The 56,749-nt window shown below is 58.6% G+C and carries 51 protein-coding genes and 2 pseudogenes (1 of these 53 cut by a window edge); 28 read left to right on the forward strand and 25 right to left on the reverse strand.

Features of this window, described 5'->3' with window-relative positions; all coding sequences use genetic code 11:
• The first annotated feature begins 189 nt into the window (after positions 1-189).
• From QZ268_RS12915 to QZ268_RS12935, 5 genes and pseudogenes are all read left to right on the forward strand, one after another.
• Positions 190-723 carry an MBL fold metallo-hydrolase gene (locus tag QZ268_RS12915; protein ID WP_295453249.1) on the forward strand — a complete coding sequence of 178 codons (534 nt, stop codon included), beginning with the start codon at positions 190-192 and terminating at the stop codon, positions 721-723.
• A gap of 18 nt (positions 724-741) precedes the next feature.
• Positions 742-936 (forward strand): annotated as a pseudogene (locus QZ268_RS12920) (trimethylamine methyltransferase family protein); the annotation flags it as partial.
• Between the two features lie 1,012 nt (positions 937-1,948).
• A complete protein-coding gene (locus QZ268_RS12925) occupies positions 1,949-3,130 on the forward strand; it encodes a hypothetical protein (protein WP_295453252.1) in 1,182 nt (393 codons plus the stop codon).
• Entirely contained in the window at positions 3,123-8,246 is a 5,124-nt protein-coding gene (locus QZ268_RS12930) for an AAA domain-containing protein (RefSeq protein ID WP_295453255.1), read from the forward strand. Before QZ268_RS12925 ends, QZ268_RS12930 begins: the two co-directional genes overlap by 8 nt.
• A gap of 255 nt (positions 8,247-8,501) precedes the next feature.
• A pseudogene (locus tag QZ268_RS12935) lies at positions 8,502-8,700 on the forward strand (IS3 family transposase); the annotation flags it as partial.
• Positions 8,701-8,745: 45 nt separating this feature from the next.
• On the opposite strand, the gene QZ268_RS12940 reads toward QZ268_RS12935, so the two are convergent.
• From QZ268_RS12940 to QZ268_RS12950, 3 genes are read right to left on the reverse strand one after another with little or no spacing between them, the layout of a single operon-like run.
• On the reverse strand, positions 8,746-9,549 hold the full coding sequence (locus QZ268_RS12940; protein ID WP_295453257.1) for an alpha/beta hydrolase: 804 nt from the start codon (positions 9,547-9,549) through the stop codon (positions 8,746-8,748).
• Between the two features lie 27 nt (positions 9,550-9,576).
• Complete coding sequence (locus QZ268_RS12945) at positions 9,577-11,064, reverse strand: NAD(P)/FAD-dependent oxidoreductase (RefSeq protein WP_295453260.1); 1,488 nt, start codon at positions 11,062-11,064, stop codon at positions 9,577-9,579.
• 11 nt (positions 11,065-11,075) lie between these two features.
• Entirely contained in the window at positions 11,076-11,537 is a 462-nt protein-coding gene (locus QZ268_RS12950; RefSeq protein ID WP_295453262.1) for a cupin domain-containing protein, read from the reverse strand.
• Between the two features lie 189 nt (positions 11,538-11,726).
• Between QZ268_RS12950 and QZ268_RS12955 the strand changes: the two genes are divergently transcribed.
• Entirely contained in the window at positions 11,727-12,680 is a 954-nt protein-coding gene (locus QZ268_RS12955) for an AraC family transcriptional regulator (RefSeq protein WP_295453265.1), read from the forward strand.
• Between the two features lie 49 nt (positions 12,681-12,729).
• Here QZ268_RS12955 and QZ268_RS12960 read toward each other — a convergent pair whose 3' ends face one another.
• The 5 genes from QZ268_RS12960 to phnD all read right to left on the reverse strand — a co-directional run bounded on the left by QZ268_RS12960 (position 12,730) and on the right by phnD (position 17,168).
• On the reverse strand, positions 12,730-13,632 hold the full coding sequence (locus QZ268_RS12960; protein WP_295453268.1) for an HAD hydrolase-like protein: 903 nt from the start codon (positions 13,630-13,632) through the stop codon (positions 12,730-12,732).
• Between the two features lie 58 nt (positions 13,633-13,690).
• The gene (phnE, locus tag QZ268_RS12965; protein ID WP_295453402.1) at positions 13,691-14,500 is read right to left on the reverse strand and encodes a phosphonate ABC transporter, permease protein PhnE; all 810 of its coding nucleotides are present in this window, start codon (positions 14,498-14,500) and stop codon (positions 13,691-13,693) included.
• On the reverse strand, positions 14,500-15,294 hold the full coding sequence (gene phnE, locus QZ268_RS12970) for a phosphonate ABC transporter, permease protein PhnE (RefSeq protein WP_295453270.1): 795 nt from the start codon (positions 15,292-15,294) through the stop codon (positions 14,500-14,502). The genes phnE (QZ268_RS12965) and phnE (QZ268_RS12970) overlap by 1 nt, the downstream gene beginning before the upstream one ends.
• Positions 15,291-16,064 carry a phosphonate ABC transporter ATP-binding protein gene (gene phnC / locus QZ268_RS12975; protein WP_295453273.1) on the reverse strand — a complete coding sequence of 258 codons (774 nt, stop codon included), beginning with the start codon at positions 16,062-16,064 and terminating at the stop codon, positions 15,291-15,293. The genes phnE (QZ268_RS12970) and phnC overlap by 4 nt, the downstream gene beginning before the upstream one ends.
• 123 nt (positions 16,065-16,187) lie before the next feature.
• On the reverse strand, positions 16,188-17,168 hold the full coding sequence (phnD, locus tag QZ268_RS12980; protein WP_295453276.1) for a phosphate/phosphite/phosphonate ABC transporter substrate-binding protein: 981 nt from the start codon (positions 17,166-17,168) through the stop codon (positions 16,188-16,190).
• A 257-nt stretch (positions 17,169-17,425) separates the two neighbouring features.
• Here phnD and QZ268_RS12985 point away from each other — a divergent pair, with 257 nt between their 5' ends.
• From QZ268_RS12985 to QZ268_RS12995, 3 genes are read left to right on the forward strand one after another with little or no spacing between them, the layout of a single operon-like run.
• Entirely contained in the window at positions 17,426-18,157 is a 732-nt protein-coding gene (locus QZ268_RS12985; RefSeq protein WP_295453279.1) for a response regulator transcription factor, read from the forward strand.
• Entirely contained in the window at positions 18,157-19,416 is a 1,260-nt protein-coding gene (locus tag QZ268_RS12990; RefSeq protein ID WP_295453281.1) for a HAMP domain-containing protein, read from the forward strand. The genes QZ268_RS12985 and QZ268_RS12990 overlap by 1 nt, the downstream gene beginning before the upstream one ends.
• Positions 19,404-20,651, forward strand: coding sequence for an ATP-binding protein (locus QZ268_RS12995; RefSeq protein WP_295453284.1), 1,248 nt, complete (start codon positions 19,404-19,406; stop codon positions 20,649-20,651). The genes QZ268_RS12990 and QZ268_RS12995 overlap by 13 nt, the downstream gene beginning before the upstream one ends.
• Positions 20,652-20,719: 68 nt before the next feature.
• Here the strand turns inward: QZ268_RS12995 and QZ268_RS13000 are convergent, their stop codons facing one another.
• Complete coding sequence (locus QZ268_RS13000) at positions 20,720-21,925, reverse strand: YbfB/YjiJ family MFS transporter (protein WP_295453286.1); 1,206 nt, start codon at positions 21,923-21,925, stop codon at positions 20,720-20,722.
• A 282-nt stretch (positions 21,926-22,207) separates the two neighbouring features.
• On the opposite strand from QZ268_RS13000, the gene QZ268_RS13005 reads away from it, so the two are divergent.
• On the forward strand, positions 22,208-22,750 hold the full coding sequence (locus QZ268_RS13005) for a rhomboid family intramembrane serine protease (RefSeq protein ID WP_295453405.1): 543 nt from the start codon (positions 22,208-22,210) through the stop codon (positions 22,748-22,750).
• Positions 22,751-22,826: 76 nt separating this feature from the next.
• Here QZ268_RS13005 and QZ268_RS13010 read toward each other — a convergent pair whose 3' ends face one another.
• The 3 genes from QZ268_RS13010 to QZ268_RS13020 all read right to left on the reverse strand — a co-directional run bounded on the left by QZ268_RS13010 (position 22,827) and on the right by QZ268_RS13020 (position 25,901).
• Positions 22,827-24,341, reverse strand: coding sequence for a tripartite tricarboxylate transporter permease (locus QZ268_RS13010; RefSeq protein WP_295453288.1), 1,515 nt, complete (start codon positions 24,339-24,341; stop codon positions 22,827-22,829).
• Between the two features lies 1 nt (position 24,342).
• Positions 24,343-24,825 (reverse strand): tripartite tricarboxylate transporter TctB family protein, encoded by a 483-nt coding sequence (locus QZ268_RS13015; protein WP_295453291.1) that lies wholly within the window; start codon positions 24,823-24,825, stop codon positions 24,343-24,345.
• Between the two features lie 77 nt (positions 24,826-24,902).
• The gene (locus tag QZ268_RS13020; RefSeq protein WP_295453292.1) at positions 24,903-25,901 is read right to left on the reverse strand and encodes a tripartite tricarboxylate transporter substrate-binding protein; all 999 of its coding nucleotides are present in this window, start codon (positions 25,899-25,901) and stop codon (positions 24,903-24,905) included.
• A 106-nt stretch (positions 25,902-26,007) separates the two neighbouring features.
• Here QZ268_RS13020 and QZ268_RS13025 point away from each other — a divergent pair, with 106 nt between their 5' ends.
• From QZ268_RS13025 to QZ268_RS13035, 3 genes are read left to right on the forward strand one after another with little or no spacing between them, the layout of a single operon-like run.
• The gene (locus QZ268_RS13025) at positions 26,008-26,673 is read left to right on the forward strand and encodes a response regulator transcription factor (RefSeq protein WP_295453295.1); all 666 of its coding nucleotides are present in this window, start codon (positions 26,008-26,010) and stop codon (positions 26,671-26,673) included.
• Entirely contained in the window at positions 26,666-28,042 is a 1,377-nt protein-coding gene (locus tag QZ268_RS13030; protein ID WP_295453297.1) for a sensor histidine kinase, read from the forward strand. Before QZ268_RS13025 ends, QZ268_RS13030 begins: the two co-directional genes overlap by 8 nt.
• Positions 28,021-29,037: an ABC transporter substrate-binding protein gene (locus QZ268_RS13035; RefSeq protein ID WP_295453300.1), complete on the forward strand. Its 1,017-nt coding sequence runs from the start codon at positions 28,021-28,023 to the stop codon at positions 29,035-29,037. Before QZ268_RS13030 ends, QZ268_RS13035 begins: the two co-directional genes overlap by 22 nt.
• Before the next feature lie 34 nt (positions 29,038-29,071).
• Here the strand turns inward: QZ268_RS13035 and QZ268_RS13040 are convergent, their stop codons facing one another.
• Complete coding sequence (locus QZ268_RS13040; RefSeq protein WP_295453303.1) at positions 29,072-29,956, reverse strand: LysR family transcriptional regulator; 885 nt, start codon at positions 29,954-29,956, stop codon at positions 29,072-29,074.
• 101 nt (positions 29,957-30,057) lie between these two features.
• On the opposite strand from QZ268_RS13040, the gene QZ268_RS13045 reads away from it, so the two are divergent.
• Positions 30,058-31,128, forward strand: coding sequence for an NAD(P)-dependent alcohol dehydrogenase (locus QZ268_RS13045; protein WP_295453305.1), 1,071 nt, complete (start codon positions 30,058-30,060; stop codon positions 31,126-31,128).
• On the opposite strand, the gene comE is transcribed toward QZ268_RS13045, so the two are convergent.
• Positions 31,125-31,679: a sulfopyruvate decarboxylase subunit beta gene (gene comE / locus QZ268_RS13050; protein ID WP_295453308.1), complete on the reverse strand. Its 555-nt coding sequence runs from the start codon at positions 31,677-31,679 to the stop codon at positions 31,125-31,127. The two genes, QZ268_RS13045 and comE, sit on opposite strands and share 4 nt — an antisense overlap.
• Positions 31,676-32,182 (reverse strand): sulfopyruvate decarboxylase subunit alpha, encoded by a 507-nt coding sequence (locus tag QZ268_RS13055; protein ID WP_295453408.1) that lies wholly within the window; start codon positions 32,180-32,182, stop codon positions 31,676-31,678. Before QZ268_RS13055 ends, comE begins: the two co-directional genes overlap by 4 nt.
• A 196-nt stretch (positions 32,183-32,378) precedes the next feature.
• Between QZ268_RS13055 and QZ268_RS13060 the strand changes: the two genes are divergently transcribed.
• The gene (locus QZ268_RS13060; RefSeq protein ID WP_295453310.1) at positions 32,379-32,975 is read left to right on the forward strand and encodes a hypothetical protein; all 597 of its coding nucleotides are present in this window, start codon (positions 32,379-32,381) and stop codon (positions 32,973-32,975) included.
• Between the two features lie 142 nt (positions 32,976-33,117).
• Here QZ268_RS13060 and QZ268_RS13065 read toward each other — a convergent pair whose 3' ends face one another.
• Together QZ268_RS13065 and QZ268_RS13070 are read right to left on the reverse strand one after the other, a co-directional pair.
• A complete protein-coding gene (locus QZ268_RS13065; protein WP_295453313.1) occupies positions 33,118-33,528 on the reverse strand; it encodes a universal stress protein in 411 nt (136 codons plus the stop codon).
• A gap of 111 nt (positions 33,529-33,639) precedes the next feature.
• Positions 33,640-33,966, reverse strand: coding sequence for an antibiotic biosynthesis monooxygenase family protein (locus QZ268_RS13070; RefSeq protein ID WP_295453315.1), 327 nt, complete (start codon positions 33,964-33,966; stop codon positions 33,640-33,642).
• Between the two features lie 146 nt (positions 33,967-34,112).
• Between QZ268_RS13070 and QZ268_RS13075 the strand changes: the two genes are divergently transcribed.
• Together QZ268_RS13075 and QZ268_RS13080 are read left to right on the forward strand one after the other, a co-directional pair.
• Positions 34,113-34,814 (forward strand): hypothetical protein, encoded by a 702-nt coding sequence (locus QZ268_RS13075; RefSeq protein ID WP_295453318.1) that lies wholly within the window; start codon positions 34,113-34,115, stop codon positions 34,812-34,814.
• An 82-nt stretch (positions 34,815-34,896) separates the two neighbouring features.
• Positions 34,897-35,412 carry a pyridoxamine 5'-phosphate oxidase family protein gene (locus tag QZ268_RS13080; protein ID WP_295453321.1) on the forward strand — a complete coding sequence of 172 codons (516 nt, stop codon included), beginning with the start codon at positions 34,897-34,899 and terminating at the stop codon, positions 35,410-35,412.
• An 8-nt stretch (positions 35,413-35,420) separates the two neighbouring features.
• Here the strand turns inward: QZ268_RS13080 and QZ268_RS13085 are convergent, their stop codons facing one another.
• The 3 genes from QZ268_RS13085 to QZ268_RS13095 form a co-directional block, all read right to left on the reverse strand.
• Positions 35,421-37,706, reverse strand: a complete 2,286-nt coding sequence (locus QZ268_RS13085; RefSeq protein WP_295453324.1) for a glycosyl hydrolase family 28-related protein — start codon at positions 37,704-37,706, stop codon at positions 35,421-35,423.
• Positions 37,707-38,115: 409 nt separating this feature from the next.
• Positions 38,116-39,765, reverse strand: coding sequence for a lysine--tRNA ligase (locus QZ268_RS13090; RefSeq protein ID WP_295453327.1), 1,650 nt, complete (start codon positions 39,763-39,765; stop codon positions 38,116-38,118).
• A gap of 127 nt (positions 39,766-39,892) precedes the next feature.
• Positions 39,893-40,786, reverse strand: coding sequence for a LysR family transcriptional regulator (locus QZ268_RS13095; protein ID WP_295453329.1), 894 nt, complete (start codon positions 40,784-40,786; stop codon positions 39,893-39,895).
• Positions 40,787-40,935: 149 nt separating this feature from the next.
• On the opposite strand from QZ268_RS13095, the gene QZ268_RS13100 reads away from it, so the two are divergent.
• From QZ268_RS13100 to QZ268_RS13110, 3 genes are all read left to right on the forward strand, one after another.
• On the forward strand, positions 40,936-41,412 hold the full coding sequence (locus QZ268_RS13100; protein ID WP_295453332.1) for a cupin domain-containing protein: 477 nt from the start codon (positions 40,936-40,938) through the stop codon (positions 41,410-41,412).
• A gap of 129 nt (positions 41,413-41,541) precedes the next feature.
• On the forward strand, positions 41,542-41,964 hold the full coding sequence (locus tag QZ268_RS13105; RefSeq protein ID WP_295453335.1) for a tellurite resistance TerB family protein: 423 nt from the start codon (positions 41,542-41,544) through the stop codon (positions 41,962-41,964).
• 196 nt (positions 41,965-42,160) lie between these two features.
• The gene (locus QZ268_RS13110; protein WP_295453338.1) at positions 42,161-44,215 is read left to right on the forward strand and encodes a molybdopterin-dependent oxidoreductase; all 2,055 of its coding nucleotides are present in this window, start codon (positions 42,161-42,163) and stop codon (positions 44,213-44,215) included.
• 95 nt (positions 44,216-44,310) lie between these two features.
• Here QZ268_RS13110 and dacB read toward each other — a convergent pair whose 3' ends face one another.
• Positions 44,311-45,822 carry a D-alanyl-D-alanine carboxypeptidase/D-alanyl-D-alanine-endopeptidase gene (dacB, locus tag QZ268_RS13115; protein WP_295453341.1) on the reverse strand — a complete coding sequence of 504 codons (1,512 nt, stop codon included), beginning with the start codon at positions 45,820-45,822 and terminating at the stop codon, positions 44,311-44,313.
• Positions 45,823-46,047: 225 nt separating this feature from the next.
• Complete coding sequence (locus QZ268_RS13120) at positions 46,048-46,659, reverse strand: nicotinate-nucleotide adenylyltransferase (RefSeq protein WP_295453344.1); 612 nt, start codon at positions 46,657-46,659, stop codon at positions 46,048-46,050.
• A 482-nt stretch (positions 46,660-47,141) separates the two neighbouring features.
• Here QZ268_RS13120 and ettA point away from each other — a divergent pair, with 482 nt between their 5' ends.
• From ettA to QZ268_RS13135, 3 genes are all read left to right on the forward strand, one after another.
• The gene (gene ettA, locus QZ268_RS13125; protein WP_295453346.1) at positions 47,142-48,809 is read left to right on the forward strand and encodes an energy-dependent translational throttle protein EttA; all 1,668 of its coding nucleotides are present in this window, start codon (positions 47,142-47,144) and stop codon (positions 48,807-48,809) included.
• Between the two features lie 728 nt (positions 48,810-49,537).
• Entirely contained in the window at positions 49,538-49,909 is a 372-nt protein-coding gene (locus QZ268_RS13130; RefSeq protein ID WP_295453349.1) for a DUF4157 domain-containing protein, read from the forward strand.
• 195 nt (positions 49,910-50,104) lie between these two features.
• The gene (locus QZ268_RS13135) at positions 50,105-50,320 is read left to right on the forward strand and encodes a hypothetical protein (protein ID WP_295453352.1); all 216 of its coding nucleotides are present in this window, start codon (positions 50,105-50,107) and stop codon (positions 50,318-50,320) included.
• A gap of 29 nt (positions 50,321-50,349) precedes the next feature.
• Here QZ268_RS13135 and QZ268_RS13140 read toward each other — a convergent pair whose 3' ends face one another.
• Positions 50,350-50,778 carry a thioredoxin domain-containing protein gene (locus QZ268_RS13140; protein WP_295453411.1) on the reverse strand — a complete coding sequence of 143 codons (429 nt, stop codon included), beginning with the start codon at positions 50,776-50,778 and terminating at the stop codon, positions 50,350-50,352.
• 153 nt (positions 50,779-50,931) lie between these two features.
• Between QZ268_RS13140 and QZ268_RS13145 the strand changes: the two genes are divergently transcribed.
• Positions 50,932-51,513, forward strand: a complete 582-nt coding sequence (locus tag QZ268_RS13145) for a L,D-transpeptidase (RefSeq protein ID WP_295453355.1) — start codon at positions 50,932-50,934, stop codon at positions 51,511-51,513.
• Positions 51,514-51,790: 277 nt separating this feature from the next.
• Positions 51,791-51,997 (forward strand): cold-shock protein, encoded by a 207-nt coding sequence (locus QZ268_RS13150; protein WP_027241328.1) that lies wholly within the window; start codon positions 51,791-51,793, stop codon positions 51,995-51,997.
• 64 nt (positions 51,998-52,061) lie between these two features.
• Here the strand turns inward: QZ268_RS13150 and QZ268_RS13155 are convergent, their stop codons facing one another.
• Positions 52,062-52,727 (reverse strand): arylesterase, encoded by a 666-nt coding sequence (locus tag QZ268_RS13155; protein WP_295453359.1) that lies wholly within the window; start codon positions 52,725-52,727, stop codon positions 52,062-52,064.
• Positions 52,728-52,777: 50 nt separating this feature from the next.
• Between QZ268_RS13155 and QZ268_RS13160 the strand changes: the two genes are divergently transcribed.
• Together QZ268_RS13160 and QZ268_RS13165 are read left to right on the forward strand one after the other, a co-directional pair.
• A complete protein-coding gene (locus QZ268_RS13160) occupies positions 52,778-53,485 on the forward strand; it encodes an ABC transporter ATP-binding protein (protein WP_295453362.1) in 708 nt (235 codons plus the stop codon).
• On the forward strand, positions 53,482-56,037 hold the full coding sequence (locus QZ268_RS13165) for an FtsX-like permease family protein (protein WP_295453364.1): 2,556 nt from the start codon (positions 53,482-53,484) through the stop codon (positions 56,035-56,037). Before QZ268_RS13160 ends, QZ268_RS13165 begins: the two co-directional genes overlap by 4 nt.
• 106 nt (positions 56,038-56,143) lie before the next feature.
• Here QZ268_RS13165 and QZ268_RS13170 read toward each other — a convergent pair whose 3' ends face one another.
• Complete coding sequence (locus QZ268_RS13170; protein ID WP_295453367.1) at positions 56,144-56,623, reverse strand: Rrf2 family transcriptional regulator; 480 nt, start codon at positions 56,621-56,623, stop codon at positions 56,144-56,146.
• Positions 56,624-56,729: 106 nt separating this feature from the next.
• Between QZ268_RS13170 and QZ268_RS13175 the strand changes: the two genes are divergently transcribed.
• On the forward strand, positions 56,730-56,749 hold the start of the coding sequence (locus QZ268_RS13175) for a gamma-glutamylcyclotransferase family protein (RefSeq protein WP_295453370.1). The gene runs 550 nt beyond the window's last position; only the first 20 of its 570 coding nucleotides appear in the window; the start codon lies at positions 56,730-56,732; its stop codon lies off the right edge, out of view.

The raw sequence follows: 56,749 nt of genomic DNA on the forward strand, positions 1-56,749 counted from the left end.
GGACGCCCGCTGAGGTCTTTGAAAGCAACCTGATGGAAATTCAGAACCGGTTGGAGTAAAACGAGATATCAAGAACTGCACTTCACCGTGAGTTCACAGGCGTGGGATGAAGGCGCAGCCCCCTTGAAAGTGTTTGGCCCCAAGCCACTGACCGATATCACAGAGGCCTATTTCGGGCGCAACGGGGCCTTGAACAACGACCTGCGAGCCCGTACTGAACTGCCGCAAAGCCAACAGGTTTGGGTCGCCCGTGGCGGCACACTGCCACGGCCTTGGCCGGCACCGGAAGTTACCGAGATAGACCCGGGCTACACTTATGAGGGAAATGGCTGGCGCCTGTCATCAGCGCGCGCCAATCACGCGCAGCCGATTCTCGAATGCCTTGGCTTCGCGGTTGAGGCAGGTGGCAGGAAATTCGTCTATTCCGGCGATACGGGGATCAATCCGGATATTACGGAGCTTTGCCAAGATGCCGATTTCCTGCTGCACTGGTGCTATCGCGGGTCTGGCGAGGTCCTGCATCCTGCCCTGATGCCGTTCAGCCCAGACCCGGGTGAAGTGGCCGATATGGCCGAAAAAGCAGGCGTCCAACGGCTGTTTCTCAGCCATTTTAGGATTCACATGGACAACGAGGAAGAACATGCAAAGGCCCGCGCCAACCTGGCTGAACGATTCACTGGAGAGGCAGGAATCGTTAAAGATTTGCAAACCTTTGAGATTTGAAATGGGCCGAACCGCGCCATTCCGTCAGACTTCACATATCACGCGCGCAACCCGGCGAACAATGTGCGTCTGGGCGGTAAGCATTCGGTCTTCGTTCCGATGACTGGTGCCCCCTTCCTGCGCGACCTCGACGACGTGCGGCGCAATCCGACGCTGGACGATCTGGCGATGTTCCACAAGCTTAGCCATATGATGCCTGCGCTGCACAGTTCAAGGTAACTGCTCGGTGGGCCAATGTGCCGGGTTTGTAGACCGCAAAAAACTGCGCGATCTCTTTTTCTTCCCAAGAATGGAAACCAGTCCCGGTGTTACGATAGGGGTTAGTCGCCCGAACGGGATTGTCCCCACGCCAATCCAAGCTGATAGCGTGATCCAATAGCTGGATCAATCGCTTGCGAAGGTTATTCGCTGCGGCAGGGGTTTCCGCTTTTTCCGCAAGCATCGCCTGGACGTGGCGGCGCTCAACCAGGCCCGATAGCAGGCCGTAGACTTGCACAGTTCGGACTCACAAGGTCCGGATACGACCCAAGTAAGCCACGCCGTTTCCAATGACGATCGTCGAGGCTTCAAACCCCAGCACACTTTCACCGAAGAGCACGACGTTTAACAGAACCGTCACGACAAGTCCGTTCACGAAGGCGCCCACGAATGCGGTTGGTGACTCCGCATAAACCTCGCGGAACCGGACGTTCGCCAACCCGACTGACACCGGTGGAAAGGTCCGTGTTGTGGAGAGTATCACGATCGCAATGCAATATAGCATCCCCGACGCCATTATGAGGCGGCAACGCCGACCTCGGAGAGAACCATGAACCCGATGAGACCGAAATATACCCTTGAATTAATGGCCACAGGTAGAGAACATTAGTCGTGACCAGCAAGAAAGCCATGATGTGGTGCACATCAGCCTTTTGCTTGCACTGTGCTGAAACTGAAACAACGCCTTCCCTGCTGCCTTCCAGCCACCGACAAATGCTAGTTATTCGCGGCAAGAACAGACCTCCGAAGCTAGAATATCCGTCCGTTCGTAGTTCACACTGGTCTGAACGTTGCTGGGCCTCTGCGCGATTATTGCGAAAATTGGGTAAGACGGGGACAGTTGTCCCCGGTCAGGAGCCTCTTGCGGCTTGATGATGGTTGGTCAGTTCCTTATTGCCATGGGTGGGCAATATTATGCTCCCTTCATTTTTGACCAGACCATTCAGTTCTTACGCGAGAAAAGCCTTTGTCCGAAATCCCGCCATTCCTGAATTACCACAACGCGCTCGCCGATTTTTTGCAGCGCGAAGAGGCCGATATCTGGGCCTGGTTTGCCTCTGACAAATTGACAGAACAGGCCTTTGATGAAAACCGACTGATGTTGCTGAAAAATGCAGTGCGATTGGACGCAGGGTCGCATGACAGATTGTTTGCTATCGCGGGCGAAGTGAAAGAAACGCTTGCGATTGACGTGCCGCTCAACCTTTTTCAGGGCACGGGAAGTCACCGGAATGCTGCGTTGATCTATACTCCCAATGAGATCAACATCATGTTCGAGGGCGAGACCATTGATATCCTCAGCGACGCTGAGTTGCGCAGCCTGCTGGGCCATGAGATGGCGCATTACCTGCACAAGACCCGCGAGGATGGGCGGTATTTCACGGCTGATCGGATGCTGGGGTGGATTTGCGGGGAAAACGGATCACACCCTGCGCATCTGCAGTCGCTCTGGCTGTCGCAGATCTATCAGGAGATTTTTGCTGACCGGGTCGGGCTTATGGTCTGTGAGGACCGGGATGCAGCAATTTCCTTGCTGATCAAGGTTGGGTCCGGGCTGAAGAAGTTTTCGGTTGAAACCTATCTCGAACAGGCCGCGGAGGCGCTTGATCTGAACAAGAAGGACGGTTCGCAGGGGGGGACACATCCCGAAACCTACATCCGTGCGATTGCTCTTGCCGATTGGGCCAAGGACAAAGAGACCGCCGACGCGCGTCTTCCGAAGTTGGTGGAAGGTGATGATCGGTTGGAACGGCTGGACCTGCTGGCGCAGCGCAAACTGACCGATCTGACGCGCCTGATGATCCAGAAATTTCTGAGCGCCGATTGGGCTCAGTCTGAGGAGATCGAGGCGCACGCCCGCGCCTACTTCCCAGTTTTTGACCGCACAACGATCCCATCCGAAGACACGGACCTGTCCCGCCTGACTGAGGCAAGCGAGGATGTGAAGGATTACATGGCATCGGTTCTGCTAGATTTTGCAGCGGCGGATCCGGATCTTGAAGACGAACCCTTGTTAGAGGCAATGCAGTTCGCCGACAAGTACGGGCTGTCGGATGCGATTACCCCGCGCATCATCAAGGACCTTGGTGTGCCCAAGAAAAAGCTAGCGTCACTGCGCAAGGCGCTTGTGGAGGTGCCCAATGATTGATGTTGCCAAACATGGTTTCTTTGAGCTTCTTGAAAGCTGGAATGAAACGCATTCAGTCGGGAATGAGGACCTGTTGGCCGCCGTTTTGCCCCTGATGCAGCAGGTCGCAGAGGCGCATGATGCCGGGCAAGTGGCTCCGTTGTTTCCCCTGGCTAAGCTAAAAACGGATCATGGTCACCTGTTCTTTATTCAGTCGGAAGCAAAAGCACCAGCATCGGCCCGCGCAGTTCGCAGCCGCAAGGATTTGCAGGCCATGAGCGGCATCAAGGTCGTGAGTGAGCTCAGGGTGACTTCTGATGATGCAATCGGCACAGAAGTGCATGACGCAAAAGTTGCAGAGGATGCCGAAGCCAGCCCGTGTTTTTTGACCCAGTACCGATCCTGGGAAATCGAAGCGGGCCATCACGACCCGATCACTGATATCTATGGGCTGGGAATGATCATCGGTTCGCTTGCGACCGGTCTTGACTTTCGGCAGAAGGAACAGCTCGAAACCTTTACCCGCTACCGCAGTGATCTGGCCCAGTTGAACAATCGGCTTAGCCCGGTGATCTGTCGCGCGATCGAGCGCATGACAGAGTTGGAACGGTTTAACCGAGCACAGGACATGCCCACCCTGATCCGCGCGTTTGAAAACCATCGCATGATCGGGTCGGTTTTTGACAATGAACTGACAACGAGCGCTTCATTCGGGGCAGAGGCCGATTTGCCCAGAGGTGAGCTGCTTAAGCGTTTGCGCGCCCGGCTATATGATATGACCAGGCGCAATCGGCTGATCTACCACAAGCCTGTCTCGACCGAATTGAACCTGACAGAAACATCCGTGCCTTTGGTGATGAATTTTCAGGCGATCAAATCCGAAGAACTGTTCACCGCCGATGGCCGTGCCATGCAAATGCTGCTGTCGGGCAAAGAAGTTGCCTTGCGGGATTACATTCGATTTGAAGAGATGCAGTTTGCGCCATCAGTCCTGTCCAAGCTACGCTCAGAAAGTGCGCGGGTTGAGCGGGAATATGGCGCAGCTCCACTACGCTTGGTGCCCGTATTCCTGCGTTGGTATGATTTGAAGAACGACCCGCATGTGCCGATTTCCTCGCCGCTGCTGTTGCTGCGGGCAGAATTGAAGCGCCGCAAGGGGGTAAAGGATGTCTTCACCCTAAAAGCGCTTGATACAGTGGCCGAGGTCAATCCGGCCTTGTCCTTTGCGCTGGAAAAGCTGTTTGGCATCAAACTGCCCAGAACGGTGGATATGTCCCAACCGGAGGCTCTGCAGGATCTCTATCAACTTATCGAGACCCAGATTTTGTCCAGCGAGCCCGGTGTACGCCTGGAATATGCCGACAAACCACGCATCAAGGTATTGCACCAGAAGGTGCGCCGCCGACTAGATCAGTTTAACAAGCGCCGCGTTGGCATGGTTAAAGGCAGGCGGGCGCGATCTGGGTTGCGCTATTCCTATGAGCATCCGGGATTTAACCCGCTGGGGCTACAGCTATTCAAAGAATATGTTACCCCCGCACAGGCTCCCAATCAGGCCGTGATGGGGCGCGCACTGCCGCGGATGTTCAGTACCTCTCACGTGGTCGACCCTGCGATGACAGAACGTGAGGCGACAACCTTTTCTGCGGCACAGGACACTGATGGACGTTTTAACTGGAGCTTTGATCTTTGCTCGGTAACCCTTGCCAACTTTAACTATCGAAAAATGTCGCTGGTGCGGGATTATGATTCCGTCTTGGCAGGTGAGTTGCCGCCAAATGCGACCTTTGATCTGCTCTTCAATGACCGCAATTTTGATACCGGCAGCATTCCTAACCTGCCCAAACCGGAACACCGCTATCCAGTCATCGAAATGGATCCCAGTCAGGAAAAGTCGGTTCTGAATGCCCGCAGTGGGGAAAGCTATGTCATTCAGGGCCCGCCGGGTACGGGCAAATCACAGACCATCACCAACCTGATTGCGGACTTCATCGGGCAAGGGAAACGTGTGCTGTTCGTTTGTGAAAAACGCGCCGCTCTTGATGTGGTGTTCAACCGTTTGACGGGTGTGGGCCTTGGGGCTCTGTGTAGTCTTGTGCACGACAGTCAGCAAAACAAGCGCGATTTCATTCAAGAGCTGGAAGAGATCTACACGCGCTGGACCGGTGAAGCTCGTCCTAAGACCATGGCCATGCTGACGGATGAACGTACGGCACTGCTACGACGTATTTCAGAAGCGCTGGCTGATGTGCGCGTGCACATCAAGGCCATGTCCTGGGCTGCGGTTGGGACCAATGAAGCGCTTTATTCCGTGATTGACCGCGCGCTGAGCGCCCCTGCTATGGGTTTGGATGATAATGATCGGGACCTGTTGCCTGATCTGTCCGATTGGTTGGAGTATGAGGATGCGGTAGACCGCGCGCTGACCGGAACCAAAGGCTTGGCAGGGGGGCAATGTCTGTCACAACGGCCCGAGAGACTGTTGACCCCGGCACTTTGGGCAGATGACAAGACCCTGGATCAGGTGCCGGAACGAGCCGCAAATCTGGCGTCACGCGCCAAGCGGTTGAGCGGGATAGACGCCGATTTGTTTGGTGAGATCACCACCGCGGGTGCTGGCTTTGCGCAAATTCAGTTTGCTGCGCGTGTTGCCGCAATGGCGGAGGTGGGACAACTAGGCCTGCTGGACCCTGCAAGCCGCGAAAGCCGCCAGTTCAAAGGCGAATTGCGTCTGGTAGAGGAGAAAAAGCGTGCCTTGGCTGCAGCAACTGAAAAAGCGTCCGCCTGGACCGAGAGACTGACCCCGGATGAAACCAAAACAGCGCTGCGGCTGGCGCAGAACAAGGAAGGCAAGTTCCTGTCATTCCTGTCTGGCCCTTGGCGGCAATTGAAGAAAACCATTTCGGCGCGCACCCGGACGGTGGATGCCGCAGTTGCGCCCTCTGTGGTTGATCTTCTGGCGCAGCTTGATGCTGAACATACAGCCAGAGAGGCCCTGGCTGAAACCAAGCGGCAAGCTGCTGGGCGATATGGATTTGACGATTTTGCAACCCTGTCCACACTGGTCGCAGAACGGGCCGCAGGGAGAATGGCAGAAGGCGTCGCTGCTGATCCGATCCTGGCCAAGGTGGTGAGCGATCCGGACAATTCGGAACGTCAGGTGCTGGCTTTGGCCCGCCACGCTCCGGTGGTCGAAGGGCTGTTGAAAGAGGCGACCGGTCTGATTGATGGGCTGGATACATTGGCATTGTCTGATTTGGCCCCGGCGCTTGATGCGCTCGCCCTAAGTCGGTCGCATTTGCGTAATCTGAAGTTCATGTTGCAGCCGCTGGCAGAAGCGCCTGCATCGATCTGGCATTGTTTGCGCAACCTCGATTTACCCACAGATCAGTTGCACGCAGAAATCCTGTCAGAGACGGTGCGCCGTAGCCTGCTCCAGACTCCTGGCCTGACGGCTATTGATCATTCCATGCTGGAACGGGCGCGCACAAAGATCGCAGAAAGCCGGAAGGCGCTTCAAGAGGTCAATGCGTCCTTGCTGGAACTGCGCGCTATGGAAACCTTTGACAGCCATATCGCGTTGACTGCTGAAATGGATCGCAACCTATCGATGGAAGACCGGGCGCGCAAATCATCCTATGCCAAGGCGCGTCGGGCATTAGAACATGAATTCAAAAAGACCCGCGCCTATCGGTCGCCACGTGAAATGTTAGGTGGTCCTGCCGGAGCATTGATACCGGACATCAAGCCGATCTGGTTGATGAGCCCGCTTTCTGTGGCGGATGTCCTGCCACTTGATTCCGATCTGTTTGATGTGGTGATCTTCGACGAGGCATCGCAAATTCCAGTAGAAGATGCGGTGCCAACATTGATGCGTGCGCCGCAGATCATCGTTGTGGGAGACGAGATGCAACTGCCGCCGTCGCGGTTCTTTGGCAGTAGTGACGCTGCCGAGGAGTTTGATGACGCTGAAGAAGATCTCAACTTTGAGTTGGAGCAGGACAGCTTTCTGACCCTTGCGGCGGAACGATTGAAATCGACCATGCTCAGCTGGCACTATCGATCGCGCAGCGAGGAGCTGATAAGCTTTTCCAACGGGGCCTTTTACAATGGGCAATTGTTGACCATTCCGGCTACACACAACCGGCAGCAGCAACCTCAGATCGATGTGTTGGACGCAGGGGCTCCGCCGCTAACCGCATCCGAGGTTTTGGCGCGTCCGATTTCCTACCATATGATCAATGACGGTGTTTATGCCCTGCGGCGAAACGCCGAAGAAGCGCGCTATATCGCCCATCTGCTGCGCGACATCCTTGCTCAGAACAGTCAAAAAACCATTGGCATCGTTGCCTTCTCGGAGGCGCAGCAATCCGAGATTGAAAACGCTTTGAGAGATCTGGCACGTACTGACAAGGACTTTTCTCGCAAGCTCGAAACTGAATTTGAACGCGAAAAAGATGGTGAATTCATCGGGCTTTTCGTAAAGAACCTCGAAAATGTGCAGGGCGACGAACGAGACATCATTTTGCTGTCGATCTGCTATGCTCCGCCGGAAAATGGCAAGATGCGGATGAACTTTGGCCCCATCAACAAGGTCGGAGGCGAAAAGCGCCTGAATGTCATCTTTTCGCGTGCGAAGGAAAACATGGTCGTTGTGTCGTCGATCACCTCCGAGCAGATCACCAACGACTATAATGCAGGTGCCAACGCGCTGAAGACTTTCCTGCGGTATGCGCAACTTGCCTCAATCGGAGATAAGCAAGGAGCAGGTCTGGCGCTTAAGGCGGTGATGAGCAATGCGGACCGGAGCGAAAAACCTGTGAATGCGGCCGCAGAACAGATTGCCGCAGCCTTGCAAAAGCGCGAATTTGTTGCGGTGGTCAACCACGGCATGTCCCGCTTTTGCGTCGATGTCGCCGTCCGCCAGGCAGATGAAGCCGACTTTAAGCTGGCCATTCTGATCGATAGCAAAGAGACCTATGCAACCCATGCCACTTTAGAAGTTTTGACTGAACGTGCCATTTTGCTGGAAGCTTTTGGATGGAAGGCTGTGACCGTCACCTTGCGGGAATGGCGGGACAATCCTACGGGGGTTGTTGAAGTGGTAAGGGCGTACTTAGAAGGCGAACCTAATTGAATGCGGAATAAGGCTTCCATCAGCCTCGCGCTGAAAAGGGATGTTTCTTATGAGAAGGTCCGAACATTTCGATTCCCAAATCTCGCAGTTTGCCTGCAAAAAAATCTCGAAAAATGGCCGAAACATACAGCGTTGCGAGCGAGCCTAGGATGAAAGAGACCTGACCTAAGTAGGTTTAAAACAAATATTGTGACCGTGTCACTGAAGGTCAGCTTTAGGAAAAGGGCAAGACTTTGCAAAGTGCGCAACCTGCGCATAAACGGTCTCAACAAAACTAAGCTGGTCCATCGCCAAGGACCGTGGCGCAACATGCAGGATCTGGAAATCGCAACACTCTGCTGGGTCGATTGGTTCAATCACCGGCGCCTGTTCGACCCCATCGGAAACATCCCAAACAGCGGAGGCTGAACAGAACTTCGATGCGCAGCGTGACGTGCTCGATATGGTTGCGTAAAATGAAGCTATAGGTCTCCGGTAAAACCGGGGCGATTCATGTTACCTAATCGGCCAACTCGCTGCAAAGGGCGGAATTGGGCGATGTCATGCTGTCAAGAATGGTGAAATGGTTGTGACCCTTTTCGACAACCAGATTGGTATCCGCATCCAGGCCATCCCACATCATCGCCAGAAGCTGCGATTGGCGCAAAAATTCTGGCCGTTCCGCGCCACCAACCCAGGCTGTGACCTTGGCCCCAGCAATCGGTCGTCGCAAGGCGGCGCTTTCGGCAGCGGCTTCCGCCTCCGTCAGCTTTAGGGTCGCGTTCATCGCAGTACGCAATAAAGGGCGCAGATCGTGCAATCCGCTGATTGATACCGTCTTTTCAATTCTGGCAGATGTTTTGGGCGGTAGCAGGCTGTCGCAACAGATCATTCGGGTCGCAAGATGTCCCCCCGCCGAATGGCCTGCCAGCCGAATGGGGCCATCAACGCGGTGTCCAACGGCCTCGATGGCTGTTGCGATTTGTTTGGTTATTTCTGAAATCCGCGCCACTGGTGTCAGGGTGTAGCTGGGAATGCAGACCGCCCAGCCATGCGCCCGCGCGCCTTCTGCCAGATCAGTCCAATAGGATTTGTCCAGCCGCATCCAAAACCCGCCATGCACAAAAACCAGAACGCCACGGGGCGGGGTGTCCGGCCAAATCAGATCGAAGACTTCCCGCGCGCTGTCGCCATATGAAATATCGCTGTCGATCCGCACCGGTCCCTTGCGGTAATCTGCAGCGCGCGCTGCCCAGAAACCGGGCAGCGCATCAGAGCCTTTGACATGCCCCATGTTGTTGAAGGCATCATCCCAATCGCGCATGTCACTATACTCCGTTTTTGTCATCCGTTACCCGGCCTGATACTTGGGCGCCGAAGCGAGGAATTCACCATAGGCGTCCGCATCGGGAAACGAGAACTGTTCAGCCAGAGGGTTTGACCGCTTGGTCTTGGTTGCCCCCATATCCGCCAGCAATTCATCAAAATGCTTGAAATGGAACGGGGCCGAACACAGGCCGCCATAGACCTGAGCAGCCGGACGTTCCTTGCGCCGCCAGTTCAGCATCATGTCGATATTGCTGTTCATCTCACCCTCACTTGGTTGTTGAGCAAGTTGTCCATCCGCATAGCGCACCAGCCAGTTGGCGATCATTTCCGCCGACAAAATGGTACAGAAACTGGAGTTGAAACCGACAAATCCCACCTCAGGCAGATCCGGGTTCACCGACAACCGATAGACCCGGTATTGCCCATCGCTTTCCATCAGCTTTTCGCGGTATGCCTCGGGCAAAACAGGAACCCCCAGTTTCCACCCCACGGCCAGAACCGAAACATCACATTTCACCCGCTCTCCGTTGCTGAAGACCACGCTGTCACCCTCATAGTGGTCTATCGACCCCTGAACGAGGTTCAGCTTGCCGGATTTCAGCGTTTCAAAGAATCCCGGAGTGACCAGCGGCAGCGAACAAGAGGCTTCTTTCTCGATCGGTGTTTCCGGTACCATGTTCCATTTCTTCAGCCCTAATTGCAGCTTCAGCATGGTTTCCAGCCCGCGGAAATTGGCCCAGACCAGCGGCTTGGTGACTGCGGCAAACAGCTTTTGCAGCGGGCTCCGCCCCCAACTGTTAAACTGCATCTCCTGCGCGCGCATATAGAGCAGGTGTTTGAAGTTGATGCCGCCAATGAAGTAAGGCACCCGCCACACGTTCTTGCGGTAGACCATGGTCACCTGTTTGGCCCCATGATCCGCCGCGTTCACCGCGATGTCGGTTGAAGACTTTGAGCCCCCCAAAACCACGACATGCTTGCCCCGTGCGGTCTCTGAATCGGTATACTCCGAGGAGTGCATGACCTGCCCCCCCTGCGCAATAAATGCCTCCTGTCCGGGGTGGGAAATGATGTTCTTATAGGAGAACTGACCGGTGCAGATCGCAACAAAATCAAAGTCTTGCTTGCGGGTTCGCCCTGCACTCTCCAGCGTCAGCGTCCAACCCGGATTGCCATCGGCCCGCCGCTCCATTCCCACCACATCCGTGTGCAGCTGATACAGTCGGCCAAGCTTGTGCTTGGCGGCATAGGAATGGATATAGGCGTGCACCTGCGGACCCTTTGGCCATTGCGGATAGGCTTCCGGCATCGCCATATCGGTAAAGCGGTACAGCTCCTTTGGGCTTTGTGTTTGCACACCAGGGTAGGAGCGCGACAATTCCCAGACGCCGCCAAAATCGTGACTGCGTTCAAAGCCGATGACGCGGTGGCCTTTTTCGTCGAATGCCTTGGCTGCGGCTAGGCCCGCAACACCGCCGCCAATGACGGCAACTGTTTTTCTACTCACCATCTGGGCTCTCCTCACGCCTCTGGGGGTGGCGGCAGAAAGTCCACCTCATGCAGGGCGGAGATACGCACCAGTTCTGCGGGATCCGTTACACCATCCAAGGCACAGAACAGATCATAGATCTTGCGCGACGGAGCCACGCCAAAGACGCATTTTGCCTCGGCCCCTGACCGGTTATAGACCCCATGTGCCAGGCCCATGGGCATGCGGATCAAATCGCCTGGTCCGGCTTTGTTGGGTTTTACATTGCCCTCTTCATAGCCAAAATCCACTTCCAGGTTACCCTCGACGACTAGGATCCATTCATCCTGGGTCGGATGAACATGCGGCGGGACAAAGGTGTCTGCAGGCACCACCGCGTGCCAGATCATGGCATTGTCCGAGTGCAGTTTGGGGGTGTAAATCTGGCCTACGACGTTCCATACCGCGCCTTCGAGACCTGTGTCGGTTGACGTAACTCCGGCTGTTTCTTTCATGTTATTTTTCCCTGTTATGACAAAATGTCACAAACAGCGTACTGCGCAGTCTCGGTTTGCTTTGTCCAAATTGCGCAAAAAAATGCATTCTCGAAAGTGCTTGCTTTAAGTTTAAAACTTTTTAGGCTGCTTGGGATGGGACCTGTATTCCTAAGCAAATCGGCTGACCCCCTGCGCAGGCACCGCCTGTTGCGGTCAACTGACGTTGACCTTGTGCGCGCCTCAGTAGCTGAACAATTCTGCGATCACGATCTGATCCCAGGTGCCGCGCATGACAGATTTGACGCCTGTCATAGCCAGGCCCAAGGGCAAAGCCTGTCGCTGAATTACATGCGGTATGGCTGCGATGTGACGATCAACCCCGGAGAGCTGAGTGACTTTTATCTTGTTCAAATTCCACTGCTTGGCGCCGCCAAGGTCCGCAATGGACGCAAGACGGTAGAGGCAACACACAGAACCGGGTCCGTTCTCAACCCAACGCGCGACACCCATATGGTTTGGTATGGGGGCTGTGAGAAACTGTTGCTGCAGATTGACGCCACCGCGTTGCACCAGATGGCCGAGCGGATTTTGGGGCACGCGCTGTCTCATCCCATCGTTTTCGACCCCGAGGTCGAGTTGGAATCACCTGCGCTACAAAGCTGGGAAAGAAAATTCCGGGCTGCCGTCGCTGTGGCCGACCAAAAAGGCGCCTTCGGAGACAGCCAGCATAAGCACCAAACCCTGTTCGAAGAGGAACTGATGACAGGGTTCCTGATGGCGCAACCCAGCACGGTGCATCATCTGATGACCCAGGCCCAGCCACAGGTGTCGTCGCCGCAGATCAATCGCGCCCGCACCTATATCCTGGAAAACCTGACCGATCCGATCACCGTGGCCCAGATCGCAGCTGCCGCAGGCTGCAGTATCCGTAGCTTGCAGCTGAGTTTTCAACAAAGCCTTGGCTGCACCCCGGTTGGCTTTCTTCAACGACAACGCCTGAACCATGCGCATCTACTGGCACAGACACTGCCAAAGGACACCCTGGTCAGTGGCATCGCCTATGAAGCCGGCTTTTTCCATCTGGGCCGGTTTTCCATTGCCTACCGTGAGGTGTTTGGCTGCTCTCCCAGGGACACCCTGGCGCAGAACCGGTTCTCCTAAGACCCGACAGCGTTAGCGACCCACCGCTCCAGACAGCGCAACTATGCCTTCAGGTCGTGGCAACCACCCAATCCGGGCGAATTCCAGAACTGCGAATATAGGGCGCGACATCGTGGCCGCGAAACAAGCCGTGATCTGTAATCAGGATGGTGCCGATGCCGGCCGCTGCGCCGCCCAGAACGTCGGTGTGCAGCGTATCGCCCACCATGGCGATGCGGTGGCGGGGGATGCCCGCCAGCCGGTTCAGGGCGACCTCAAAAGCATTGCCATAGGGTTTGCCATAGAACTCCGCCCGCAGGCCCGTTTGGGCAATGATGTCATGTGCAATCAGGCCAGGTTCCAACGACAGCCCCTCCTCACGCGGGGCGACCAGATCCGGGTTGGCGACAACCAGAGGCCGAGGGCGGTCTTGCAGCGCCTGCACCACCGCAGCGGTGTCAACCTCGCGCCAACGGGCAGAGGACAGCAGCAGGATCCCACCGGCGGTGTTCAGCAGGTCAGGATTATCAGCCAAATGGGCAATCCGGGCAGAGGTCGGCGCATCGCTGAAATCATCGCCCTGCGCTGCAGCTGCGGCCCAAACCTGTGACGGTGGCAATGTGGGAAGATTGGCAAAAGCAACATCACGGCTGGAGACCACCTCAGAGGCGTCAAAGTCAAAGCCAAGCCGGTGGTATTTGGCCAGAATTTCGCCGCGCGTATAGCTGGCCGCATTGGTCAGAACGATCAGCCGTTTGCCCAAAGCGCGCAGCGCAGCCATCTGCTCCACCGCGCCCTCGATGGCCGTTTCGCCCCGGTTCAAAACGCCAAAGGCATCCAGAATATAGGCGTCAAAATCCGGCGCTGTATCACTGAGATCGCGCCCGGTGCGGGAATCCTGACAAAAGGCTGCACTGGGCAAGGCTGCCCGCAGGCTCTCATAGCGTTGAAAAGCCCATTTTGTGTCGATCATTGGGGGTGCCTTGAAACTAAATACATCTGGCGGCCAGCAGGACTGGCCGCCAAAAGGCTTATAGGATTTTCTTGCGCATGTAAGAGGAAACCACCTCTCCAAACACGACAAGCGCCAGGATAGTGAGCAACACCATCGAGACCTCGGGCCAGTTGAAGGTATCAATTGCCCCCTGCAGGATCATGCCGATGCCCCCCGCACCTACCAGTCCCAGCACGGTGGATTCCCGCAAGTTGATGTCCCAGCGCAGGATCGCAATGGCAAAAAAGGCGGGCATCACTTGCGGCACAATGGCGTAGAGCACGATCTTGAACCGCGAGGCCCCGCAGGCCTCCAGGGCCTCGACGGGCTTGTGATCAATCTCTTCGATGGCTTCCCCCAGCAGTTTGCCCAGAAAGCCGATAGAGCGGAACATGATGGCGACAATGCCCGCAACAATGCCAGGACCAAAGATAGCCACAAAGAGCAGCGCCCAGATAATGGTGTTGACCGAACGGGACGACACCAGGATGAAGCGGCCAATCCACAGGGTCACCCGGTTCGGAGTGGTGTTCTGCGCCGAAATATAGGCAACCGGCAGCGACACCACGACGGCAAACATGGTGGCCAGTGTGGCGATGTTCACGGTCTGCCAGATGGCCTCCAGGATCGACGGAAGATTGCTGGGATCTGGTGGCATCATCCGGCCAAAGAGATCGCCCATTTGTGTCGGCGCGTCCCAGACCCATTCCCAGATTACGTCAATACTGCTGAGAGCCCAGGCCACGATCAACAGGGTGAACATCAGGCCGCCATAGCGCATCAGGCGTTGGCGCAGGGTAAAGCGGGACCAATGGTCAAGTGTCTGCTGCGAAGGTTGACTGTCCATCATGCGATCCGCTTTCTGATAAATCCGCTCACCGCCTCTGACACCAGAATGACGCCGACAATGACCATGGTGATGGCCAGGGCAAAATCATAATCGTAGCGGCCAAAGGCATTGGCCAGGGTGGCACCAATGCCACCTGCCCCAACAATCCCAACCACGGCAGAGGCGCGCAGGTTGCTGTCCAGCTGGTAGATGCCCAGGCCCACAAGCCGTGGCATGATCTGGGGCATCACTGCGTAGACCAGGGTCGAGAGAAAGCCCGCGCCAACCGAGCGCATCGCCTCAACCTGGCCAAAGTCGATCTCTTCGATCCGCTCGGCCAGCAGTTTGGCCACAAAGCCAATGGAATAGACCACCAGCGTCAGGGCGCCGGCAAAGGGGCCAAAGCCAACCGCCTTGACAAAGATGATGGCGACAATCACCGGGTGAAAGCTGCGCGCCACGATAATGATGCCACGCCCCAGAAAGTAGATCGGCTTGATCGAGATATTGCGCGCCGCCATTAAGGCCAGCGGCACCGACAGGGCAATGCCGCCGACGGTTGCCAGAATGGCAATCTTCAGGCTTTCCAGAAAGCCGTCGATCAACAGGCCAGAGCGTTCAAAGTTTGGCGGAAAAGCCCCGTTAAAAATCCGCTGCGCCCGGCGCATCCCGTCAGAGACCCGGTCCCAATCAATGGGCAATGTGGCCAGGGTGACAACAACATAGATGGCAAGCGCGGCATAGATCCCGTAGCGAAGCGTCGGGTTTTTGATAAAGGCCGGCTTGCGCCAGCTGGTTCTATCGGTGCTCATGCCACGGCTCCGACTTCGGCGCGATCCATAGCCGGCACCCCGGCATAGATTTCATCCATTTCAGGCTTGTCCAGCTTGCCCGGCAGGTCATCAAAAATGATCCGTCCGTAGCGCATGCCGACAATGCGGTCGCTGTATTCTTTGGCTTCGGTGACGTTGTGGATGTTGATGATCACCGGCAACTTCAGCTCAGAGGCCAGATCGCGCAGCAGTGACATGATCTGCTCGGAGGTCTTGGGGTCGAGCGAGGCCGTAGGCTCATCCGCCAACAGAATTTCTGGGCGCTGCATCAAGGCCCGCACCACGCCGACCCGCTGACGTTCGCCGCCCGACAGCTCATCTGCGCGTTTGTCGGCGTAATGGGCAATGCCAACCCGCTCCATCAGCTCATAGGCGTGGCGGATATCGTCGCGCGGATAGCGGCGGGTCAACGCCGCCCAGGTGGAAATATACCCCAAACGGCCCGACTGGACATTTTCCATCACCGTCAGACGGTCGATCAGATTGAAGCTCTGAAACACCATACCAATACGGCGGCGTGCAGTGCGCAACTCGCGGCGGTTCAGGGTGGTGAATTCGGTGCCGTTCAGATCAATGGAGCCTGATGTGGGCTCAACCAGCCGATTGATGCAGCGCAAAAGCGTGCTTTTGCCAGCCCCGGAAGAGCCGATAACGGAGGTCAACTGATCGCCTTCGACGGTCAGGTCCAGCTCCTTGAGCACAGGATCGCCGGAGCCATATCGTTTGGTCAGCTTTGAGATTTTTAGCATTGGGGGTCCTCGGGCATAGCGCAGCCGTGCCAATGGCGCGCGCCGCAGCGGGACGCACCAGGCTGGAAAAAATGGTCCCGGACAACGATCGCGCGCTGTCCGGGGTGTTTTGGAAGGGTCTGATTACTTACCAGCGAGCCCTTGCGGCGTATATTCCACACCGTTGGACTTCTGGATCTGGCGGATGACCGCCCACTGATCCTGGTAGGTGATGGGAATGAACTTGCTCACGCCGGAGAATTCGTCCCCCAGCTTGGTGCCGGCAAAGTCAAAGGTGAAGAAGGCTTCCTTGATCTTATCGGCCAGCGCCGGGTCCAGGTTGTGGGCCAGGTTAAAGGAGGTGGTTGGGAAGGGATCGCTTTCCCAGATCATCCGCACATCCTCAGCGTCGTAAAGTCCACGTTCCGCCATGCGCTCAACCACTTCGGATGCAACGGGGGCCGCGTCATAATCACCTGCCACAACACCCAGCATGGATTGATCGTGAGAGCCGGAATAGGTCACTTCGTAGTCCTTGTCAGGCTCCACACCCAGCGTTGGGAACAAGGCGCGTGGCGCCTGGTTGCCTGAGTTGGAGGTGGGCGAGGTATGTGCAACCCGGCGGCCTGCCAGGTCTTTCACTTCCTTGATGTCGCTGTCTGCCTGGGTAAAGACCTGCAGCTTATAGCCAAACTGGCCGTCCTCTGCGCCCATGATGGCAAAGGGCACCGCCCCGGCAAGGTTCACCGCAAAAGGTGTTGGCCCGGTAGAGAAACCCGCCACATGCAAGCGGCCCGAGCGCATGGCCTCCACCTCGGCGGAATTGGATTGCACCGCAAAGAACTGCACATCCTTGCCGGTGACCTCTTCCATATGGGAAATGAAGGGCGCCCAGATATCTGCATAAACCGCCGGATCCTCAACCGGGGTATAGGCAAAAACCAGGGTGTCCGGGTTGCGCAGCTCTGCCGGGTCGGTTGAGGTATCCGCAACCAGATCGCCGTTGGCGTCACAATAGAGTTCGTCCAGCGCGCCACGGTCGGCGCAGTCTGCGGCGGCAGCGGCAAAAGCGCTCGCCGACAGGATGCCCAGTGCTGTTGCAGCTCGGGTAATAAATGGTGTCATGGTGTCCTCCCTTTTCACGCACGCCTTTAGACGGTCCTCCCAAGGCAGTGCGCTGACCCGCCCAAGGTAGGAGCCCACAGCGCGCGGAAGCGAGTCCGCGTCTGTTAATGGAACAGACGAAAAGCCAGTTTAATGTTAACAATGTTACAAACCCGGTTGCGCGGGCTTAAAATCTGGCATGATCTGCGTCACTGGATCGGTGATAGTCAAAGCCCAGTGGCCGTCTGATGCCGCAGGAAGACACAGAAAGAGGGTGCATGCATATGAGCAAAGCCGAGCCGCTCATTGCGATTGTGGATGACGACGAAAGCGTGCGCACCACCCTTTCCGCCTTAATGCGCGAAAGCGGGTTTGAGGCCCTCAGCTGTCCCGACATCGCGTCGTTTATGGCGCTGGGAGACCCGCCGCCGGTGGATTTGGCCCTGATTGACCTGCGTTTGCGGGGCGAGTCTGGCTTGACCCTGGCCATCCACATCCGCGAACGCTACGAAATTCCCATTGTGATGCTGACCGGAGTGGGAGACGAGATCGACAAGATCATCGGCCTGGAAACTGGCGCCGATGACTATCTGATCAAGCCTTTCAACCCGCGCGAACTGGTCGCGCGCATTCGGGCCGTGCTGCGCCGCTATGGGCATGGCGGCGCAAAACCCACCAGCGCCGCCTCCGGGCAGGGCATTGTTTTTGGCAGCAAGCGCATTGATATTCAAACCCGTCGGGTGCTGGACGCCGAGGGCGAAGAAATCCCGCTGACCAATGCAGAATACCGCCTGCTGGAATATTTTGCCCGCAACCCCAACCGGGTCATCCCGCGGCCGGAACTGTTGCAAGAACTGGGCTCGGATATGCAACGCTATGTGGATCGTACCATTGATGTGCTGATCCTGCGCCTACGCCGCAAGATCGAGCCCGTTGCCTCCAAACCGGTGCATCTGCAGACCCGCCGCGCCCAGGGGTATATTTTCCACCTATCACCAGAAGGCCAGTGATGCCCACGCTGTCAAACCTGAGTGTCCGGTTTCGCCTGTCGGCCGCAATTGCGGTTCTGTTTGGCCTGATCCTGTTGGTCAGCCTGATTGGCTTTTTGGTGCTGAACCGGACTGAACTGTGGATGAACGTGCTGCATAAGGACACCCTGGCAGAGGTTTCCGAAGCCTTGGATCTGTCACGGGAATCTGCAGATCTGGCAACCTCGGCACCGTTTTTATATGCGCTTTTTCCGCCGTTTCAGCTGGAACAGGAAAAGGCCAAGGTTTTGGCCAACCTGGACCGGATTGAGGCGCTTTCGGCCGACGACCCTGCCCTAGACCTGCCGGTGGCACGGCTGCGGTTTGCCATTGATGATTTGACAACAGCCCTGGCACCGCAGACCGAACGGCAGGCCGCGCTGGATGCCATTGATCGCGACATGGTGCGGCTGAACCAGCGGGTGCGGCGTTTTACCGGGGATCGCGCGTTGCCGCTGGCAGAGCGGGAAGTCTGGTCTGGTCTGCAACAGCTGACCGCCAGTGCAATAGGGGCGGGACGGGCCAATGCGCTCATCGAGCTGGGAGAAGCGCACCGTCGCTATACAAAGCAGCGCGCGGCCTTACTGGCGCAGCTCCTGCCGGTTCATGGGGCGACATTTGCCGAGATTGAGCAGGCCACCCAGCGCGGCGAAAGCCTGTTTGTTCTGAAGCATCGCGATTTGGCGGCGCGGCTTGATGCGGAAAACGCGCTGTTTCGCATCCGGCAAGAAGCCCGCCGTGTCAGCACTTTTGCCGGGGCAAAAGTCGCTCAGGCGGAAAACCGTCTATCACAGGCCCGCGCAGAGACCTCCAGCAACCTAGCCATTGCCAAAAACGCCTTTTTGGCCCTCACCGCCGCGAGCCTGTTGGTGGCGATCACCTCATCGCTCTATGTGTCACGCTACGTGGCGGGCAATCTGCAACGTATTGCTGAGGCCATGCGCAGGCTTGCAGCGGGCAACCACCGCACAGACCCGCCACAGGGACCAAACTCCGACGATGAAATTGGCCAGCTCTATGCGGCGTTTCATGTGTTTCGCGAAAGCGCCCGCAAGCTGGAGCGCCGAACCCGCCAGATTGGTCATCAGAACGCACTGTTTTCACGGGTGTTTCGCAATATCAAGGATGGTGCGGCGATTGCCTCTTCCAAAGGGTGGATCGAGGCCGAAAACGACAATCTGCGCCAGCTGCTACGTCTGCCCCCGCGCAAGGTGCTGCCCATGCGCGGGTGCCTGATCTGATAGCGGCGTCCGGTTTTGCTCGGCGCACCTCGGCCAGCGAACATGGGGGGTTTGAAGAATATGCCGACCCCTCCGGCAACGTGTTGGAGCTGCGCCGCTCGCCTTTGCCAAATGGCGAAGAGGTCTGGCTACTGTCCGAAACCACAGAACGAAAACGGGTGGAGCAACGGCTGGAAGAAATTCGCCGGGTCGAGGCGCTGGGTAAGGTCTCTGGCGAGGTTGCCCATGATTTTGGCAATATCCTGTCTAGCATCTCTGGCAATCTGCACCTTCTTGAAACGGCGGATGCCGAAGAGGCCCAGCATCTGCATACCCGCCTCAGATCCGCCCTGGATCTGGGTATTTCGCTGACAGAGCGGCTGCTGGCTTTTGCCCGCAAACAACATCTGGAACCCCAGGTGACCGACATTGGCGTGCTGATCGAAGGCATGGCCGATCTGTTGGAAATTGCGGTGCCAAGTTCGGTGTCGATGGAATTTGAAATTCCACCAGATCCGGTGCTTGCCAGGGTGGATCCGGGGCAGCTGGAAAGCGCAGTGTTGAACCTCTGCGTCAATGCCGGTCAGGCCATAGGAGAGGCCGGGCATATCCGCGTCTGCGTGACGGATGACAACGGGGCACAGCTGTCAATCCACGACGATGGCTGCGGCATGTCACCCGAGGTACTGCGCCACGCAACAGAGCCGTTTTATTCCAACCGCAACGATGGCAGCGGCACCGGGTTGGGTCTGTCGATGGTCGACGGCTTTGTCCATCAATCTGGCGGCCAGCTCAGCCTCAGCTCGCGCACGGAGCCCCCGCAGCAAGGCACCATAGTGACACTCAAATTCCCGGCGCTGACAGAAGAAAACAACCAATCCAATGAGATGCTGACACCCGGAACCGCCTTGGTGATTGATGACGACCCCACCTACCTGGCCTCTGCGTCAGAGGCCTTGGAACGTTTGGGCTATATCGTTGTTCGGGCCGGACGTTTTAGCGACGGCACCGCGCAGCTGCACCGCCTGCCCCGGCTGGACCTGGTGCTGAGTGACCTGAATCTGGACAATGGCGCATCCGGCTGGGACATTCTGCACCTTGCCCATCGGCTGTTTCCCAAGTGCCGGCTGGCCCTCATGTCGACCCGCGAAACATACCGTGTTCCACAGGAGCTTGAGGCGGTGGCGCGGCCAGCAAAACTGCAAAAACCCTTTACGGATGCGATGATGCGCAAACTGGTGGCATCCAAAGGGTGACTTACATCCGGTAGGGTCGGACCACCTATCCAGACAATGAAGATAGCCAGTGGTGCAGCCTGACCCGCTTAAAGCGGTTTTTGCAGCAAGGCGAGCACAGCACCCGCCAACAACAAACCGGCGGCGGCCAGTAGGCTGACGCCGATGCTGTTAAACAGATCCCCAACCAAGCCGGCACCATAGGGCCCAAGGGTCTGCGCGACAGCAAACACAACAGTAAAAAGACTGATCGCCCCGGCCCAGCTTTCAGGCGGCAGGTTCTGGCGGGCAAAGTTGGTGACGGCCCCCGGCGCCATAAAGACCGACAGGCCAAAGACCACCGCCGAAATAAGCAGCGCGGGTCCGCTGGGCAGCACCACCGGCAGGGCCGATCCAATCGCGATGCCGGTCAGGATAAGAGCCAGCGGCACGCCAGAATTATAGCGGACCAGAATGGGCCGCCAAACCAGCGGCGACACACAGATGCACAGGCCAAGCATGACCCAGACCAGCGCAATAAACCCGGCGCTCGCCGCCTGTTCGGTCATCCAGGCTGACAAAAAGGTGAGATAGACAATATAGCCCAACCCGAACCCTGCATATCCTGCAAGCTCAGGCAGCATTCTGCGCACCGGCAAAGGTGCGGATCGCAGGGGGTTCTGCACTGCTGGCCGCAGTTGCAGCGCGGCCCACAGGCCCAGGGGCAGAAACGACAGGCTGACCACGCCAGTCGCAATCCAGCCCATGGGCCAGGATCCGGGGCCAAACCGATCAAGCATCAGCGGCAGTGCCGCGCCGGTCAACACGATGCCAACCCCGCCGCCTGATCCAAACAGGATCGCGATGGCCAGCGCGTTGCGCCGCGCATCGTTTTGAAACAGCCCCGCAGCCAGTGCCCCGGCAGAGGAAAAGGACATCGCGCCCAAGGTGCCCGCCAGGACACGCCAGAGCGTTTGCCACCACAGCGCCGCGTTTAGCCCTGTGGCCAGGATTGCTATGGTGGTGGTGACCAGACCAAATGCAAACAAGCGCGACGGTGAAATATGCCGGATCAACACCATGGTCAGGATCGCTCCGGCAACATAGCCCAGCGCATTGGCGGTGTTCAGCCATCCCGCCTGGGCATAGTTCCACCCCATCTCGGCTTTCATCGCAGGCAACATCACCCCATAGGCAAACCTGGCAAATCCATTGGTGACAGTAACCCCCAGCGCCAGCCCAGTCAGCACCAGCCAGGGGCGGGTTGGACCTTCATTGATGGCAGGACCATCCGGTGATGTTGTTGAAAGAGACATAGAAGCCTTGCTTTGTGCGACGCTCCTGAACCTGGAACCCCATCCGCCGCAAGCTGCCAATGATAGGCCGCCCAAGCAAGCCAATTTATGCACTTGGGCGTGGTTTGTCACCGCGTCGTGACAACGCCGGACCGGCCAGTGTTCAGAGAGTTGGCCCAAAGAACACCCCACAACAGGCGCTGCGGCCAAGCCTGTCACGGGCTGCAAGCTGGCTATCAATAGAGTATTTCTTGCCGTCGCGGCCTGTGCTACCCAGCCGGTGAAACAGATAATGCACGGGTGGTGGTTTTGGAACGGTTCCTTTGGCTGGCAGTCGTATTGGCGATAATCTGGGTGGTCGAGGTGGTGAACCTGGTCTCTGGCTACGCGCTCAACCCAGTGTTCGGACTGCTCCCCCGCTCCCTTGGCGGTTTGGACGGGATCCTGTTCATGCCGTTTCTGCACGGCTCTTTGAGCCACGCTGCCGCCAATACCGCCCCCTTGGTTATTCTCGGCGGCCTTCTGGCGGCCACCGCCCCAAGGCTGGTTTTCAAGGCTTCGGTGCTAATCACCGTGCTAGGCGGTTTCGGCGTCTGGCTCTTTGGTGCATCCGCGATACATGTGGGAGCCTCGGGGCTGATCTTTGGCTGGTTCGGATTTTTGCTTACCCGGGGGGTGATGACCCGGCAACTGGTGCCTCTGCTGGTCACCATTGGGGTGGCCCTGGTATATGGCACGATGATCTGGGGGATCCTGCCGGGACAACCCGGTGTCAGCTGGGAGGCCCATCTGTTTGGCTGTGCGGCGGGGATCTTTGCAGGCTACAGCCTGAGCCGCCGAGCCTAAGTTCAGGATTGCAAATATTCTGGTTCCAAGGCAGCCTCAGCCCGGGGGTTTGCCCGGGCTGTGGCCTGCTTTTGGGTCAGTCTCCCTCTGCCACGCCCTGCGCCCGCAACCGTGCCCGACGCGCCCGGTAACTGGGCAGCAGCACCAGCAGCGCAGCAAAACACAACAGGCCCAGCGTCAGCGGCCGCTCCCAGATAAAGGCGGCGCCATCATAAAGCTGCATGGAGCGCGAAAAGTTATCTTCGAGCATGCCGCCCAGGATGAAGCCGATCAGCAGCGGCGCCAACGGATAATCGGCAAAGCGCAGCGCCGTGGCACAGACCCCAAAGCCCACCAGAAGCAACAGCTCGGTTGCGTTGTTCTGGCCGATATAGGCCCCCATCAGGGTAAAGAAGAGAATGAAGGGGATCAGATAACTGCGCGGAACCGACAGCACCTTGGCAATATAGGGGATCAGCGGCAGGTTCAGGATCAGCAGTACCAGGTTGCCAATGAACATCGACATGATCACCGCCCAGAACACTTCTGGCTGGTCGATCATCAACCGCGGCCCCGGCGTCACGTTCAGCGCAACCAAAGCCCCCAGCAAAATCGCCGTGGTGCCAGAGCCCGGAATACCCAGGGTCAGCAGCGGTACAAAGGATCCGGTGCAGGCGGCGTTATTGGCACTTTCTGGCGCTGCCAACCCCTTGATCGAGCCTTTGCCAAATTGATCCTGTTCCTGCTTGGGCGCCAGGCTGCGCTCTACCGCATAGCCCAGGAAACTGGCGATGGTTGCCCCTGCCCCCGGCAAGACGCCAATGAAAAAGCCCTGGATGGACTGCCGCCCGATGACTGGCGCAATGGATTTTGCCTCTGCCCGGCTGATGCGCAGATCGGTGATCGCGCCGCTATCGGCATCCTGCGCGGTTTTGGGCTTTAGCACCAGAAACAGCGCCTCTGGCAGGGCAAACATTGCCATTGCCAGGGTGATAAACCCAAACCCAGACTGAAGATCCATCAACCCCATGGTGAACCGTGGCAGATTGAACAGCGCGCCTTCGCCAACGGTGGCCATGATCAATCCCAACGTGGTCATCAACAGCGCCTTGGCCACCTGTCCGGTGCCGGCAAAGGCGGCAATCGCCGACAGGCCAACAACCATCAGGGCAAAATACTCGGGCGAGTGAAACAACAGTGCCACCGAAGACAAGGCCGGGGCAAAGATCATCAGCAGCAGCGCCCCAATGGTGCCGCCGGCAAAGCTGGCGATGGCAGCAATGGTCAGCGCCTTGCCCGCCTTGCCCTGCCGCGCCATCGGATAGCCATCAAAACTGGAGGCGACAGTTCCCGCCACTCCCGGCGCATTCAGCAGGATCGACGAGGTCGAGCCGCCAAAGATGGCGCCGTAATAGACCCCTGCCAGCAGGATCAGAGCCGCCGACGGATCCCCCATCGAGATCGCCACCGGGATCATGATCGCAATGATCGACATCGGCCCCAGCCCCGGCAACATGCCGATAAAGGTGCCGATCAGGCAGCCGCCAATCACCATCAGCAGATTCTGTACCGAGAGGGCCGTTTGCAGGCCAATTAGCAGTCCTTCAAGCATATCAACCTCCCCAGAAACCAGGCAGCGGGCGCATGTAGATACCCAAGACCTGCTGAACCAAATACCAAACCACCAGGGTCGCAATCAGGGCAATCGGCAGCAGATAGCGCCAGCCCCGTTCGCCCAGAATGGTGGCCCCGAGAATAAGAAAGGCAGAGGTCGAGACAATAAACCCGACAGGGCGCAGGCACAGCGCATAGGCTACCATCAGCCCCAGCAGCATCAGCGCCTGGCTCAGATGATAGTCCCCCAACCGGCGGTAATTGATCTCGGCGGGCTTTTCCTCGCTCTTTTCCAGTCCAAACAGGATGGTACAACAGGCGATCACGCCAAGAATGGACAGAACCTTGGGAAAGGTGCTGGGCCAGATCGGGTTGCGTTTCATGAACGGCGCAAGGCTGCTGTCCATGGTGAACCAGGCCGTATATCCATAGGCCAGACAAATACTTAACAGGATCAGTGCGATCCAGCGATCAAGAGCCATTTTCCCCTCCCTGCCCTTCAAAGGTGACAAGGCGATAGCCCGCCTTGCCACATGTCGTTTACTCACCCAGTTGGGTGTTACAGGAAGCCCAGCTTTTTCATCAGATCGCCAATGACTTGTTCCTGTTCTTCCAGGAAGCCTTTGAAATCATCGCCTGAGTTATGGATGTTTACCCAGCCATTGCGGGCGCGGACCTCTTCCCACTCGGGCGTGTCATACATCTTGGCCAGGGCGTCCTGATACATCGCCAGCTTGTCTTCAGACAGGCCAGGAGCCGCAAAGAAACCGCGCCAGTTGACAAAGCTGGTGTCGATGCCCTGCTCCTTCATGGTCATCACATCCGGCGCCACGCCAACGCGCGCGTCGGCGGTAACACCGATGATTTTGACTTCCCCGGCATTGGCCAGGTTAATCGCCTCGGAAAATCCCGTCGACAGGGCTGCGATCTCGCCCGAAAGCAGCGCCGCCATGGCCTTACCGCCGGCGTCATAGGGAATATATTTGACCTCCAGCGCGTCTTTGCCTGCAGCCTCCATCACCATGGCTGCAACCAGATGATCCATACCGCCCGGAACAGAGCCGCCACCAATGGCGGTTTTCGAGGGGTTGGCATCATAGGCCGCCAGCAGATCGCTCATGGAATTCACCGGGCTGTCCTTGCCGACAACAATGGCGGCGTAATCGCCGATGGTTCCAGCCACCAGCGTCAGATCGCGAAAGTTATGCGGGAACACCCCGGTAAGCGAGCGGATCACGATCGGGGTCGAGTTGACCATCAAGGTGCCGTGGTTGCTCTCGGCATTTTCGATCAAATAGCCGATGGCCTTACCGCCGCCGCCGCCAGACATGTTTTCATAGGACGCGGTTGCCACCAGCCCCGCCTTGGTCAGGGCCTCACCCGTTCCACGTGCAGTGCCGTCCCAACCGCCACCGGCCCCACCGGGGATCAGAAAGTGAATGCTCTCAAGCGTTTTATGACCCTCGGCCGAGACCGGACTGGCCAGGCTCCCAACCAGGCTCAAGGTCGCAACTACACTCGCTATCAGGGCGCGACGGCCCATCTTGATTGTCATCATGATTTCCTCCCATTTGACAACTGTCCGAAAGGCGGCTCAGTTGAGAGAGACAAACATGAGAAGCTGTCACCGAGCTGTCACGCGATGAAAAAAGTGAAAAGAGCGCATGAAATTCCTTTTGGTCGAAGACAATATGGACCTGGCAAAAGCGATTTGTGCACGTATGCACCTGGATGGCCACACCATTGATCATGCAGGCAAAATTGACGATGCAATCGCCTTTTCGCAGACCGGAGATTACGATCTGATCCTGCTCGACATCATGCTGCCTGACGGCGACGGCCGCAGCTTTCTCAAACAGCATAGGGACCAGAAACGCGACACAGCTGTGATTGTTCTGACCGCCCGGTCGCAGGTCTCGGACAGAATCAGCGTGCTGGATCTGGGCGCCGATGACTACATAACCAAACCCTTTGATCACGAAGAACTGCAGGCGCGTTGTCGGGCGGTGTTGCGCCGCAAGACCGGCACATCGCAGGCGGTTTTGCAGCTTGCCGACGTGAGTTTCAACCCGGTCGCCGGGGTGGTCACGGTCTGTGATAAAGTGGTGAACCTGCGCAATCGAGAGTTGCGACTGCTGGAAGTGTTGTTCAATGCGCCGGGGCAAATTTTCCCCAAGCAGAAACTGGCGGACCGGCTGTTTTCCTACGACGAGGATGTCTCGGAGAATGCTGTTGAGGTCTATATCGCGCGGCTGCGCAAACATCTCGAAGGCTCTGGCCTAAAGATCACCACCCACCGCGGGCTGGGCTATCGGCTGGACCATGATTGAGGCGCCGCAGATTTCGGGCTCCCTGCGCAACCGGCTGGCTGTGACCCTGATCGGCGGGGCCTCACTGTTGGCTCTGCTGCTGTTTCTGGTGGTCAGAAACTACGCTGCCCAAATCGCGCAACAGGGGCAAGACAGCATCCTCGGGGCCTCGGTCTCCTCTATTCTGGATGCCGCCGTGCTGAGTGATGATCAGGTGGAGATCGACTTTCCCTATGCCTCCTTTTCGATGCTGACCACACCGGCGCATGACCGGGTATTTTACGCCATCTACCGGGATGACCAATTGCTGTCGGGCTATGCGGATCTGCCGCGGCCAGACAGTGCTGACAGCCCCGACAGCGGCGAACGGCATTATCAAACCGCTGCGTTCATCGGCAAGCCCATCCGGATTTCAACCGCTTCGCGCACCCTGCTCGGCGCCGACGTCAAAACCCACATCACCGTTTCCGTGGCGCAGACCCAGGACGCGCTCTCGGACCGGCTGAATGCCATCTCGCGCAATGTTGCCTCCTTTGGCATGGGCTTCTTTGTGTTGGTGGTGCTGTTGTCCTTTTGGGTCACCTCCATCACCATTGCGCCGCTCAATCGCCTCGCCACCTCGGTCGCCAGGCGCGGCCCCCAGGATCTAAGCCCGGTTAGCAAACCCGTGCCCACCGAGATGCTGCCGCTGGTGGGGGCTCTCAACAGGTTAATGGCCCGGCTCAATCAATCGCTGACCCAATCCGAAGACTTCATCGCCGAGGCCGCCCATCGGGTGCGCACCCCGCTTGCCACGGTGCGTTCCTACGCCGAAACCACCCTCCAGCGGGTCGACAAAGAGCAAAACCGCCAGGCGCTCAGGTCGATGATCCGGGCCATCGACGAAAGCTCGCGCGCGGCGGGGCAACTGCTGGATCATGCCATGATCACCTTTCGCGCCGACCAGCTGGAATACCAGCAATTGGATCTGGTCGATCTGGTACAGGATCTGGTGCTGCGTCTCGCGCCGGTTGCCGAAATGAAAGACATTGATCTGCGGTTTCATGTAGATCAGCCGGTCCAATGTCAGGGCGATCCCATCCTGCTGCAAAATGCCATTCGCAACCTGATCGACAATGCCCTGAAGTATTCCCCAAGCGAAAGCACCATAGACATTCGGGTGACCGCTCACCCCCGGCCACAGGTGGAAATCCGTGATCAGGGGCCTGGGTTTCCCCCCGATGAAATCTCCGATCTGGCCCTGCGGTTTTCACGCGGCAATAACGCAGCCGGGACAATCGGCTCAGGCCTGGGGCTGACGATTGCGCAGGATGTCGCCATTGCCCATGGTGGAAAGCTAACCCTGTCCAACCTTACAGGAGGCGGCGCATGCGTGTTATTTTCGCTCTGATACTCGCCCTTCTGCCACTGATGACAGCTGCTCAGACCCAGAACACCTGGGAAGAGCGGGTAATGTTTCGCGGCACTAAAGGCGGCCAGACACTCAGGATTCTATCGAGTACCGACGGGTCCTTTTTTGCGCCCATCATCACCAGCTTCCTTGCCCAGCGGCCCGATCTGTCCATCGAATACTTTGTCTCGGGAACAGCTGAGATTGACCGCATTTTCCGCCAGGATCCCAGCCAGTTTGATCTGGTCATTTCCAGCGCCATGGATTTGCAGTTCAAGCTGGCCAATGATGGACATGCTTTGGCGATTGAAGATGTCACCACACCCGATTGGGCCCAGTGGCGACAAAGCCTGTTTGCCTTTACCACGGAACCCGCAGCCATTGTCATTCGGCGCGCCGATTTTGCCGGTCACCCACTGCCACAAACCCGCCAGGACTTGATCCAGGCCCTGCGCAGCCGCCCCGAGGTCTTCCGCAACAGGTTAGGGACCTACGACATTCGCCATTCCGGGCTGGGGTATCTTTTTGCCACCCAGGATGCCCGGGCCTCTGAGACCTATTGGCGACTGATGGAGGTCATGGGCAATCTGGGCACCCATCTGTATTGCTGTTCCGGGGATATGATCACCGACCTGCAAAATGGTAAGATCGCCGTCGCCTATAATGTGCTTGGCAGCTATGCCTCCGCCCGCACCACCGACACCGATGATCTGGCCGTCATTCTGCCCGCTGATTTCCCCATCACCATGATGCGCAGCGGCTTTGTTTCCGCCAGAACCACACAGCCAGGGCACGCCGGGGATTTTATTCGCCACCTGCTCAAAATCCAGTCCGCCCCATTGGACCCCGGGGCCTTTCCCTTGCCGCCACTGATACCGGAATCCGGCTCTCCGCCCCAATCCGCAATCACGCTGGGGCCTGCCTTAATGACCTATCTGGACAGGCTCAAACGGCGCACCTTTCTGAAAGAATGGATCAGCGCCGTTATTCAATAGATGGCCCTAAGGAAAGAACGGCCCTACCGGTAGGTCAGGTTCCGATAAAATCTGCGCGCCGTTCCTGCAGGGCGGCGTGCAGATAATCCACCAGCAGGCGCACGCGTAAAACCCGGCGCAGATCACCATGCAACAGCAACCAGGTAGAACGGTCCTGGTTCAGTTCTGTGCCCGGCACCCGCTGCAATTCGGGGAACTCTTTTTGCACCCAGCTGGCCAGAAAGGTCATCCCGGCCCCAGCCCGCGCCATGTGCAAATGCATCTGCGGGTCGGGAATGGCGTGGCGTATCTTGGCCTCGGGAAAAGGCGAGCTGGCGATCATGTCCAACAGGCTTGGTTCCGCCCCATAGCCGATCCAGCTCAACCCCTGGCCCTTTGGCCCGGCGCCGGGCAAGACCCGTTCGATATAGTCCCGCGCCGCATATATCCCCAGCGACAGTGGGAACAGGCGACGGCCAACTGCCGCGTCCTCGACCTGCAGAACATGGCGGATCGAGACATCGGTTTCGTGGTTTTCAATGGACTCGATGCCAAAGGACAGGCTCAGATCAATGTGAATATCCGGGTAGAGCTTGCTGAATTCGGCGAGGATCGGCGCCAAAAGATAATGCGCCGTCATCGGATCCGCAGACAGGCGCACCCTCCCGGTCGCCTCCCGGTCCAACCCTTGCACCGCATTACACCCTTTGAGCAAAGTCGCCTCTGCCTCCAGCGCTTGCGGCAGCAGCGCCCGCCCGGCGGCGGTCAAATGCAGCCCATCACCGCCGCGGCGAAACAGTTGCACCCGCAGCCCGGCCTCCAGGGCCTCTACCTGACGGCGCAGGGTGGCATGGGTGCTGTCGATGGCCTCTGCTGCGGCCCGAAGCGAGCCATGCCTGGCGACAGCCAAAAAGGCGGGGAGCGGTTTCCAATCTAACATGCCGGAACATTATCAATCCACACCGGATCACTTCAAGCCATTTTCGGAACGCAAATAATCCGCCATGCAGCCCCCGAACTCCGACTGAGTAAGGCAGAGCGATGACAAAAACATATCATGCATGGGCGATCCCGCGCTACGGCTGCCCTGAGGTGCTGGAGCCGGTGACCCCGCCGCGACAACCCCCAACGGGGCGGCAACTGCAGATCGAGATCAAGGCCTCCGCCGTGACCCGTGCGGATTGCATGATGCGCGCAGGCGTGCCGCGATTTGCCCGCGCCTTCCTTGGCTTGTCGCGCCCGCGCAACAATCTGGTTGGCACCGGCCTGTCCGGTGTGATCACCGCAATCGGCCCTGGGGTCAAACGCTTTGCTGTTGGCGATGCCGTCTTTGGAGAAAGCGGTCTTTCGTTTGGAGCCAATGCCAGCCATATCCGCCTGGAAGAGGACGCGCTGCTGCTGCAGAAACCCGACAGCCTGCCCCATGCACAGGCCAGCACACTTTGTGATGGGCCTTTGACCTCGCTGCATTTTCTGACGCAGGTGGCCCAGCTGCACCCCGGCCAGCGCCTGCTGGTGCTGGGGGGCTCTGGCAGCTTGGGCAGTGCGGCCATCCAGATCGCCCGCCATCTGGGCGCCGAAGTCACCGCCACCTGCAGCACCCGCAACGCAGCGCAGGTCAGCGCTCTGGGGGCCCAGCAGGTGATTGACTACACCCGGCTTGATATCGCGGACACGGCCGAAACATTTGACGTGATCTATGACACCCTAGGGGCATCTTCTTTTGGGCGGCTCAAGCACAATCTGGCAGCGGGCGGGCGGTATCTCTGTCCGGTTCTGGACGGAAAACTGCTTGGCGCTGCGCTGGCGACCTGGCTCTGGGGGGGACGCAGGGCACAGTTTTCAGCGGCGGGCCTGCAGCCCGTGCACCAGCTGCGGGACTTGCTGACCCAGCTGCTGGTGCTGACGCGCAGTGGCGTTTTGACACCTCTCATGGACCGGCACTATGGGTTGGACGAGCTGATCGCCGCCCATCGTTACGTGGACACCGGGCGCAAGGTTGGCAATGTCGTGGTGATGGGATCAAGACCCGGATCAACGACCCAATCGCAGCCACTGCCAGCCCCGCCGCCCCCGGCCATCCCCGGTGCGAAGAACCGGGACCAGGGTTAGGCCTGCACTGCCTTCATGAACCGATCCCGGATCACCACAGGGTCAAGCGGGATCACCGGCATCTTGGCATTACCACTGTCACATTTGACCACCAGAACCGTTGCCTTACCGGCCTCTAACGCCTGTTTCAGCGCCGCGCCGGTGTCGACGTCCTGGACCTCAACCACTCTGTCACAGCCTGCGGCCCGTGCCATACCGGCAAGACAGGTTTTTTTGCCGGTATAGGTCGGCTGATCCCCGGTCGAGCCATAAGAGCCATTGTCGATGATCATCAGAATATAATTGGGCGGCGCGTTATTGCCGATTGTTGGCAGGGTGCCCAGGTTGGTCAGCACCGAGCCATCGCCATCAATCACCACCACCGGTTTAGGCTGCGCCAGCGCGAGCCCCAGGCCAATCGAAGAGGCCAGCCCCATGGTGCCAAGCATATAGAAATTGCTTGGTTGATCGTCGATGGCGTGAAGTTCCTGGCTGGGAATGCCGATATTACAGACGACGAGCTGATCCCGCAGCAAGGGCGCGATCTCGGAAAGGATTTCAGAACGGATCATTGTTCGCCATAGCCTCCCCAGAAATTGGCATCGGTTAGGATGGCCACTGGTTTATTGCACATGAAGGTGTGTTTCAGGATCATGTCGAACTCCTCCACGTCGGACTGTTTGTGGAAATGATAGGTCGGAATATTCAACTGCGCCAACAGGGCCTTGGTGTGCAGCGCCATCTCGACCTGACAGGCCACCGGTTCACGCAGCTCACCGCGATAGGAGATCAGCATCGGCAGGGGCATCCGGTAGTATTGGATCAAGGTCGCCAGCGTATTGATGGTCACCCCGATCGCCGTGTTCTGCATGATGATTGCCGGACGCTTGCCCCCCATCCAGGCTCCGGCACACAGCCCCATGCCCTCGTCCTCTTTGTTGGCGGGAATATGAAAAACCTCGTCGCGCGTCTCAACTTCCTCGATCACCCCGGCCAGCTGTTTGCAGGGAACTGTGGTGACAAATGAAATGTCGTTGGCAACAAGATCATCCACGATTTTCTTGTCGATGTTCATTTTGGACATGCCTTTCCTTGAGCCCTTCCCCCTTGCTCTACCACAAGTTCTGCCCGGTGGCATCGTTTCACACCTCCAGGCTCGGGGATCTATGGTCCCACATCTGGCTTCAGAGCCATCTTGTCACAGTCGGTTTTCATGCTACGCTTTGCCTGTTCTGAGGCCAGAATTTCGGCCTATATTGAGGAGTTTTTTTATGAGTAGTTTGAAACGAATTGCGATCTCAGCCCCCCTGGTTGCCCTGTTTTCCCTTGCACAGTCGCCTGCTTTTGCTGGCGGTGATGGGGGTGGGGTCGGTGCCTCATACGGGCTAAGCAACGCTGCAACCAAATCTGTGGTGAATACACTGTCACGGGGGACATCACGTTGCAGGAAACAACCCGCCGCCTACCGCTACGATTGCTATCGCTGGGTTTACCGGCGCGCCGCAAACCAGTTGCGAACCAATGACGCCTATTCCGAAGCCCAGCAAGCGCTGGAACAGGTCGAACGCAGCCTGGAAGCGGTGATTGCACAGAACCGCGACACCACGCAGCCCAAACGCAGGCGTGCTCTTGAAACCTATACGCCGGTCAAACCCGCCGCCATCCCAAGGGTAAAGCGCGCCACCATACAGGCGTTGGAAAAGGCCGAAACCATTTTGCTGCGGTCACCCACAAACAAACAAGAGCATTACACCCGCATCGCAGAAGCGATAAATTCCAACAAGGTTCTGTTGCGCTCTGCCCTGTTGCCGGGCGGCATGATCCGTTTGGCTCAGACCTTGGTCTCAGGCTTTCTGCGCCACGGCTGACGCGCTGCCACCAGCGCCCCTACAGCCTGAGACATCCCAGCGCGCAATGACCTGACGGGCGCGGCGGCAAAGCAAAACCTCTGCCGCCGCCCTTACCTTGCAGCCTGTGCAACGCCACAGGCCCAAGAAAAGGCCGATAGCGTTACCGGACCACATGCACCGCACAGGCTGCATGGCGCACCACCTGGCTGGCAGTGGAGCCCAGCAGCAAATCCTGCATGCCTGGACGGTGAGATGAGATAATCACCAGATCGGGTTTGTTTGTCTCTGCCCAGTCAAGAATGGAACGCCCTGAGTGGCCTTCTATGACCAGGCTGCTGGCAGCGTTTGGCAGGGTTTTGGCGAGAGCAGCCAGCTCGGCCTCCAGCGCCTTGCGGGTTTCTGCCATATAGTCAGCGGACATATAGGAAATCGCATAGGCCGGAACCTGTTCGACCACATGCAACAGCGTGATCTTGGCCTCTGGTGTGGCCAAGATCTGCGCCAGCTTAAGCGATGCTGAGACATCCCGGTCTGGGTCAAACGAAATTGGTACGAGAATATTATGATACATGAAAAGCCTCCTTGGCTACTCGCCTAAATCAAAGCATGACCCCGGATCATCCTATGGACCTTGATCCAAATCAGGGGTTTTGCCCTTTGTGAATGTGTCCCGACCTTGAGGTCAAACCGCCTCAAATGTCGCTGCGACCTCATACATGACAGGCTCGAAACTGCGGCACAACTCATTGATTTTCCGGTTGCGCTCGCGCATCTCTGCGGAGCGTAGCATCGCCATAAAATCCTCGCGGCGGCGCCATTGTGAATAGTTTGCAATCCGCGTTTGGGCGTCATTCACATGCAGCCCCGCAGCAATAAATCCGGGCTGTTTCGATATGAACGCGCCATAGGCATCCGTGAGCGCATCCAAGAGATCCTGGCAGGTTCCCGGCGTCATTTCAAAGGTCGTGATAACCGTTTGGATCTCCGCACCATCGGTAATTTTAGGCATTGGCTTCTCCCTGGTTGTTTCGCTACCTGTGACAAGCCTACGATGATTACGCTGAGAAACGGACTCGTTTTTCCGCAAACGATTGCCAGCGTGGGATGATCACACGTATAACAAGATCATGCTACCGACAACTCTCCGATAAGGCCATGCTCCGCCCTGCACATCTGGTTCTGGCGCTTTGGGCCACAAGCCTGCCACTGGCTGCCAGTGCCGGAGCCTGGAAGCGCCCTGTGGATACCGGCTTTGCCGCGACCAGCTTTACCCTGCGCAGATCTGACCAGGGGTTGGTAAGCGAGTTTGGCTATTACCGGGATTTTGGCCTCTCCGCGCGGTTTGATCTGGGCATTGATCTGAACCAACAGGACAGCCAATCCGGTCATGTCCTGATCTTTGCCCGCCTGCCTCTGCGCCAGGGGGCGGACAATACCCAAATCGCCGCCGAATTCGCACTTGGTGGCAATCACACCAACCTGCAATGGCACCCGATGTACCGGCTCACCCTGTCTGCCGGACGCAGCAAGCCCACCCGGATCGGGACGCTATGGGGCTCCCTAGATCTGAGTGTTGAACAGCGCGGCGACGCGGCCCACCCCCTGGGGAAACTGGACGCCAGTTTTGGCATAGATACCAACCGCGCACTCTCACCGCTTTTGCAGATTGAAACCAGCTTTGGCCAGGGGACCGATTTTGCCTACGCCATCACGCCTGGCCTGCGCATCAAGCTTGCTGGCCTGTCCTTTGCCAAGAAGCCCATATTCGAAACCAGCGAGCTGACCATCGGGCTTGAATATCGGCGTGCAAACACGCAGAGTCTGGGCCTCAAGATAGCCCTGTGGCAGCGCTTCTGACCCAGGCCCTCGCCAGATTTGGCCCCGCTCCCCCGATCCCAAAATTCCTGACGCAAGTTCCTCAGCCCAAAAGACTGGTGCCATGACATCGATCCCCCCACAGGCCACCCCGAACACAAACCCGATCCGCCCGACCGACGATGAGGCCCGCGCCTTGGCGCAAAGCCTGATGAGCCAAGCCCGCTTTGCCGCTCTGGCCACGCTGGATAGCAGCGGCAGCCCGCTGGTAACGCGGGTTGCCTTTGGCCTGTGCGCTGCAGGCCAACCAATCAGCCTGATGTCCAGCCTCGCCCAACACAGCCAGAACCTGGCAGCCAACCCCGCCTGTTCACTGCTGGTCGGAGAGCCCAGCCCAACGGGAGACCCGCTCACCCATCCCCGGCTTAGTCTGGTTGGCACGGCGCAGTTTGTCAGCAACCAAAGCTCGGAACATCAGGAAATGGCCACGCATTACCTGCGCAGCCATCCAAAATCCAAACTCTACATTGGCTTTACGGATTTCTCTTTTGTCCGTTTTTCTGTGCGGCTGGGCAATCTGAACGGCGGTTTTGGTAAGGCTTTCACCCTTACGCCAGACGACCTGTCCCCTCCCAGCTAGGTTCTGGCCTACTTATCGACCCGCACCACCACCTGCACCTCACCACGCAGGGATTCGCCCCAGTTCAACTTAACCTCGTCCCGGTTGCTGCCCTGTTCCAGCTGCACCCAGGGGCGTGGGTATTGATAAGTGCCGCTGGAATTGCGCATGGGCCCAATGGCCACCACCGCATCCACAGCCCGCGCACGCCCCTGGAACGGCATGGCCCCGGCGGTCGAAACTGTCCAGGTGCTGGCAACCGTGGCCTGCTCATGGCGGATCCGCAGCGGGCTGGCCACCGCAGTGGAGATCCCATGGAAGGTATTGCCTTCAAAAAACACCGATTTGCTACGACTGAAATCAAGATCGGAAAAGCTGGTATCCACCCGGTCAGCCCGGTCAATATTGCCATTGATCGACCGGAACTTATTGCCAGAGATGCTCACCCCATTCAGGAAATGCCCGGTGCCATAGGGTTTGATCACCACATAGCTGAACCAGGGCGCCACATCGCTGGACAGGAACACATTGTCGGTGATCGACAGCGCACTGAACGAAAACCCACCCGTGAAATTCGGGGTTGGATCCTGCTCATTGGTCCATTCAATGAAACAGTTGTCGACGTAATTGTCCGAAATGGTGCTGGCACAATAGGTCGAGGCCATAATCAGCCCCGCCGTGCGCACGCCCCCCGCGATACTGTCCCCCTGAAAGAAGTGATTTCCGGTGATGGTGTTATTGGCCCCCGCGAGCAGCGCAAAATGGCGGAATTTGGTCACCCGGTTGTTGCGCAGCTTGGCGTCATTGGCATTGACGTTGATCCCAACACTGCTGCGGTTTGGGACGGTTGCGGCCTCTTCCGCCGACAGGAACTGGCAATTGTCCACCAAAATGCCCTGACAGCCCGATCCGATCGAGGTAATGCCTCGATCCTTGGGCCGCGAAATAAAGCAATGGTCCAGGCTGAACACCGTCCCAGCCGAGGGCAGGCGCAGCGCGCTGCAGTGGGAGTTGCACTGGATTTCCACCTCAGTCATGCCAAATTTGCTCAGGGCGCTAAAGCCGCTGAAATCGAGCATGTACTTGAAATCCTTGAAGGTAAAAACCTGGGTGCCCGCCGCATCATAAAGCGGCGCATTCAGGGTGATCTCACCAGCGCCGGTATTTTTGCTGCGCACGTAGATCTCGCGGCCGACACCAGCGCCCTCCACCAGCGCCCCCACCGGGATATTGGCGATATTGTTGACATTTTTTAGCTTGCGCGGGTCATTGGGATCATAGGTGGCCTGCTCATTCCAGGTCTCAGTATCCCAGGCCGCCCCACCCGAGGCCGCCAGCTGGCCGTTACGGATCACCCGCCGCGTCGAATAGGAGCTGCGATTGGGCACCGCCGCCTGCATATCAATCGGCGCCGTCACCGTCACCATCCGCCCGGCCAGATCCAGCGATTCATGATCCGCAGAATTCAGCAAAGCTTGAAAGGCCTTTTTGAACCCCTCTTCCTCATTGCCAAAAGCCGCCGCATAGGAGGGAAAGTCAAAACTCTTGCGCAGCAGCAGCATCTTATCCACCGGCATCCGCAGGCTGCCTTCAAAAAACACCGGACTATTTAACGAGACGGTCTGCGCCAAAAAGTACTGGCCGGCAGGCACCAGGATCTGCCGACCCACCGCCGCCGCATCCGCGGCCTCAAAGGCTGCGGTGTTATCCGTCACATCGTCCCCGATGGCGCCAAAATCCGTGACATCCACCACGCTCACCATATCGCGCAGGAAGGCGCTGGTCAGGTCGGTGATCTCGATATCGTCGATGCGGACCACGCCACCATTGGGGCCAATCAGATCCAGTCCAAAGTGACCATAGGTGGCCGCCAGCCCCCAGGGCATATCAACGCCCGCGCGGCTGCCGGTGCCGATGATGGCGCTCACCTCCACCACCGTGCCATAGGCGGTCAGCGTGGTGCTGCTGCCCACCTCAATCACCCCTGCAACGTGGCTATCGCTGCTATCCCCGGCCCAGGCGGCAATCCGCACCGTTGGCAAGGCGCCGCTCACCGCCTTGATCCGGGCCTTCACCTGCAAATAGCAACCGGGCAAAAGCGGCGTTTTCCCCATGTAGCGCAGTTTCTGCGTGCTCGCCAGTTTCTGCAACTCCAGGCAGCCGGCAAAATCCGCATCCGCCACCACAATCGCCGCATTGGGAACCCCGTCATATGTGTCAGAGCCCGGCGTGCCCTCACCGCTCGACCAGACATCCAACCCCGCTTCAAACTCTGGCGGCATCAGCTCTAGACCCGCAGTAATCACCTTGTTCATCCCAAAACCCTTTCCAAGAGCGCGCATGCATATCGCTGACAAAAGCTAGAGATCCCGGTTTAAAACCGCCCGATCACGGCGTGCGCCCCCCCTGCACCCCCCTGATCCCCTGCACCCGGACTTTGCTTTGGAGCCTGTCCCTCGCCTGAGGACCGCCCGGCAGGGAAAGGTGGCTGCCCCAGACCAAATCGCCGAGGGGCCCCGCCTCTTCAGGCGGGGATGCGGCTATTTTGTTTGGGATGCAGCCGCCGCCCCCTGCCAGGACCTCAGATCAGGTGAGGGGCAGATCTTCAAAGCTTTGCTTGGGTGGGATCCTGAGCCAAAAACACCCCTTCAAAACAAAAAAGAGAGCGCCCAAAGGGCGCTCCCAATTCTTCAAAGCGAGGCGTCACATCAAAAGGGCGTGATCTCAATCCGCCAGGGCCCGGTCCATCAGGGCACGGTCAATCAGCGCAATGGTCTCATCGACGCCATACAGCGCTATAAAGCCACCAAAGCGCGGTCCCTGGCTGGCGCCCAGCAACACCTCGTAAATGGCGGTAAACCAATCGCGCAGCGGCTCAAACCCGTGGATTTTACCAATGGCAAAGACCACCGATTGCAGGAATTCCTCATCGGCAAAATCGGCCTCTGGCAGGGGCTCATCCTTGCCCAGAATGTCGTTCTTCTTGGCAATCGCCGCCAGCGCCGCCTCTGCCGATTTCAATGCATCCGCCAGATCCTGCAGCGCTACACGTTCCTGATCACTGGGGGCGCGGAACACCTTGGTTGGTTTGACGTAATCGTTGAAATAGGCCACCGCAAAACCCGCCGCCTGATCCATCGTTGGATTGCTCTGCGGCGTCGCATCGGGGGCGTATTTGTTGATAAAGCCCCACATGGTTTCCTTGTCCTCAGCACTGGAGGCTGAGGCCAGGTTCAGCAACATCGAAAACGGCACCACCATATCCGACTCTGGCACATCGCCGGCGTGGATATGCCAGACCGGGTTATTGAGCCGGGCCTTGGTGTCCTGGGTCGCATAGGCCCGCAACTGCTGATGATATTCATCAACTGCCTTGGGGATCACGTCAAAATGCATCCGCTTGGCGGTCTTGGGCTTGAGGTACATGAAATAGGACAGGCTCTCGGCGCTGGCATAGGTCAGCCACTCGTCAATCGAGATACCGTTGCCAGAGGTTTTGGAGATCTTCTGCCCATTGGCATCCAGGAACAATTCATAGGTGAAATGGTCTGGCGCCCGGTGGCCCAGGATGCGGCAGATTTTGTCATAGATTGGCGTATTGGTGCTGTGATCCTTGCCGTACATCTCAAAATCGACCCCAAGCGCCGCCCAGCGCGCGCCAAAGTCCGGTTTCCACTGCAGCTTCACATTGCCGCCAGTGACCGGCACGGTCCATTCCTTGCCGTCCTCATCGTCAAAGGTGATGGTGTGGGTCTCGGCGCAGACCTTTTTCATCGGCACATAGAGCACCCGCCCGGTTTCCGGGTGAAACGGCAAAAAGATCGAATAAGTCTGGCGCCGTTCTTCGCGCAGCGAGGCCAGCATCACCTCCATGATCTCATCATATTTTTCAACGGCGCGTCTCAGCACCACGTCGAACTGGCCCGAGCCATAAAATTCGGTGGCGGAGTAGAACTCATACTCAAAGCCAAAGGTATCCAGGAACCGGCGCAGCATGGCATTGTTGTGATGGCCAAAGCTCTCGTGGGTGCCAAAGGGATCCGGCACCGAGGTCAGCGGTTTTTGCAGATGTGGCGTCAGGCTGTCGGCATCGGGCACATTGCCCGGCACCTTGCGCATCCCGTCCAGATCATCGGAAAAACAGATGAGCTTGGTTGGAATATCGCTGATCACCTCAAAGGCGTTTTTGATCATGGTGGTCCGGGCCACCTCGCCAAAGGTGCCGATATGCGGCAGGCCAGAGGGGCCATAGCCGGTTTCGAACAGGACATAGCCCTTTTCTGGCGCGCCCTTGGCATAACGTTTGAGCACCCGGCGGGCTTCTTCAAACGGCCAGGCCTTGCTCTTGAGAGCGGTGTCGCGCAAATCAGACATTGCTGTTCTCCATCAGCGGCCCCTGTGGCCGCCTAAATCCTGTCCCGCTGCCCTATGCAGCAGGTCGGCCCGGTCTATTGCGCAGATGCAGCATGAGTCAATGAACAGAGCCGGGCTTGCCTCGGTTTCAGTCGTTAAATTGCGCCTTTTCGACAATCCAGTCCAGAATTTGTCGCACATCCTGCCGCGCGGCAGCCCCGTCCCGCAGCCCGGCAAAATAGCCGCGCGCCGATGTGGTGGTGGGTGCCTGCAAGCGCAACAGGGCGCCGGTCTCGGTGAAACTGTCCAAAATCCCGCCCCAGGCAAGAAAGACCCCCTGCCCCGCCAACCCGGCATTGACCAGCATGGCATAGGAGTTGAAGTCCAGTACCCGCGCCCCACGCGGCATCACCTGACCTGCGGATTTGAACCAACTTGGCCAGTCATGCCACTGGCTGCGCGCCGTCTCCATGGTCAGAAAGGTCATGCGGGAGAAATCATAGCCCTGCGCCGTCATGCCAAGGCGCGCCAGATAGAGCGGACTGGCTGCGGCATAGACCTCATTGCTCAGCAGACGGGCCTCTGCCTCACCGCCGCCACCGGGCAGACCAAAGCGGATGGTCAGATCCCCGGGGCGCACTGCTTCGCCATACTCCTGGCTTATGATACGAATCGTCACCTCAGGAAAGGCCTGCTCCAGCTCTCCCAGGTGTGGAATCAGCCAGAAACCAACAAACCCAGATGGTGCCGTGACCGTCACAATCCGGGTTTCTGCAGCTTTTCTGATTTGTGAGACCGCGTCTTCGATCTGGCCAAACCCACTGTGCAGCGCCTGCAAAAGCTCCTTGCCTGCATGGGTTATTCGGGCTGGTTTATGGGTTCTGTCAAACAGGTTACTGCCCAGATCGGCCTCCAGTGTCGCGATCCGACGTGAAATTGCCGGTTGCGAGACATTCAGTTCCTCTGCTGCCGCAGTCAGTGTCCCATGGCGGGCGGCGGCATAGAAAGCTGTGAGCCCTGAAAAGCTGGGTAGACGCTCCATCTAACATAACCTCAACGTATATTACACTGCAGCTTTAGCGCATTGAATGAAACAGAAAAAGCCCCTTATCTGAAACCACTCGCCACCCACTCACACAAACCCTACGGAGGCCTCAGCACATGCAACAGGAATTGCCCCAGGATATTGCAATGGACATTACCACCCTTGCCACTGATCTCAGCGACACCGAACAGCTGCATCAGGCCTCCAATCTGCCCCATCCCCCGCAGGACCACCTGATGGTGGTGGATGCCGCACAGGTTCCCCTGGCAGGCGGCACCGATGCTGCCTTTGGCGAGGTCCGCTGGCGTACCCTGATCAACAGCTGCTCCGAGAAATCCCGCGATATGGTGCTGGGCATTGCCGAGTTTGAACCCCATGGCCGTCTGCTGCCCCATCGCCACGATCCGGCCGAGTTTTATTTGGGCCTCGAAGGTGCCGGCACCGTGACCATCGACGGCACCCCCCATGAGATGCGCCCCGGCGTCGCCATCTATGTGCCCGCCAATGCCGAGCACAGCACCCAGGCTGGCCCTGACGGTCTGCGCTTTGCCTATGGGTTTGCCGAAAGCAGCTTTGAACAGATCACCTACCGCTTTACCGGCGCAGAAGAGGCCCAGGCCTAAAATCGACCCGGTTCCGGCTGTTTCTCGCCAGTTTCGCAGCAATTTCACATCAATAGGCCAGAGGCAGGAGTTGAACCCGTCTCTGGCCAAGCCTATCCTTGGGTTTGAAATGCGCACAAAGGATCTGCCATGACCGAGAAAAACGCACAATCCATGTCCCAGCAGGACTGCCTCGTGGCTCTGATGGTGGCGGTCTCTGCTTCGGACGAAAACATCCGCACCGCCGAGCTGATCAAGATCCAGTCTGCCGTTAACATGCTGCCGGTCTTTGCCGATTACGACATTGACCGCATGACCCGGATTTCCAACACCGTGCTGGATCTGTTTGAACAGGAAGACGGTCTGGAGGCCCTGTTTGGCCTGATCCGCGACGACCTGCCGGAACGTCTGTATGAAACCGCCTATGCGCTGGCCTGTGACGTGGCGGCCGCCGATGGAAAACTGGCTGAAACCGAGCTCGAGCTCCTTGCAGAAGTGCGTTATGAGCTCAATATCGACCGACTGCATGCCGCCGCCATCGAACGTGGCGCCCGCGCCCGCCACATGGTCTAACCCAGACAGACGATCTCACCAGACCATCCTGCTGCGTTTGCCCCGGGCTTAAGATCCAGAGCAGACCACCGTTTGGCGCCTCTTCGCCGCGCCGGTTTCGACAAAATTGGTCTGGTCAGATTGTGCAGTTTTGGCCCTTAAAGACATCCCGACCCCACCATTAAACTGGCTCCAACATCGCCTTTGGAGCCAGTTTATGAACAAGCCACTCGACATCCGTACCGTGCCTTCGGTCTGCCCGCTGGACTGCCCCGACACCTGTAGTCTCAACGTCCAGGTCCAGGGAGATACAGTGGTCGCGGTCAAAGGCTCCACCGCGAACCCCTATACCGCCAATGTGATCTGCAACAAGGTGGCGCGCTACTACCCCGCGTTTGTACATGGCACAGCCCGGCTCACCCATCCGCTCAAACGGGTGGGGCCACGGGGCTCTGGCCAGTTTGAGCGGATCAGCTGGGACGCAGCACTGGATATGGTGCATGCGGGGTTCAGCAAGGCCATTGCAGACCATGGTCCCGAAAGCGTGCTGCCCTTCAACTATGCCGGCCCCCATGGCGAGCTGGCCGGGGGCTCAATGGATCGGCGGTTCTTTTACCATATGGGGGCCAGCCTGCTCAACCGTGGCCCGCTATGCGGCGGGGTGCGCGGGGGCGCCTATGCCAGTCTGTTTGGCGCCGCCCCCGGCATGCCACCGGTACAGATTGAGCATTCCGATCTGGTGCTGGTCTGGGGCAACAATGTCACCGTTTCCAACCTGCATCTGGCGCCACTGCTGAAAACGCTGCGGGCGCGGGGCGGCACTCTGGTGGTGATCGACCCCAAGCGGATCAAGATCGCCGAACAATGTGATATGTACCTGCAGATCAAACCCGGCACCGACGTGGTGCTGGCCATGGGGCTTGCCGCCGAGCTGGAGCGGCGCCAGGCGCTGAATGAGGCCTTTATCGCCGATTGGGTTACGGGCTTTGATCCCTATATGACCCAGGCCCGGCAGTATGGGCTGGCGCGGGTTGTTGAAACCTGCGGCATCAGCGCCGAAGAGTTTCATGCCCTCGCCGATGTGATGGTGGCGGCAAGAAATATCGCCTGCGCCTTTGGCAACGGCATTGAGCGCGGCCGGTCCGGCGGGTCAGCCCTGCGCGCCGGCATGGCGCTGCCTGCGCTGCTGGGCCACCATGGGCGGCTGGGCGCCGGCGTCATGGCCAAATCCGGTGGTGCCACCCCAAAGACCCAGGCGCGCCTGCACGGCGACCATTTGATCAAGCCCGGAACCCGGATCCTCAACATTGTTGATCTGGCCAATATCTTGCAGGACGACAGCCTGGAGGTCCCGATCACAGCCACCATGATCTACAATCACAATCCGGTGGCCACCCACCCGGATCAGAGCAACCTGATGCGCGCCCTGATGCGCGAGGATTTGTTCATCGCTGGCTGTGACGTGGTGATGACCGACAGCATGGCCTATTGCGATGTAATCCTGCCTGCTGCCTCACATTTTGAGTTCGACGACATCTATGGCGCTTACGGTCAAAACTACCTGCAACGGGCAGCACCGGTGATCCCCTGTGTCGGGGAAAGCCTGCCCAACACCGAGATCTTCCGCCGCCTGGCCGCCCGGTTTGGCTATGATGATGCCCTGTTTCAGGCCAGCGACAGCCAGCTGATGGATGAGGCCATCGACGAAACCCACCCGCAGCTAGAAGGCAAACGCCCTAGCGAGATCGCCCTGGATCGCGCCATCGAAATGATGGCCCCCGACGGCGAACCGCTGGTGATGTGCAAAAACGTCACCCCGGCCACCCCGTCCGGCAAGATTGAGCTGTTCAGCCAGGACTATGAGACGCGCTATGGTTTTGGCGTGCCGCGCTATGACCCGGTGCCACAGGCCCTGCCGCTGACACTGATTACCCCCAGCTCAGCCAAGCGGACCAATGCCACCTTTGGCAGTGACCCGGCCTCCGCCGGCCCGGAAATGCTGGAGATGCATCCCAAAGACGCCCAGAAACGGGGCTTGCAGGATGGCGCGCTTGTCTCGGTCTGGAACGCGCTTGGCGCTGTCACCCTACAGCTCAAAGTCACCGAGGCCACCCGCCCCGGTGTGCTGTACTCCCCCAAAGGCACCTGGCGCGGCAGCTCGCAGACCGGGTTCACCGTCAATACCCTGATCCCGGCAGATATCCGCACCGATATCGAGGATGGCGCCTGCTATCATGAGACTTTTGTCGAGGTGAAACCTGCCAAGGCATAGCCTTGGGAATAAAGCGCGCAGAACAGGGCTTGGGCTCCATATCCCAAGGGGGATACGGCACTTTTCCTGCCGCCGGTCACCATAGGCGGCAGGCCTCAGGTGCCGTAGCTTTGCCCCCAACGCTCGATCAGCTGTTGCTGCAGCCGCTTGGCCCTTTTGTTCCAACTCCGGGCGCCGGCCGGGCGCTCGCGTTCTGCCCGGCTGATGCGTGCCCGCGCTTTGGTATCGGCGGCAAAGATCACAAAAGCCAGAACCGTGCCGCTGGAGGTGGCCAAGAACCCCCCCAACCCAGAGACAAAATTCAGGGTTCCCGTTTTAGCGGTCACCTTGATCGGGTGGTTTTTGACAATCCGGCCATTGCCATCGCGCATCGGAAAGCTCTTGAGCAGCGGCTTGAGCCTGCCAGCTTTGTAGGCGGTGACCAGCACCTTGAGCAGGGCATTGGGGGCGACCCGCGAGGCCTCTCCCAGGCCGGAATGATCCACCATGTGGATCGCGCTCACACCGTATTTGGCACGCACCCAACGCGACATTTCAGCCGCCGAATCCTTCAGCCCTCTGGGGCGCTTGCCGCGTTTCGCTGTGGCTGTCATGCCGATCATTTCAGCCATCAGATTGTTGGAGTATTTCAGCATGGCCTTGAGCATCAAATCCAGCGGTGGGCTGTGATGCTGTGCCAGCAAGGTGGCGGTTGGCAATGATGACACCCTTTTGGCCGCCTTTAGCTTGATGCCATGCGCGCGCGCCATGGTGCGAAACACATCTGCGGCATAGTCCGCAGGGCGGCGCACCGGCAGCCAGCGCGACCCGCCTTTGCCAAGCGCCTGGGAGGCCACAGTCCAGCTGTCCTTCCCGTTGCGATCTGCATAGGTATAGACAGGCAGGGCCCGATTGGCGACTTTCATCCGCGCCATGCTGACCCCGGGACGATACTTTGTAGTGCGGGCGTCCATAGCGACGCTCCAGCTTTTGCCAGCCCGTTTCCATTCAAAATGCACCCGGTTAAAATTCAGCGCGATACCAGCAACCGCGGGGCTATAGCCCACATGATCGGGCTGATCTGCATCAATGGTGGAAATGCGCGGCAGCGCCCCGTCCCACACCATGAACCCACCGCGCACTTCGCGAACGCCTGCCTTTTTCAGCGCCGCCGCCAGCTGCGCCAGATGATCGGTGTTCAGCATCGGATCGCCGCCACCGGCCAGGATCAAATCGCCCTTCAGCACCCCGCCCGACAGGGTGCCCGTTGACAAAATCTGCGTGGTGAACCGGTAATCTGCTCCCAGACTGTCGAGCGCATAAAGCGCTGTCAGCGCCTTGGCGACGCTGGCCGGCGGCAGTTCCTCTTCGCCCGCATGAGATTCCAGTTCTTTGCCACTTGTGACCTCGGCAACGGCACAGGCCACCTGTCCGGACAGGTCAGACCGCGCCAAGAAGGTCTCCAGGCTACCCGCGGCACTGGCGCGGCTGGCAGCCGCGCCGCCAGAGCCAAGCCCGACTGAGGCACGGGCCTGGGGCCGCAACGAGGTTTTGGGCGCATTGGCCAGAGCCGCTGGCGCCGCCAGAGCCGCTGCGGCGGCAGAAAGGAAAAAGCGTCTCGAAAACATGTCAGTCAATATCTAATAAAATTGCTACCAAACGGCAAATGAAGACCATATCTACTATTTGCGCCATATCTCATACCTTATCTGCGGCAAAATCACCTGCAAAAATGCTCCCAGCCTGACGGTCTCTCTGCCAAAGGGAGCCGCAAGTCAGGCCAGTTTGGCACGGCAAAGGGCCGTTAAAAAGGCGGCAATTGGCTCTTTTCGGGTCGATCTCACACCAGATTCTCACCCTTTGGCTGACGACCAGCCCCCCGTTGCCCGGATTGCGGTAGAACTCTCTGCGATCATCGGCACATTGACAAAGCACCAGGCCGGGGCCGTTGATCGGGCCAAAATCTGGCTCTGGCTGTCCTTGACCATCTGGCGGCGGTAGATTCGCGCCGCAGGGGACAGGCGCGCAGAAATGCGGTCTCCGGGACGCGCCAGGACGCCAATCGGCACGGTTTCCATAATCTGCTGCCAGTCCTTCCAATGGTGGAAATGCGCCAGATTATCCGCCCCCATCAGCCAGGTGAACCGCACCTGCGGGTAAAGCCGCCGCAACGCCCGCAGAGTTTCGGCGGTGTAGCGGGTGCCCAGCCGCGCCTCGACATCGCTGATCCGCACCCTTGGGTGATCCATCAGCGCCTGTGCGGCTGCAATGCGGCGTTCCATACTGGCAGGTGCACGGGTTTTCAGCGGATTACCCGGCGAAACCAGCCACCAGAGGCAATCCAGGTCAAACCGCTGCAAGGCGGCCCGACTGATCTGCACATGGCCCTGGTGCGCCGGATCAAACGACCCGCCGAGCAAGCCCACGGTCATGCCGGGGCGCAGATATGGAAACCCCTGCCTCATCTAAGGCTTGATGCACATAAATCACCGGAATTCCAAGCCCCAAGCACAGGGTGATACCTCAATAGAATTGCAAAAGTTGACCACATGTATTGGCACTGGGTCGCAAGAAAATCGGCGACAAACTGTCAGAGCAGGTCCAACGCATCAACGGCCCGCACGTCATCGTCTTGGATGCAACCACCCGTGAAAATTGTCGCGGATTATTTTGATCCCTGCGTTCTTCCGGCTGACCAGTAGAGTTTTGTGCCGGAGAGACATCAGGCCCGCGCCTGTCCTTGGGGAGGGGCGAATGCGCCTTCGTCATACTGAAAACATGCCTCCGGCCTGACGGGAAAGTTAGGCGCGGGATGGGCCACGGCGTGGCACGTTCCAAAGCAGTGGATGACCTTTTCCATATCTCATGATCAACGTGACATTGCCCCTTGGCCTGCCATCCGCTATCACACCAGCCAGCACGAATTTCCCCATCATGGAGCAGTCACATGGCCGCCTATCAATACGTCTACCACATGCAGGGTGTCTCCAAGACCTACCCCGGTGGCAAAAAATGCTTTGAAAACATCCACCTGTCCTTCCTTCCCGGCGTGAAAATCGGTGTCGTCGGTGTCAACGGCGCTGGTAAATCGACCCTGATGAAGATCATGGCTGGTCTCGACAAGGATTTCACCGGCGAAGCCTGGGCTGCCGAAGGCGCGCGCGTTGGCTATCTGCCGCAGGAGCCCAAGCTCGACGAGAGCCTGACGGTGCGTGAAAACGTCATGCTGGGTCTGGCCGAGAAAAAGGCCAAGGTGGATCGCTTTAACCAGATCGCGGTTGAGATGGCAGAGAACTACACCGACGAGCTGATGGAAGAAATGACCGCGCTGCAGGATAGCATTGACGCGGAAAACCTCTGGGATCTGGACAGCCAGGTCGATGTCTCGATGGAGGCCCTGCGCTGCCCCCCCGATGATGCCGAGATCGCCAATCTGTCGGGCGGTGAAAAACGCCGAGTGGCCCTGTGCAAACTGCTGCTCGAAGCGCCTGACATGCTGCTGCTCGATGAACCCACCAACCACCTGGATGCGGAAACCATCGCCTGGCTGCAACAGCACCTGATCGACTACAAAGGCACCATCCTCTGCGTCACTCACGACCGTTATTTCCTGGATGACATCACCAGCTGGATCCTGGAACTGGACCGCGGCAAGGGCATCCCCTACGAGGGCAACTATTCCGCATGGCTGGAACAGAAGGCCAAGCGCCTGGAGCAGGAAGCCCGCGAGGACAAGTCCAAGCAGCAGACCCTGCAGCGCGAACTTGAGTGGATGCGCCAGGGCGCCAAGGCCCGTCAGGCCAAATCAAAGGCCCGGATCAACGCCTATAACGATCTGGCGGAACAGTCCGAACGCGAAAAGCTCACCCGCGCCCAGATCGTCATCCCCAATGGCCCCCGTCTGGGCAGCAAGGTGATCGAGGTCGAGGGCATCTCGAAACACTATGGCGACAAACAGCTGGTGGAGAACCTCTCCTTTGATCTGCCTCCCGGCGGTATTGTCGGTGTGATCGGCCCCAACGGCGCCGGTAAATCCACCCTGTTCCGCATGCTGACCGGCCAGGAACAGCCCGACAGCGGCTCGGTTTCTTATGGCGACACGGTAAAGCTTTCTTATGTGGATCAGTCGCGCGATGACTTGAAAGACAATGAAACCGTCTGGGAAGCCATCTCTGGGGGGGCTGAAATCATTGAACTCGGCGACGCTCAGGTGAACTCCCGCGCCTATTGCTCTTCGTTCAACTTCAAAGGCGGCGATCAGCAAAAACCGCTGAACCTGTTGTCTGGTGGTGAGCGTAACCGTGTCCACATGGCGCGCCTGCTGAAAGAGGGCGGCAACGTGCTGCTCCTCGATGAACCGACCAACGATCTGGACGTGGAGACCCTGCGGGCGCTCGAAGACGCGCTGGTAGATTTTGCCGGCTGCGCCGTGGTGATTTCCCACGACCGTTTCTTCCTCGACCGGATCTGCACCCATATGCTGGCCTTTGAAGGCGACGCCCATGTGGAATGGTTCGAGGGCAACTTTGAGGATTACGAGGAAGACAAGAAACGCCGTCTCGGCGCCGATGCCCTTGAGCCCAAGCGGTTGAAGCACAAGAAGTTTGTGCGCTGACGGGCTGGCTTCCACTATTAGGAGCATTTGGCCTTGGTTCTGTGATGACAGCTTTCGTTCAAAGCTGGCTGTCATCACGCGCCAAACTAAACGAACGGAGCTTTCAAGAGCGTAAGGAAGCTATCAAGGTTTACTGGAGGCGTATCACCGTGCCGCAGTCGAGGGCACAGACCAAGCATCAAAGAACTTTGCTTATTGGCAGATGCGTTGTGAAATAGTAGCCCCTGTCATAGTTCGAGAAGCTATAGACGAGATCATCGCCTCCAACGCAGACCGAAAGGGCCGATCACGCGCTCATGACAAACTAAAATCTTCGATGCGTCGCGATCTTGGGATTACGTCTGAATAGTTTTTCTTCGTTGCACTAAAGGTCTAAGCCCGAAGGCCCGCGCCTGACCTTGGGGAGGTGCAAAGCGCCTTCCCGGGGGGAAGGTCAGGCGCGGGCCGTGCGGCTTGCGCCTAACGTCCCAGGGGATATCCTCTAGAGTTCGGGCTTTGGGTTGCGCTGCTGGGTGCGAAGGGCTCCCCCTGTCCCTGCCTCTGTGAGCGGCAGCGCAAACGGGTTGAATTTCATCTTTCCAAAATTATTCCCGCCGGAGGCAATTCAGGATGGCGTGCGCTCGCCGCCCCGCTCTCCCTTGCATTTTGCCTTTTGCTCCTCTTGCGCTAGGCTGGACAGACCTCACGCCAGTCTGTTTCCGTGTTATCCGTTTGAAAGGGTCCCTCCCATGCCGATCACCGCCGAAGAAATCGCTGCCAAGGTCGAGGCTACCAAGGGCAGAAAGGCCAAGCGCAAAAGACTGACCACCGCCCCCGAAGGCACCAAGGGTAAGAAACTGCCCAGCGATCTGCGCAAGGGGCTAGAGGCGCATTTTCGCAGCAAGCTCTCCAAAGTTCAGGTTCATATCGGCGGCAATGCCAAAGACCTGTGTAAGGAGCTGAAAGCCAAGGCCTTTACCATTGGCAACGATGTCTATTTCGCCCGACCCGCCAGCGCTAAAAACACCGACCTTTTGGTCCATGAGCTTGCTCATGTGTTGCAACAGGGCCGTGGCAAGATGCCAAAACCCCGTGACGGTCAGGCCTTGGTTTCAAAATAGACCGCCCAAATACCGTGACCAAGCCTTCATGAACCCAAACAATTTTTCTTTGTTTTTTGGGGTTTTGGACACAAAGCCATTCTTCGAAGCCTTAGATCGCGCAAGGTTTGAACAAAATCTTAACCATTTGTCGCTGTATTGGAGAGGCGGTGCCGCGCTAAGTTCTGGCCGTGGCCTCGGTGAGGGAGAAATGTTTTGGCTTTTGTAAGTATCATGTTCGGTTCTGTCTTTGGGCTGCTGTCTGCCGTAACCGGCTTTGCGCTGTTTGACTTGCACGTCTGGCAGAGCCTGCTGCTTTACTCAGCGTCCGGCGTTCTGTTTGCGGTTCTGTCAATCACCATCCTGGCTCTGCGCAGTGGCTTCGCCGCAAAATCGCTCAACCTGGAAAATCAGGCCGCCATTGGTGCCTGATTTCAGGCCCTCCCCCGGACAGGAAATCCCTAGCGGGCCTTAACCCAGCTGACAATCTGACCTTCCCGTAAAGCGCCTGACTGGCGCTTTTTCTCTTTGCCGCGCTCAAAAGCAACCAGGGTCGGGATGCCTTTGATCCGATAGCGCCCGCCAGTGGATTGATGTCTCTGGGTGTCCAGCTTGACCAGACGCGCCTGCCCCGCCAGTTTACTGGACGCCTTGGCATATTCCGGCCCCATCATCTTGCAAGGGCCGCACCAGGGGGCCCAAAAGTCCACCACCAAAGGCAGGTCATCGTTCTGTGCCGCCTTCTGCAGCACCGCCGGGTCCACATCCACGGGCTGTTTCGGCAGCAGCGCCGCGCCACAGCTGCCGCATTTTGCCCCAGCCGTCAGTTTCGCCTCCGGCACCCGGTTCAGCTGCGCGCAGGACAGGCAGGTCAAGGTTTTCATCGCCATCTGTTGCGCCATCACGTGCTCTCCAGTGTATTGTATCCCCGAGATATAAGCGCTGCTTGGGGTTCTACAAGCCAAACAGCAGGGCGACAGGCTTGACCCCACCGTGGGTGACACGCAGACTGGCCAGGACTTGTTCCAACATGTGAGGCCCAGATGATTTCTCGCCGCGCGTTTTCCAGCTCTGCCCTGGCGGGTTTTACCGCCGCAGCGCTGCCCGCTCTGTCCCGACCAAGCCCGGCCCTGGCCAAAGAGGCCCCGGTCTTTGATCCAACACCGCAATATGTGCGGATAAAAAAAGAGTTCCTCCCCGGTGAGATCCTGATCCTGACCCGGTCATACTACCTGTATTTTGTGACCGAAAAACGCAAAGCCATTCGCTATGGCGTTGGGGTCGGCAAGGCCGGGCTAGAGTTCACCGGCAGCGCCATCATCCAGCGCAAACGAGAATGGCCCAGCTGGCGACCCACCCAGGAAATGATCGAACGCAGTCCGCGCAGCTATGGGCGGTTCGCCGATAACAGCTATGTTCAGCCCGGCGGGCCGGACAATCCCCTGGGGGCACGGGCGCTTTATCTGTATCAAAACGGGGTGGACACCTATTTCCGCATCCATGGCACCACCCAGCCCGAAACCATTGGCTCATCCGCCTCCAATGGCTGCATCCGGATGTTGAACGAACATGTAACCGATCTTTATAATCGGGTCCCTATCGGCACCAAAGTCACGGTTTTATAGCCGCCGCCAGTCCAAACCACGGGGTAAAAGCGCCGCCCAAGCGCCTATTTGCCCTCTTGGTGCCCATCACGCGCGCAAGATGCAACGCTTGCTGCGGTGACAGCAAAGACTACGAGATTTTTTCTTGCGTGAGGGCTTCTTCTGTCCAATGCTGTCACCGCGAGGTCATAAAAGGGGTGCAAATGGACCCTGATGGGGGGCGCTCCCCCAGAATGAACGCGCCATACTGCCGCATGCTGCGGGCAGAGCACGTGAGAAGAAACTAGGAGAAGAGACGATGGCAACTGGCACCGTCAAATGGTTCAACACCACAAAAGGCTTCGGCTTTATCGCCCCCGACAGTGGCGGAAGCGATGTATTTGTTCACATTTCTGCGGTTGAACGGTCCGGCCTGACCGGCCTCGCAGACAACCAAAAAGTCAGCTACGAAATGCAGCCCGGCCGCGACGGTCGTGAATCCGCTGTGGATCTCGCGCTGCTTTGATCCGCCAAAGATGACCCATTCTGGCGGCCCCTGTTTCGGTCGGGGCCGCTTTTGATTCCTGGCCCTAGCTCTTGGCTGCGGCAGCTTCAATCCGGGCTGCCAGCTGCAGTACCACAGGGCCCAGCGCCGCCACATTCAAGGCCACGCCCCTGGCATTGGGGTGAATATTGTCCCCCTGCATATAGGCCTGCGCCGCCGCCGGATCATCGCCCGCAACCGCGCGAATTCCGGCAAAGGCATCCGGGTGCAACAGCGCGCCAAACTCCTGCGCCAGCTCTGCATAGATGCTGTCAAAACGCGCCTTGTAATCGGGTCCGAAATTCCCCGGCGCCTGCATCCCGATCAACAGCACCTCAACCTCTTGCGCCTGTGCTGTCACCAGGATCTGACGCAGGTTTGCACGGGCCTGAAGCGGCGGCAGACCGCGCAGCAGATCATTGCCGCCTAACAGCACAATCAGCCCCTGCGGCTGATCTGCCAGCGTCCAGTCGATCCGGGCAGCGCCGCCGGCGGTGGTATCGCCGGACACCCCTGCATTGGTCAACCGGACCTCAGCTCCCTGTTCTTGCAGCCAGTGTTGCAATTGCGGCACCAGCCCGTCGCCCTGGGGCAATCCATAGCCCTGGACCAGACTATCTCCAAAGGCCGTGATCCGCAGATCCTCGGCGCGCGTATCAGAGGCGTAGGTCACGAGAAAAATCATCCCAAACAGGGCTAATACCTTGTGCATTGCAGCAAATGCTCCATATCCGATAGAGTATATTTAACAGGCGCAGCTTCATGACAGAAACAGATAGACCCGTTCTTCACCTTCAAGATGCGTCTTTAACGCTGAATGGCAATACCGGACCGGTGCGAATTCTGCAGGATATCTCTTTGGATGTCGCACGCGGGGAAACCCTGGGCCTGATTGGCCCCTCGGGATCGGGCAAGTCGTCGCTGTTGATGTTGATGGGCGGGCTGGAGCTGGCAACCGGTGGCCATATTTCTGCGCTGGGGCAGGATCTGACCGCCATGGATGAGGACGCTCTGGCGCGGTTTCGCCGCAATCACATGGGGGTGGTGTTCCAAAGCTTCCATCTGATCCCCACTATGACCGCGCTGGAAAATGTCGCCACCCCGTTGGAGCTGGCAGGACGGCGCGACGCCTTTGACGTCGCCCTGGTTGAGCTTGAAGCCGTGGGGCTGGGCCATCGTGCGGGTCATTTCCCGGCGCAGCTGTCGGGCGGGGAACAACAACGTGTGGCCCTGGCCCGCGCCCTGGCACCGCGCCCTGAGATCCTGCTGGCGGATGAGCCAACCGGCAATCTGGATGAGGCCAATGGCGCCGCTGTGATGGATCTGCTGTTTGACCTGCGCGACCGCTCAGGCGCCACATTGATCATGGTGACCCATGCGCCGGAACTCGCCAGTCGCTGTGATCGGGTGATCCGCCTGCGTGATGGCCGGCTGGCAGACCCCTCAGCCGCAAGTGAGGCGGCAGAATGACGGGCCAGTCGCTCAGCCAGTCCCGCACGCCCGCCTTCTCACTCCGTCTTGCCTGGCGCTTTGCCCTGCGTGAGCTGCGCAGCGGCGTCAAAGGCTTTCGCATCTTTCTCGCTTGTCTGGCTCTTGGGGTGGCGGTGATTGCCGCCATTGGCTCGATCCGCGCCTCGATTGAGGCCGGCTTGACCCAAGAAGGCGCCAGTCTGCTGGGCGGCGACGCTGAACTCACCTTTACCTATCGCTTTGCCAATGACGAAGAGCGCGCCTGGATGGCCACCCATTCCGAGGCGGTCTCGCAGATTGTCGAGTTCCGCTCGATGGCGACCTTAGGCGACGAACGCGCCCTGACCCAGGTCAAAGCGGTTGATAATGCCTATCCGCTGACCGGCAGCCTGACCCTGCAACCCGACATCCCCCTGGCGCAGGCGCTGGCGGGCAATGGCACGCTGCCCGGTGTGGCGATGATGCCGGTTCTGGCGGATCGGCTGGGGCTCAAGCCCGGGGATACGGTCCGCTTTGGCACCCGCGACTTTGTGCTGATGGCCACCATCAAAACCGAGCCAGACGCCGCCGCCTCCGGCTTTGCCCTGGGGCCACGTACCCTGGTGGCCCGCCCAGCCCTAGAGGGCTCCGGCCTTTTGGCGCCCGGCTCGCTCTATTCCACCAAATACCGGCTGGCGCTGGCCCCGGACACCGATCTCGACGCGCTGCAGGCCGAGGCCCGCGCCCAGTTTGAGGACAACGGCATGCGCTGGCGTGATGCCCGCAACGGCGCCCCCGGCATTGCCACCTTTGTCGACCGTCTGGGCGGGTTTCTGGTGCTGGTCGGGCTCTCTGGTCTGGCGGTGGGCGGCGTTGGCGTATCTGCTGCTGTGCGCGCCTATCTGGCCACCAAGACCGAAACCATCGCCATCCTGCGCACCCTTGGCGCTGAACGGCAGGTGATTTTCCTCACTTATTTCTTGCAAATCGGCGCACTGACCCTGCTGGGGGTCAGCATCGGGCTGCTGCTCGGCGGGTTGGGGCCAATCCTGCTGGGGCCGATGATTGCAGCGCAACTGCCCTTCCCGGCGGTTTTTGCGGTCTACCCCGCCACCCTGGTTGAGGCGGCACTTTATGGCTTTCTCACTGCCTTTATCTTTGCCCTGTGGCCGCTGGCCCGGGCCGAGCGCATCCGCGCTGCCTCGCTGTTTCGCGGCGCCTTGGGCGAGGTAAGCCGCCTGCCGGCGCTCCGCTATATTCTGGCAACCGTCCTGGCGCTGGTCCTGCTTGTGGGCTCGGCCGCCTGGTTCTCTGGCGCCGCAAAGCTGACGCTCTGGACTGCAGGGGGGCTGATGGGCGCCCTGCTGGTGCTGTTGATTGCCGCCCTGGGTCTGGGCTGGCTGGCACGGCGTGGTTCCCACATCACCCGTGGCCGCCCGGCGCTGCGATGGGCACTGGCCGCGATTGGCACCGCCCGCGATGGCGCCGTGCCTGCGGTCCTGGCGCTGGGTCTGGGGCTGACGGTTCTGGCCGCCATTGGCCAGATCGACGGCAATATGCGCCGCGCCATTGCCGGCAATCTGCCCGATGTGGCGCCCTCTTATTTCTTTGTCGACATTCAGCGCGATCAGATGCCCGCCTTCCTAGAGCGTGTCGAAGGCGACCCGGCTGTCAGCAAGGTCGAAAGCGCGCCAATGTTGCGGGCGGTCATTACCAAGATCAACGGCACCCCCGCACAGGAGGTCGCAGGCGATCACTGGGTGGTGCGCGGCGATCGTGGCGTCACCTATGCGGCAGCACAGCCCAAAGGCACCGAGGTGGTGGCAGGCAGCTGGTGGCCCGAGGATTACACCGGCCCGCCGCAGGTCAGCTTTGCCGCTGAAGAGGCCGAGGAACTGGGCCTGGACCTGGGCGACACCATCACCCTGAACGTGTTGGGCCGTGACATACAGGCCGAAATCACCAGCTTTCGCAATGTCGATTTCTCCACCGCCGGCATGGGCTTTGTGCTGACCCTGAATGAGGCGGCACTGGCCGGTGCGCCGCATAGTTTTATCGCCACGGTCTATGCCGAGACCAGCGCAGAGGCGCAGATCCTGCGGGATCTGGCGCAGGAAATGCCCAATATCACCGCCATCCGGGTCCGCGATGCGATTGACCGGGTCTCCGATATTTTGCGCCAGCTGGCCGCTGCCACCAGCTATGGTGCCGCTGCCACCCTGATCACCGGGTTTCTGGTGCTGCTGGGCACCGCCGCCGCCGGAGAGCCCGCCCGGCGCTACGAAGCAGCCTTGCTCAAGACCCTTGGGGCCTCTCGCCGCAAAATCCTGCTGAGCTTTGCCCTGCGGTCTATCATTCTGGGCGCAGGCGCTGGGGGTGTTGCCCTGCTGGCAGGCGTTGCCGGCGCCTGGGCGGTGAATATCTATGTCTTTGAGACCGCCTATGTGGTGATCTGGCCCAATGCGCTGGCGGTGGTCTCTGGGGGCATCGCTACCACGCTGCTGGCCGGGTTGATCTTTGCCTGGCGCCCACTGGCCGCCCGTCCCGCCCGTATTTTGCGAGCCCGTGAATAAAGCAAGCACGCGAAAGCGCCTTTTGCCTTCAGGAACAGATACCCCCAGGCCAAATCCACCCCAGGCCAAATCAGGCCCGGTTTGACCAGCCATGTCTCTGGCAGACCTAACCCGCTGCAGCCGTCGCGACACCTGTCGCGGAACCTGCGCAGGCAACCGGCTGCAAGATCCGCATCAGGTCGTGATTTTCGCAGATCAGCGCTTCCAGGGTGATGTCGTCCAGCGAGGCGTAAAAAGCCTGTGCCGCATCCGCAAGCGCCACCTTCAGGCGGCAGGCACTAGAGAGCGGGCAGGTGTTGTCGGCATCGGCAAAACACTCCACCATCGGCAGCGCGCCTTCGACATCGCGAAACACCTCGCCAATCTGGATCTGTTCAGGTTGACGCCCCAGGGTCATGCCGCCGTTGCGCCCGCGCTGGGTATGCAGGTAGCCAAGCTGGCTCAGCTGGTTGATGACTTGGGCCAGATGGTTTTCCGAGATATTGCAACACTCGGCGATCTCGGCCTTAGTGACCAAACGATCCGCGTTTGCTGCACAATACATCAGCAGTCGGACGGCGATATTGGTCCTTTTTGTAATGCGCATAATCCTGGCTCCCGCTACTTTCAGCTAGGGGTTTATTGCACAACTCGGCAAAAAGCGGTTTGACATACATCAATTGCCCCGGCTTCAAAAATGGAATGACGATGAAATGATGCCCCACCCTCCTTA

Source organism: uncultured Pseudophaeobacter sp., from assembly GCA_905479575.1.
Lineage (GTDB): Bacteria > Pseudomonadota > Alphaproteobacteria > Rhodobacterales > Rhodobacteraceae > Pseudophaeobacter.

What these genes read in the sequence shown, in the direction of transcription:
- QZ268_RS13010 (WP_295453288.1), bottom strand. Translation starts at nt 24,341, where the DNA reads ATGCTTGAAGGACTGCTAATTGGCCTGCAAACGGCCCTCTCGGTACAG.
- QZ268_RS13035 (WP_295453300.1), top strand. Translation starts at nt 28,021, where the DNA reads ATGCGTGTTATTTTCGCTCTGATACTCGCCCTTCTGCCACTGATGACA.
- QZ268_RS13165 (WP_295453364.1), top strand. Translation starts at nt 53,482, where the DNA reads ATGACGGGCCAGTCGCTCAGCCAGTCCCGCACGCCCGCCTTCTCACTC.
- QZ268_RS13065 (WP_295453313.1), bottom strand. Translation starts at nt 33,528, where the DNA reads ATGTATCATAATATTCTCGTACCAATTTCGTTTGACCCAGACCGGGAT.
- QZ268_RS13000 (WP_295453286.1), bottom strand. Translation starts at nt 21,925, where the DNA reads ATGTCTCTTTCAACAACATCACCGGATGGTCCTGCCATCAATGAAGGT.
- QZ268_RS13105 (WP_295453335.1), top strand. Translation starts at nt 41,542, where the DNA reads ATGACCGAGAAAAACGCACAATCCATGTCCCAGCAGGACTGCCTCGTG.
- QZ268_RS12940 (WP_295453257.1), bottom strand. Translation starts at nt 9,549, where the DNA reads ATGCGCGATTGGGATGATGCCTTCAACAACATGGGGCATGTCAAAGGC.
- QZ268_RS13145 (WP_295453355.1), top strand. Translation starts at nt 50,932, where the DNA reads ATGATTTCTCGCCGCGCGTTTTCCAGCTCTGCCCTGGCGGGTTTTACC.
- QZ268_RS13030 (WP_295453297.1), top strand. Translation starts at nt 26,666, where the DNA reads ATGATTGAGGCGCCGCAGATTTCGGGCTCCCTGCGCAACCGGCTGGCT.
- QZ268_RS12950 (WP_295453262.1), bottom strand. Translation starts at nt 11,537, where the DNA reads ATGAAAGAAACAGCCGGAGTTACGTCAACCGACACAGGTCTCGAAGGC.
- QZ268_RS13095 (WP_295453329.1), bottom strand. Translation starts at nt 40,786, where the DNA reads ATGGAGCGTCTACCCAGCTTTTCAGGGCTCACAGCTTTCTATGCCGCC.
- QZ268_RS13090 (WP_295453327.1), bottom strand. Translation starts at nt 39,765, where the DNA reads ATGTCTGATTTGCGCGACACCGCTCTCAAGAGCAAGGCCTGGCCGTTT.
- QZ268_RS13055 (WP_295453408.1), bottom strand. Translation starts at nt 32,182, where the DNA reads ATGAACATCGACAAGAAAATCGTGGATGATCTTGTTGCCAACGACATT.
- QZ268_RS13110 (WP_295453338.1), top strand. Translation starts at nt 42,161, where the DNA reads ATGAACAAGCCACTCGACATCCGTACCGTGCCTTCGGTCTGCCCGCTG.
- phnE (WP_295453270.1), bottom strand. Translation starts at nt 15,294, where the DNA reads ATGAGCACCGATAGAACCAGCTGGCGCAAGCCGGCCTTTATCAAAAAC.
- QZ268_RS12945 (WP_295453260.1), bottom strand. Translation starts at nt 11,064, where the DNA reads ATGGTGAGTAGAAAAACAGTTGCCGTCATTGGCGGCGGTGTTGCGGGC.
- QZ268_RS13015 (WP_295453291.1), bottom strand. Translation starts at nt 24,825, where the DNA reads ATGGCTCTTGATCGCTGGATCGCACTGATCCTGTTAAGTATTTGTCTG.
- QZ268_RS13120 (WP_295453344.1), bottom strand. Translation starts at nt 46,659, where the DNA reads ATGAGGCAGGGGTTTCCATATCTGCGCCCCGGCATGACCGTGGGCTTG.
- QZ268_RS12960 (WP_295453268.1), bottom strand. Translation starts at nt 13,632, where the DNA reads ATGATCGACACAAAATGGGCTTTTCAACGCTATGAGAGCCTGCGGGCA.
- QZ268_RS13160 (WP_295453362.1), top strand. Translation starts at nt 52,778, where the DNA reads ATGACAGAAACAGATAGACCCGTTCTTCACCTTCAAGATGCGTCTTTA.
- comE (WP_295453308.1), bottom strand. Translation starts at nt 31,679, where the DNA reads ATGATCCGTTCTGAAATCCTTTCCGAGATCGCGCCCTTGCTGCGGGAT.
- QZ268_RS13150 (WP_027241328.1), top strand. Translation starts at nt 51,791, where the DNA reads ATGGCAACTGGCACCGTCAAATGGTTCAACACCACAAAAGGCTTCGGC.
- QZ268_RS13020 (WP_295453292.1), bottom strand. Translation starts at nt 25,901, where the DNA reads ATGATGACAATCAAGATGGGCCGTCGCGCCCTGATAGCGAGTGTAGTT.
- QZ268_RS13155 (WP_295453359.1), bottom strand. Translation starts at nt 52,727, where the DNA reads ATGCACAAGGTATTAGCCCTGTTTGGGATGATTTTTCTCGTGACCTAC.
- QZ268_RS13025 (WP_295453295.1), top strand. Translation starts at nt 26,008, where the DNA reads ATGAAATTCCTTTTGGTCGAAGACAATATGGACCTGGCAAAAGCGATT.
- QZ268_RS13075 (WP_295453318.1), top strand. Translation starts at nt 34,113, where the DNA reads ATGCTCCGCCCTGCACATCTGGTTCTGGCGCTTTGGGCCACAAGCCTG.
- QZ268_RS13060 (WP_295453310.1), top strand. Translation starts at nt 32,379, where the DNA reads ATGAGTAGTTTGAAACGAATTGCGATCTCAGCCCCCCTGGTTGCCCTG.
- QZ268_RS12990 (WP_295453281.1), top strand. Translation starts at nt 18,157, where the DNA reads ATGCCCACGCTGTCAAACCTGAGTGTCCGGTTTCGCCTGTCGGCCGCA.
- phnE (WP_295453402.1), bottom strand. Translation starts at nt 14,500, where the DNA reads ATGGACAGTCAACCTTCGCAGCAGACACTTGACCATTGGTCCCGCTTT.
- phnD (WP_295453276.1), bottom strand. Translation starts at nt 17,168, where the DNA reads ATGACACCATTTATTACCCGAGCTGCAACAGCACTGGGCATCCTGTCG.
- QZ268_RS13045 (WP_295453305.1), top strand. Translation starts at nt 30,058, where the DNA reads ATGACAAAAACATATCATGCATGGGCGATCCCGCGCTACGGCTGCCCT.
- QZ268_RS13080 (WP_295453321.1), top strand. Translation starts at nt 34,897, where the DNA reads ATGACATCGATCCCCCCACAGGCCACCCCGAACACAAACCCGATCCGC.
- dacB (WP_295453341.1), bottom strand. Translation starts at nt 45,822, where the DNA reads ATGTTTTCGAGACGCTTTTTCCTTTCTGCCGCCGCAGCGGCTCTGGCG.
- QZ268_RS13040 (WP_295453303.1), bottom strand. Translation starts at nt 29,956, where the DNA reads ATGTTAGATTGGAAACCGCTCCCCGCCTTTTTGGCTGTCGCCAGGCAT.
- QZ268_RS13170 (WP_295453367.1), bottom strand. Translation starts at nt 56,623, where the DNA reads ATGCGCATTACAAAAAGGACCAATATCGCCGTCCGACTGCTGATGTAT.
- QZ268_RS13070 (WP_295453315.1), bottom strand. Translation starts at nt 33,966, where the DNA reads ATGCCTAAAATTACCGATGGTGCGGAGATCCAAACGGTTATCACGACC.
- phnC (WP_295453273.1), bottom strand. Translation starts at nt 16,064, where the DNA reads ATGCTAAAAATCTCAAAGCTGACCAAACGATATGGCTCCGGCGATCCT.
- QZ268_RS12930 (WP_295453255.1), top strand. Translation starts at nt 3,123, where the DNA reads ATGATTGATGTTGCCAAACATGGTTTCTTTGAGCTTCTTGAAAGCTGG.
- ettA (WP_295453346.1), top strand. Translation starts at nt 47,142, where the DNA reads ATGGCCGCCTATCAATACGTCTACCACATGCAGGGTGTCTCCAAGACC.
- QZ268_RS13085 (WP_295453324.1), bottom strand. Translation starts at nt 37,706, where the DNA reads ATGAACAAGGTGATTACTGCGGGTCTAGAGCTGATGCCGCCAGAGTTT.
- QZ268_RS13140 (WP_295453411.1), bottom strand. Translation starts at nt 50,778, where the DNA reads ATGGCGATGAAAACCTTGACCTGCCTGTCCTGCGCGCAGCTGAACCGG.
- QZ268_RS13130 (WP_295453349.1), top strand. Translation starts at nt 49,538, where the DNA reads ATGCCGATCACCGCCGAAGAAATCGCTGCCAAGGTCGAGGCTACCAAG.
- QZ268_RS13100 (WP_295453332.1), top strand. Translation starts at nt 40,936, where the DNA reads ATGGACATTACCACCCTTGCCACTGATCTCAGCGACACCGAACAGCTG.
- QZ268_RS12985 (WP_295453279.1), top strand. Translation starts at nt 17,426, where the DNA reads ATGCATATGAGCAAAGCCGAGCCGCTCATTGCGATTGTGGATGACGAC.